Below are 56,846 nucleotides of genomic sequence, written 5' to 3'. Positions count from 1 at the left end.
CCTCCTCCGGGGAGGCGGCGGAGCCGATCGCCTCGTCCCAGGCGGGCCAGCCCAGTTCGTCGACGATCCCGTTTCGCAGGGCGCGGGCGAGGACGGGCGCCATGCCGGTGCCCAGTGCGTCCCGCACCTCCTGCTCGGCGGTCGCCAAGATCTCGCCCGGCAGCCAGTTCAGCGTCTCGAACGGGCCGCTGTGGAGGGCGAAGTCGCCCAGTCCACTGGTGAGGTAGCCGCGGCTTACCCCGGCCACCCACTCGGCGAGCATCGGACGGCCGCCCGGCGACTCGGCGAGCCGGGTCACGGTGCGCTTGTCGATGCCCTCGCGCTCGTAGGTGGGGCAGCCGCTTTGGAAGACCTCCCGGAAGCGGGTGTCGGCCTCCAGGGCGAGGAGGTCGCGCCGCTCGTCACGGGCCGCCCACTCCTGGAGGTTGAGCCACGGGCGGTCCTCCGGGTCCCCGACCGGGATGTCCAGGGCGAGGAGCTGGTCGAGGAGGTTGACGTCGCCGACCGGGGGCGGCAACGTACCGCCCTCGTCGTTCAGTTCGGCGCGCAGGGCACCGGCCATGCGGTCGACGAGGGGGTACAGCCCGGACGGTGCGATGTGCCGCTCGTGGGTGCGGCACAGGGCGAGGAACCGGCGCGTCCAGCCGGCGGTGCCGTCGGGGGACCGGGCCTCGGCGGGCAGCGCGGCGTCGCACAGTCCCTCGGTGGCGCCGGTCTTCTCCAGCAGGTCGAGCCACTGTCCCAGCTCGTCGTGCTCCCACTCCGAGGGGAGCAGTCCGAGCAGGGTGCCGCGGGCGGCGGGTTCGCGCCGGGTCAGTTCCACCAGGGCGGCCCGGTGGGCCTTCCACCAGCCGGGCGGTGCCTTGCGGGTGCCGGGCAGCGGCAGCACCTCGCGCAGGTAGGCCATCTCCTCGGCGAGCGCGTTCTTGCCCGCGACGGTCTTCGCCAGCCTGCGCAGATCGCCCGCGCCGGGGCTCGACGGGGCCACGCCGTGTGCGGCGAGCCGGACGAAGAGTGCGCGCAGGTGCCGGAAGGCGGTGTCGGCCGGTACCCGGGAGGAGAGTCCCTTGGCGTAACTGGAGAGCACCTTGGTCGGCATGGCGTCGGCGAGGGCGAACTCCAGGAACACCGCGTCCATGCGGGCCTCGTCGAACGGCAGGGCGTGGGCCGTCTCGGCCTTGCGCGCGTTGACGAACATCTGCGAGGCGTACGCCTTCTCACCGGCGGCCAGGAACACCCGGCCGGCCTCCTCGTAGAAGGTGGGCAGGAAGTGCGGCACGGAACCCGCGAGGCGGGCTCCGATCGACTCGTAGGTGGCGCGGGCCCGCTTCGCCCGGGAGCGCACCGTCCTGGCGACCTTGTTCATCTCCTCGACCAGGGACATGGCGAGGTGGCCGTCGGTGGGGTGGCGGACCAGCACCCACTCGGGGAAGCCCATGGCCCGGTGCTGTCCGACGCCGACCTCGACCGGCTCGCCCACGGGCAGCAGTCCGAGGAACCCGCCGCCGTCCCCGCCCGCCGGGTCCGGCGCGGCGGGTTCCGTGCCGGACGGGTCGGCGGGCGTCAGGCGGACGACGATCCGGTCGTCCAGGCCCGGATGCCGGTAGGCCCGGGTGAACACGGGCACGGCGCGGTCGCCGCCCCCGGTGGTGCCCGGCGGCAGTACCGCACCGGCGCGCAGCAGCTCCTCCACCTCTGCCGCCGCCCCGTCCCGGGTCGTGCCGTCGCTCATGATCGTGTGCCTTTCGTGGGTGTGGTGCGTACCGCGGCCGTGGCGTTCACTCGGCGCCGTCCGTGGACACGGTGCGGCCGGCGTGCAGGGCGGCTGCCATGCGCATGCCCTCGGACCAGGCGACGGGGCCGACCTCGCGCAGCGGAAGACTCCGGTACGCGTCCTCGTGGCTCCAGGTCAGGGCGCCGGTCCAGGCCTTCTCCTCGGTGTAGGGGTCGCTCATGCCGACGGAGACGGTGACGATGCGTCCCGCGTCCCGGACGCGGTCGACGATGCGGCCCCCGGAGACCTGGTAGCCGAGGGACGTGGCACGGGCGGAGAGGTGGAACCACGAGCGGTACTCGGCGCCCGCGAACTCGGTGACCAGGTCGGTGTCGTCGCCGTGGGAGTCCCCGGGCGCCTGCCAGGTGGCCCGGTGGATCTGCTCCACGCCCTGCACCACGCCCGACTCGGCGGCGAAGGTGCGCAGTTCCTCCAGGTCGGGGAGGAGGACCGGGTGGGGCATGGTCACCGTGGCGGGGGTCAGGCGGACGGTCTCGCCGTCCAGGTTCACCACCCGCAGTCCGTCCGACTCGTTCGCGTCGCGCAGGAAGCCGACCTCGTCGGGGCCCTCGCCGACCACCACGATGTCCCGCAGGGCCGCCCGCCACGCCTCGTCGGGCCAGACCTGCGCGAGCAGCCCGGTCGGCACCGGGAGCGAGGACACCATCCAGGTGTCGACCTGTGCCACGCACTCGGCTGCGTGCCGGTCCAGCCACTCGGCGAAGCGCTGGAGTTCGACCACCTCGGGGCGGTCCCGTATCTCCGCGGGCAGCGTTCGCACCCGCCTGCCCTCCGCCGGGGACTCCGCGGACGCGGGCCGCGCCACCACCCGGCCCTCCACCAGGGCGACTTCGTACGTGTCGCCCGCTGCCAGCCAACCCATCAGCTCTTCGCCTCTCCCACTGCTAGGAACACACGGCACAGCACACGGACCCCCTGAATCGGCACGCTCCGCTGTGGCGTTGGCCAAAGACTAGGGGCACCCACCGACAGCCACGGGAGCCGACCGCGCGGTGCTTTTCGCGCCAGATTGGACGGCGGCGGTTTTCGGCCGGGCCCGGCATCGCCCGGACCCCGGGCCGGTCGGGCGCGGGCGGCGGGCGCGGAGGGCCCCTGGCAGCGGAACCCGCCCTGGCCAGGACGCCAGTGACCGCGGCACGGAGACGGCGGGCCCCCGTCGGTTCCGGCACGGACCGGAGTCGTCCGCGGATTGGTGTGTTATCCGCCCTTCTTCGCTGTCGCACCCGTCCCGGCCGTCCCCCGGCAAGGCTCTGACGACGGCGAATTGCCTCCGATGGGGTTCGCACGTGCGTACGCGTCGTGTTCCGCCGTCCCGGATGGGGGCACATGGCCCGATGACGCGGGGGCGCGAAGCCCGGCGGCCCGAACGTGGCCGCCGCTGACAAGGGGTGGGGGAGATGGTTCGTATTGCCGTGGTGCACGCCGAGAAGCTGCTGCGGTCGGCGCTGGTGCAACTGCTCAGATCCGACGACACGCTGGACGTGACCTCGCACTGTCTCGACGCCGACGGTCCGCAGCCGGGTGCGGCGTTGCCCGCCGACGTCTGTGTCGTGGACGGAGAGTGCCTGACGGGTCCGCAGGACGCGGGCGCCGGACGCCTGCGGGCCCGGTACGGGGACCGGCTCGTGGTCCTGGCGACCGCCAAGCGGCCGGGAGTGCTGCGCCGGGCGTTCGACGGGGGCGCCCTCGGCCTGGTCGACAAGAACGCCCCGGCCCACCGGCTGATCACGGCCGTGCACACGGTCGCCCGGGGCGAACGCTTCCTGGACGAGACGCTCACCGTGGCCCTGCTGAAGGGCGCGGAGATGCCCCTGACCACGAGGGAACTGGGCGTGCTGGCCCTGGCTTCGCAGGGGGCGCCGATCGCCGAGATCGCGGCACGTCTGCACCTGTCCCGGGGAACGGTCCGCAACTACCTGGCCACGGCGGTCCGGAAGGTGGGTGCCCGCAACCGCGTCGACGCGATCCGCATCGTCCAGAGCGCCGGCTGGACCTGACGCGTCATGAGTTCCAGTGCCCCGTCAGGTCCCGGTAGAGGGGCGAACGGCTCAGCAGTTCGGTGTGCGTCCCGCACTGCGCCCGTACGCCGTCCAGCACCAGTGTCCGGTCCGCACGGACCGCCGAGGACAGCCGGTGCGCCACCACGACCAGGGTTCCGGACCGCCCGGCGAGGGCCTCCTCCGCGCGGGCCTCGGCGGCCGGGTCGAGATGGCAGGTGGCCTCGTCGAGCAGCAGCAGGGGGGCGGGCGACAGATACGCGCGGACCAGCGCGACCAGTTGCCGCTCCCCCGGCGAGAGCTCGGCGGGGCGCACCGTGCCGTCCGGCCCGCCCAGGCGCTCGACCAGGGGCCCGAGGCCGAACGCCTCGACCGCCGCGTCGAGTTCGGCCCGGCTCGCGTCCGTCCTCAGGTACGCGAGGTTGTCGCCGACGGTGCCGGAGAACACGTAGGCGTCCTGCGGGACCAGCACCCGGAGTGCGGCGAGCTCGGCGGCGGGGCGCCCCGTCACCACGCGGCCGGCCACCCGTACCCGGCCGCGGCTCGGCGCGAGCGTTCCCGCGACGAGCCGGGTGAGGGTCGACTTGCCGATGCCGCTCGGTCCGACGACGGCGAGGTGTTCACCCGGCGCGACGCGCAGGTCGAGCGCGTCGAGCACGGGCTCGGCGCGGACGCCGTAGGACAGGGTGACGGCGCGCAGTTCCACCGCCGGGACCGGGGCGCTGTCCACCGCGAAAGCCGCCGCTCCCGGTGCCCTCGCGGCGCTCGGGCCGGACTCGGGCTCCGGTCCGGGCTCCGGCTCCGGCTCCGGCTCCGGCTCCGGCTCCGGCTCCGGGCCGAGCATCCGGTCGAGGACGACCAGCAGCCGGGACCCGGCCGCGCCCAGCGCGGTCATCAGGGTGTGCAGGGCGGGCAGCAGGGACTGGCCGAGGTAGGTGAACGCGCCCAGCAGCGCGCCCACGCTCACCCCGCGCCCGCGCAGCCACTCCACCGCCACCAGCAGCGCGAGCACGGGCAGGTGGCCCGCGATGCCGAGCGCCGCCGTGCGCACCGCAGCCCATCCGGCCAGCGTCCGGGCCGCCGCGGCGGCGTCGGCGACCAGGTCCGCACCGCGCCGTTCCACCCCGGGCCCGGTCCCGCAGGCGGCGAGGTCCCGCAACGCCGCACGCGCGCTCGCCGCGTGGTCGCCCAGCGCCTCGTCGGCCGCCAGGGCCCGGCGCTGGGCGGCCGCCATGGGCCGCAGCGTGACCAGGAACAGCGCGAGCCCGGCGGCCAGCGGGGGCAGGACCACCACGAGCAGGGCCGGGTGCAGGGACAGCAGGCCGAGCAGCGCCCCGGCGGCGGTGAAGACGAAGGACCGCAGGGTGAGGACGAGACCGGCGAAGCTGTCCCGGGCGATCTCGACCTGGTTCGTCAGCCGCGAGACGGCCGCGCGGTCCGTCCCGCCGGGTCCGCCCGGCGCCGCCCGGGCCATGGACCGGTCGACCGCACGCCGCACCAGGCCGTCGCGCAGCGGCTCCGTCACCCCGGCGAGCTGCGCGAACACGCCCCGCACGACCCGGGCGCCGGACAGTACGGCCACCAGCGCCACCCCGAGCCACAGCAGTCCGCGGCGCGGGTCACCGGCGAGGAACCCCTCGTCGACGGAGCGTGCGACCGCGTGGCCCACCAGGAAGGCCTGCCCCGACTCGGCCAGCGACCAGAGCGCGAGCCGTACCAGCACGCCCTTGCGGTGGGCGAGGAAGCGGCGGGCCGGCGGTGCGAGGCGGCGCAGCGCCCCGGCCCCGGCGGACGTCACGGGCGCGCCTCTTCGGGCTCGGGACGGCGTACGGCAGCCGGACCGCTGCCGCCGGAATCGGCACCGGAATCCGCGCCGGCCCCGGCTCCCGCGCCTGCGCCCGCGCCGAAGACCTCCCGGTACCCCGCGGTGCGCCACAGCTCGCGATGGGTCCCCAGGGCGCGCACCTCCCCGTCCTCCAGCCAGAGCACCAGGTCGGCCCGGTCCGCGACCGACGGGCGGTGCGCCACCACGAGCCTGGTCCCCGGCCGCACCGAGCGACGCAGCGCCAGGTCCACCTCGTGCTCCGTGGCGGTGTCCAGACTGGACGTGGCGTCGTCCAGCACCAGCAGCCGCCCGGCGTGCGCGAAGGCCCGCGCCAGCCCGAGCCGCTGGTGTTCCCCGCCCGAGAGGGGTGCGCGCGGCAGCGGGGTGTCGTAACCGTGCGGCAGCCGGCGTACGAAGCCGTCGGCGCCCGCCGCCCGGGCGGCTTGGCGTACCCGCTCACGCGACGGCCGACGCGCCCCGGCGGCGACCGCTTCCGCGACCGTGCCCTCCCCCAGTACGGGGCGTTCGAAGGCGTACGCCACCTCGGTGCGCAGCGCCTCGTGCGTCAGGCGGTCGAGCCGTACGCCGTCCAGCAGTACGTGTCCCTCGTCGGGGTCGATCAGCCGTCCCGCCACGGCCGCCAGGACGGACTTGCCCGACCCGCTGCGGCCGACCACCGCGACCGTGCTGCCGCCCGGCACCCGCACCCGGTCGGCGCACAGCACCTCCCTGCCGCCGCGCCGCACCCGCACCCCGCACAGCGCAAGCTCTCCCGGACCGTCCGGAGGCAGCAGACGCGTGCCGTACGCCGTCGCGGGCATCCCTTCCAGCTCCCGGGTCCGGCGCCGTGCCTCGCGGGCCCGGACGATCGCCCCGAGCAGGGACGCCGCCGCGCCGACGCCGGCCGTGAGCTGCGCGTACCGGCCCACGGCGAGCAGATCCCCCGCGCTCAGTTCGCCGGCCGCCAGCCGCAGCCCGCCGACGGCGGTGGCGGCCAGCGTCAGCAGCGGGACCAGGACGCCGCTCCGGCCGAGCGCCCGCCCGTGCAGCGCCCACATGTGCCGCCCCTGGGCGGCCAGTTCCGTCAGCGGTGCCAGCACACGGGCCCGCTCCCGTTCACCGGTGCCCGCGGCGCCGATCGTGTCCGCGCCCTCCAGGGCTTCGAGCAGCCGGGAGGCGATCAGGGACTGGGTGCGCTGGTAGGCGGCGACCGTGGCGCCGGTGTCACGGGCGAAGGAACGCAGCAGCAGCGCCAGGGCGGGCAGGCCGGTCAGCACGCAGAGCGCCACCCACACGTCGACGAGCGCCAGCGCCACCAGCGCGCCCAGCGGGGTGATCAGTGCGGCGGCGAGCGCCGCGCGGGCCGCCGGAGCGCCGCCCGCGTCCGCGGCGTTGAGGGTCAGACGGGTCCCGATGTCGCCCGGCGGGTACGGCCGCGCGTGGTCGGGGGCGGTGCGCAGCAGTCCTCGCAGGGCGCGGGTGCGGACGGACGCCGTCCAGGTGGCGTTGCAGCGGCCGGTGAACAGCGAGGTCGCGCTGTCCAGCAGCAGTTCGCCCAGGAGCAGCCCGGCGCTCAGCGGGAGCCACCATCCGGCGTCGCCGTCGCGCAGCAGCAGATCCAGGGTGCGGCCGAGGGCCAGCGGCTGGGCCACCGCCGTCACGGCCGCCGCGACCGAGCACAGCAGAACCAGGACTTCCAGGGCGCGGCCCGGCGCCTGCCGCGGCACGGGCCTGCTCTTTCGCACCGGCGAGAACCTCCGTACGTCGTGCGCGGGCAGGCATCGGCGCCCCGGGCCGGAACCCGGGGCGCCCGCGCCCGGCGACATGACTCACCACGTCGCCGTGGCCGTCAACTCCGGTGTCAGTTACAGGTGGTGACGCTCAGGCTGCTGTCGCCGCAGAGCAGGAGGCTCGCGCGGCTGCCGGTCTCGACGTCCCCCATGGCCTCTTCCTTGGGGGTCTCCATCGACTGCAGGTCGAACAGGTTCATGGCGAATTCCTTTCGTTCGGCAAGGGGTGTGCTCTTCTCACGGCTCCGGGTGGGGCCGGGTCAGGGGGCCGCCGTCTCGGCGCGGCGGCGGCAGGAACGGCAGTCCGGCGGGCGCGTCGCCGAGGACGGAGGCGACGGCGAGCAGGCATCCGGCCGTTCCGGTGGAGAGGTCCATGGACAGGCGCATCATCTGCTCGCCGGGGAAGGCGAGCCGGTCGCCGTAGGACATGGCGTGCCAGGACAGGGCGTCCAGTTGGCGCCGTACGGCCCCCGGCCCGGTACCGGGCGCCGTGGCCGTGGTGCGGCCCAGGTGCAGGACCATTCCGGCCACGCCCCGGTAGAGCCCGGGCTGGGCGTAGAACATCGCCTGGGCCGCGGCCACGATCTCATTCGCGGCCCGTGCGAACTCCTCGTCCGCCCGGTGCGCCAGGTAGTCGTCCAGCACCATGCCGATGCCCACGCTGCCGGCGCCCAGGTAGGGCATGGTGCGCCAGCCCTCGTCGACCTGCAGCGCGCCGCCCGCGCCGCGGACGCAGCGGGCGAGGTCCCGGCGCAGCGCGTCACGGGCGAGGTCGAGGAGGGCGGAGTCCCGGGTGCGTTCGAAGAGCCGGAGGAAGAACAGTGCCCGCCCCGCGCCGCCGAACAGCAGCCCCGCACGGGCCCGGCCGCGGCTGACGCGGTCGGCCGGCACCCGGTCGGCCCGCAGCCCGTCGGCGGCCAGTTCGGCGCAGTGCAGCGCCGCCGAGTGGAGCGCGGCCTGACCGGTGGTGGCGGCCAGCGACTCCAGCGCCAGGCCGAGACCGGCGGTGCCGCCGTGCAGGTCCGGGCCCAGGTGGTCGAGCGGCTGGTCGAGGAGGAGTTCGGCGAGGTCGAGGGCGCGGTCGCGGTGGCCGAGGCGCTCCAGGGTCCAGGCGAGTCCGGCGAGCCCGTCGTGGAAACCGAGCGGCATGCCCGACGGCACTCGCTCGGTCCGCTCCAGCAGCCACTGCTCGCCGTCCTCGTCCCGTCCGGCCCCGCTCTCGGCCAGGGCGTACAGCACCCCCGCCGCACCGTGGGCGAAGGCCAGCCCGCCGCCTGCCGTGGCGAACTGCGCGATGTCACCGGGGAAGAGGCGGTCCGTGCGGGAGGGCGTCGCGGAGGCGCGGATCGCCGCCGCCATGGAGTCCCGGCCGCGTGGCCAGTCGTCCGGCCGGACGGGCGCCACCGGCGGCGTGGCGGGCCGCCGCGCCGCCGGGGCCGCGTGGACCCGCGTGCTCCCGTCGGGGCGCGTGATCTCGTCGACCGCCGCGTCCAGGAAGGCCCGGTCCACCGGGAACTGCTCCGCCACCACCTCCGCGAGGTGCGCCGCCTTGTGCCGGTCGACGGCCAGCAGACTGGTGAGCGGGAGGAACAGCGCGAGCCGCAGACACGCCAGCGCGTACCGGTCCACCGCCACCCCACGCCGGTCGGCGGGCGCCACGAACCCCGGGTTCGCCACGGTCTGGCGTCCGGCCTCGTCGACGTGGTGGGCGGCCTCGAAGTCCAGCAGGGCGACGCTGTCGTCGTCCCGGACCATGATGTTGAACAGATGCAGGTCGTTGAAGACCACACCCCGGGCGTGGACCTCCGCGACGGCGCGTTCCACCCGAGCGTGGACGTCGAGGGCCCAGGCGGTGTACTCGGCCAGTCTCCGCTCGCCCGGGTCGGCCTCGATGAGCGGGTGCCGGCGGGCGAAGAACGTGTTGAGCGGCTTGCCGTCGATGTGCTCCAGGACGAGGAAGTGGTGCTCCCCGACCGTGAGGTGGTCGAGCACCTCCGGCGTGCAGGCGAGCCCCGACAGCCGTTCCAGCGCCCGGCGTTCACGGTGCAGCCGGGTCACGGCGTCGGCGCCGTCGGCCGCCAGCCCGGCGTGCGGACGGGCCTCCTTGAGGACGACCCGCACGCCGGTGCGGGTGTCGCGGGCGAGGTAGACGCCGCCGCCGTTGGAGAAGTGCAGCGCCGACTCGACGGTGTACGGCATGCCGGTCACGGTCACCGCGGAGCGGGCGTCGAGGTGCGGGCGCAGGAAGGCGGGCGGGTCGACCCACTCCGGGATGCGGAAGACCGGACCGCGCAGGTCGGGCACCAGCACACCGTCGGGGCCGGACACGGCCGGCCGCAGTTCCCCGTCCGCGTCGTAGCAGTCGCGCCGGGTGAAGCCGCCGTAGCGGACGTGCACGGGCCCGTCGCCGATCCGCAGGTCGCTCAGGATGTGCGGTCCCGGCTCACCGGCCAGCAGCTCGGACAGCTCTCCCACGAGCCGTTCGAACTCCGCCTCGCCCGCCGGGTACACGGTGACGAACTTGCCGCTGCCGGCCCGGTCCGCGTACTTGGCGTTGCGCTGGTGCAGCAGGTGGCGGCTGGGCACGAACTTGAAGGCGGTACCGCCCGCGACGCAGTGCCGCCACACCCGGTCGAGCACGGACTCCGCGTTGTCGAGGCAGGCGGAGACGTGGATCTTCCACCCCTGGGCGGGCAGGTCGGCGTCGGCCGGACGCAGCGCGAGCCAGTCCCCGCTCTCGTGTCGCTGCCACCCCTGCGGTACGGGCGAGGACGCGGCGGCGTACCGGGAGCGCCCGGCCCCGGTCCGGTCGGCCGTGCGGTGCGGGGCGTCGTAGAAGTACGGGTCCGCGTCGCAGTACACGGCGTAGCCCTTGTTCACGCCTGCTCCCTCCCACCGGTCGCTGACGGAGACGACGCTGTCACGCGGCGTACCGCCCCGGACAGTTGCCGCTGTCACCACTCCGAGGTGCGGAACGCACAGGTAACTTCGCGGCGGCGGGACTCCTGGAACGGGAGAATTCCGCGTGGCGGAAGTGCTGTTGCCGGGGCGGGACGGCATGGCGATGGTGTGACCACACGACGTCGAGGACGACGGGAGCCGCGCATGCCGCACATCACCGCCTTCGCCAGGAACCAGTGGTACGTCGCCGCCTACGGTCATGAGGTGGGGCGCGAGTTGCTGGGCCGCACGGTCCTCGGCGAACCGCTGGTGCTCTACCGCACCGAGGAGGACGGGAGCCCGGTCGTCCTGCACGACCGCTGTGTGCACCGCCGCTATCCGCTGTCCGAGGCGCCCACCCGGCTGGACGGCGACCGGATCGTGTGCGGATACCACGGGTTCACCTACGACACGACCGGCACCTGCGTGTCCGTGCCGGGCCAGAAGCGGGTCCCGCGCACCGCCCGGGTGGCCTCCTACCCGGTGGCCGAGCGGGACTCCCTGGTGTGGGTGTGGATCGGCGACCCGGCGCTGGCCGACGCGGAGGCGGTGCCGCGGGCCCGGCACCTGGACGCGCCGGGCTGGGTCACGGTCCGGGGCATGGAGCCGATCGACGCGGACTACGGGCTGCTGGTGGACAACCTGCTCGACCTGTCCCACGAGACGTATCTGCACGGCGGTTACATCGGCACGCCCGAGGTCGCCGAGACGCCGATCACCACCGAGGTCGACGAGGGCGCGGGCATCGTCCGGGTGAGCCGGCACATGGACGACGCCGAGTGCCCGCCGTTCTACGCGAAATCAACGGGGATCGGCGGACGCATCGACCGCTGGCAGGACATCGAGTATTACGCGCCCTGTCTGTACGTGCTGCACAGCAGGGTCGCCCCGACCGGTGTCGTGCCCGCGCCCGACGGCGCCGATCCGGAGGGCTTCCACACCGAGATCACCTACGCCATCACGCCGTCCGGCGACGGGAAGGTGTACGACTTCTGGGCGGTCTCCCGGGACTGGGCGACGGACGACGCCGAGGTCACCGAGTTCCTGTACAAGAACAACCGCACGGTCGTCATGCAGGACGTCGACGCGCTCAACCTGCTCCAGCGCACGCTCGGCGGCGAGCGCACCGGCTACCAGGAGCTGAGCATCAACATCGACACCGGTGGCCTGGCGGCGCGCCGCATCCTGACCCGGCTGGTCGAGGAGGGCGCCGGGGCCGGACCGCGGGCGGCCCGGTGAGCGGGCGCACCGGCGAGGTCTACCGCGTCGACTGGCTGCCCGGCACCGACGTCCTGCGCGGCACCTGCCACTGCGGCGCCGAGCACACGGCCGAGGACCCCGTCGCGATGTGGGACTGGATGCTGGCCCACCCGCGAGGACACGGCCTGCCCGGGGACGGTTCATGACCCGGTACGAGGCCGAACTCGTCGTCGTCCGCCGGGAGACCGCGGCCGACGGCGTGCTCGTCCTCACCCTGCGCCACCGGCTGGGCGAACCGCTCCCGGCCTGGGAGCCCGGCGCCCACGTCGACGTGGTCCTCGGTCCGGGCCTGGAGCGGCAGTACTCGCTGTGCGGCGACCCGGCCGACCGGGCTCGGTGGCGGATCGCGGTGCTGCGCGAGAAGGACGGGCGGGGCGGCTCGGCCTACGTCCACGGGGAGTTGCGGGCCGGGCACGAGGTCCGGGTGCGCGGCCCGCGCAACAACTTCCGGCTGGAGCCCGCGCCCCGCTACCGGTTCGTGGCCGGCGGCATCGGCATCACCCCCCTTCTGCCGATGCTGGCCGCCGCCGAGGAGGCGGGCGCCGAGTGGACCCTGTTGTACGGCGGGCGGACCCGGGCCCGGATGGCGTTCGCACAGGAGTTGGCGCGGTACGGCGACCGGGTCGCGATCGTCCCGGAGGACGAGTCGGGGCTGCTCGACCTCGCGTCCGTGCTCGACGACCTGTCCCCGGACACCCTCGTCTACTGCTGCGGGCCCGGCCCCCTGCTGGACGCCGTCGAGGCACGCTGCCCGGCCGGGAGCCTGCGCGTGGAGCGGTTCCGTCCGAAGGAGGCCGACGGGGACGCCCCGGCGGAGGCGGAGTTCGACGTCGTGCTCGCGCGCAGCGGCCGTACGGTCGTCGTGCCGCCCGATGTCTCGGTCCTGGACGCGGTCCGCGGAGCAGGCGTCGAGGTGCTCTACTCCTGCACGGAGGGCACCTGCGGGACCTGCGAGACCGAGGTCGTCGAGGGCGACCCCGACCACCGGGACTCGGTGCTCACCGAGGAGGAGCGGGCCGCCGGGGAGACGATGCTCATCTGTGTGTCGCGGTGCCGCGGCCGACGGCTGGTGCTGGACCTGTGACAGCGCGGCGGCGGCACACCCTCGGTTGAATCCTCAACGGCCCATCTGGGCAAGAGCATTGACCACGACTCCGCGCCGGCCCTACGTTCCCGCTGAGCACGTTCCCACTGAGCACGTTTCTCCAGGGGGAGTCATGCGTCGTCTGCTCGTCGGCCTCACGGCCGTGTCCGTCCTGGCCGCCGCGACGGCGTGCGGCTCGTCCGACGACTCCGGGGGGCCGGACGGGTCCGGCTCCGCCGGCGGCACCACCGAGGTCGAGGTGGGTCTCATCCCCATCGTCGACGTCGCGCCCCTGTACCTGGGTCAGAAGAAGGGGTTCTTCGAGAAGCAGGGGCTGAAGCTGTCGTTCTCCAGTGCGCAGGGCGGCGCGGCGATCGTGCCGGGCGTGGTCAGCGGCCAGTTCCAGTTCGGCTTCAGCAACATGACGTCCCTGATGATCGCCCAGTCGAACAACGTGCCGGTGAAGGCCGTGGCCAACGGCATCGCCTCGACCGGTGAGGTGGGCAAGGACTTCGAGGCGCTCACCGTGAAGGGTGACAGCCCGATCGAGTCGCCGAAGGAGCTGGAGGGCAAGAAGGTCGCCATCAACACGCTGAAGAACATCAACGAGACGGCGGTGCGGGCCTCGGTGCGCAAGGCGGGCGGAGACCCGGACGAGGTGGAGCTGGTCGAGCTGGCCTTCGACCAGATGCCGGCCGCACTGGACGCCGGGCGGATCGACGCGGCGATGGTGGTGGAACCGGCGCTGGCCACGATCAAGAACCAGGGCGGCCGGGAGATCGCCTCGCCCATGATCGACGTCGCCCCGAAGCTGACGGTCGCCATGTACTTCACCTCCACCGAGTACGCGCAGGAGCACCCGGAGGTGGTGGAGAAGTTCCAGGCGGCCACCGCGGAGTCCCTCGCCTACGCGGACACGCACCCCGACGAGGTCCGCGAGGTCGTCACCACCTACACGAAGATCCCGGCGGACGTGCTGGCGGAGGTGACTCTGCCGAAGTGGCCGGCCGAGCCCGACCGCGCCGCGATCGAGGAGCTGGCGAAGCTCGGCGAGGCCGACGGTCTGTTCGAGCGGACGCCGGACCTGGACAAGCTGCTGCCGTGAGGGGCGCGAACGCCGCACTGGGTGCGGCCGGGCTCGCGGCCTTCCTCGCCCTGGGCGAGGCGGTGCCGCGGTTGGGCCTGGTCGAGGAGGAGTACTTCCCGCCCACCAGCCGGATCGCCGGCGCGCTCGGCACGGAGGTCGCGGACGGCGCCTTCTGGACCGCGCTCGGCGACACCATGACCGGCTGGGCGCTGGGCCTGGCCGTCGCGGTCGGCGCGGGGATCGTCGTGGGGGTGCTGCTGTCCGTGGTGCCGTACCTTCGCGAGGCGACGGCGTCCACGATCGAGTTCCTGCGCCCGATCCCGTCGGTCGCGCTGATCCCGCTGGCGGTGCTGCTGTACGGCACCGAACTGCGCTCGGTGCTGCTCCTGGTCGTGTACGCCGCCTTCTGGCAGGTGCTGATCCAGGTGCTGTACGGCGTCCAGGACGTCGACCCGGTCGCCGAGGAGACGGCACGCTCGTACGGCCTGGGCACCTGGGCGCGGGTCCGGTACGTGCTGTGGCCGAGCGCGCTGCCCTACGTCATGACCGGGGTGCGGCTGGCGGCGGCCGTCGCGCTGATCCTGGCCGTCACCGCCGAGCTGGTCGTCGGGGCGCCGGGTCTCGGTGCCCGGATCGCCGTGGCGCAGACCTCGCAGGCCGTGCCGGAGATGTACGCGCTGGTCGTCGTCACCGGTCTGCTGGGCCTGCTGATCAACGTCGGCGCGCGGTCGGTGGAGCGGCGGGCGCTGGCCTGGCACCAGTCGGTGCGCGGGGAGGTGGCGGTGTGAGACGCCTGCTGCTGCGGCTGGTGTTCGTGCTCGCCCTGCCGGCGGTCCTCGTGGCCGTCTGGTGGGTGGCCTCGTCGGGCAGCGAGGACGTGTACTGGCCGCCGCTGCGGACCATCGTCGAGACCTTCCCGCAGGTGTGGACCGGCGAGCGGTGGCGCGGTGACGTGCTGCCCAGCGTGCTGCGGCTCGCCGCCGGTTACGCGCTGGCGGGCGTCGCCGGTGTCGCGCTCGGCACGCTGATCGGCTCCTATCGGAGGGTGCGGGCGGTGTGCGAGCCGGTGCTGGAGTTCCTGCGCGCGGTGCCGCCGCCGGTGCTGGTGCCGGTGATCATGCTGTTCGCGGGCATCGGCGACACGATGAAGATCGTCGTCATCGCCGGCGGATGTGTCTGGCCGGTGCTGCTCAACACGGTCGAGGGGGTGCGGGCGGTGGACGCGGTGACGGCCGAGACCGCCCGCTCCTACGGCATCACGGGCGCGGCACGGCTGCGGCACGTGGTGCTGCCCTCGGCGAGCCCGCAGATCTTCGCGGGGCTGCGCCAGGCGCTGTCCGTCGGCATCATCCTGATGGTGATCAGCGAGATGTTCGCGGCCAGCAACGGGCTGGGCTTCGCCGTCGTGCAGTTCCAGCGTTCCTTCGCGATCCCCGACATGTGGACCGGCATCCTGCTGCTCGGTCTGCTCGGCTTCGTGCTGTCGGTCCTCTTCCAGCTGGTCGAGCGGCGGGCGCTCGGCTGGTACCACGGCCTGCGCGCCGCCGCCCGGCGGTCCCGGTGACCCATGACGTGTGAAAGGGCGGTCCATGCTCGACGTACGCGGCCTGCGCAAGGTGTACGAGGGTTCGGGACGACGTGTCGAGGCGGTGCACGACCTGACCTTCACGGTGGCGGCCGGTGAACTGGTCTGCATGGTCGGCCCGTCGGGCTGCGGCAAGACGACGCTGCTGAAGTGCGTGGGCGGACTGCTCGAACCGACGGCGGGCGAGGTGTTCCTGGCCGGCCGCGCGGTGACCGGCCCGCCGCCCGGGACGGCGTTCGTCTTCCAGGAGTACGGGCGCAGCCTGTTCCCGTGGATGCGGGTCGGCGAGAACGTCGAACTGCCCCTGAAACAGAAGGACCTGGGCAGGCAGCGGCGCCGGGAGCTGGTCGTGGACGCGCTCGCCTCGGTCGGGCTCGCGGACGCCGCCGGGGCCTACCCGTGGCAGTTGTCCGGCGGCATGCAGCAGCGGGTGGCCATCGCGCGGGCGCTGGCGTACGAACCCGAGGTGCTGCTGATGGACGAACCCTTCGCGGCGGTCGACGCGCAGACCCGCGCCGACCTCGAGGACCTGGTACGGGCGCTGTGGCGGGAGCGGGGCATCACGGTCCTGTTCGTCACCCATGACATCGACGAGGCCGTCTACCTGGGCGAACGGGTGATCGTGCTGTCCGCCTCCCCCACCGTCGTACGGGAGCAGCTCCGGGTCGACCTGCCGGACGGGCGGGACCAGGTGCACACCCGGGTGGCTCCCCGCTTCGCGGAGCTGCGCACCCACGTGTACGAGCAGATCCAGGCGGCGAAGCGCGGCGGGCCCGCCGCCCCGCCCCCGCGCTGACCGCCCGTCACTCGGCGGCGGGAACGACTCTCAGGTGGGAGGGGTTGTGGCGGGCACGTGGTGGCCGGTGGGCGGCGCGGCGCGGCTCCCTGAGGACCAGCGTCAACCGCGTGTAGCCCAGCTCCTGGAGCGACGCGGGCGTTTCGACCACGACCCGGCACTCGGTGGTGCCGCGACGCGGGTCGGGGTGGTGCAGCGGCCTTACGGCGCCGTCGTGTTGGACGGCTCGCGCTCCGACGGCGCGAATCCAGTGCGGCAGGCCCTGGCGGTAGGCCGCCTCCATGATCGGGTCCTGGGCGATGTCCCGGCGGACGGCCTGCAGCCCGGGGTCGTGGCCGTACCGCTCCAGGGTGGCGGCGAAGTGCGCCAGCATGGGCAGGCACCAGCTCGACTCGTGCTCGCCGAGGACGGTGGCGGCGTCCGGGTGGAAGAGCACGAACCGGAGGAAGTTGTCGTCCGGCATGGCCGTCGGGTGCGGTCCGGCCCCTTGGAAGAGTGTCCGGAAGGCGCCGTTGGCCAGCACCACGTCCCAGCGGTGGTCGACGACGAGGGAGGGGTAGGGGACGGCCTCCAGGAGGGCGGTGTAGTCCTGGAGATAGGCCTGTGCCTCGGGGGTCGCGGGGGCGGGCCGCGGCGCCGGCCGCTGCCCTCCTGCCTGAAATGCCATCGGGAGGTCACCCCTCTTGCCTATGCGGCCTTCTCGCGGCGTCCGCATCCTGTCGCCCCGACGCGAGGCGTGTCAACTATCGTGGCATTTCGTGCCTGTTGACGACTGAAATAGGCCACAGTTGTGGCGATGCCTGGATGTGAGTTCGAGCGGCAGGCTACTCTCCGGGAAGTTCACGGCAATTGCTTGTGAGAAGCCTGTGAGGCCTGTGAGAGACGTAGGAGAGCTGTCGGTGACGGGTGGCTTCGAAGGTCCGGGCGCCAAGCCGACCACCACGCTGGCCGCCGTCGCCGCCCGGGTCGGCGCCCTCGCGGACCGGCTCGACGTGCCGCACGCCGAGGTCTTCGACGTGGGCCGGCTGTCCGCCGCCTCCGGCGTTCCCGAGTCCGTCGTCGGGGCCCTGCTCGGGGGCCGGCCGACGGGCGAGCCCGACGTGCAGACCAGGTTCGTGCAGCGTCTGGACCTGCTGCGCCGCACCCGGCTGAAACCGAACGGCCGCAAGTACACCCAGCAGGAGATAGCCGACGGCGCCGGGATGTCGCGGCAGCAGGCCGGTGCGCTCATCAACGGCGACCGGCGCCCCACCATGGAGCACTGCGACGCCATCCAGCGCTTCTTCCGGGTGCACGCCGGATTCCTCACCGCCGAGGACCCCGAGGCGCTCTCCGGCGCCCTCCAGCGCACCGAGCAGGAGCTGCTCCAGCAGCTGGCCGACCGGGAGCGGGAGGCCGCGGCCCCCGCCGACGACCCGCTGGAGCGGCTGCTCCAGGACCACGGCGTGCGCGGCATCGCCTGGCGGGCCGCGCAACTGCCCACCGACCAGCACCGCGACAAGGTCGCCGAATGGCTGGACATGCTCCTGGAAAGCGTCAAGCGGCCCGAGTCCTGAGGACGGGATTGTCAGTGGTGGACGGCAAGCTGGGAGGGTGCCGCCGCCGTGCGGTGGCGCGTGACCGCTGACGTCGTTGTGGGGAGAGCCGACCGATGACCACCGCCGTACTGACCGACCACGAACGCACCGCCGTCCAGGCCTACCTGCGGCTCCTGCACACCGTGCGGGCCGGTTTCGACACCGGGACGGGCCCGGACGACTCTCCCCGCCCGCCCGTCGTGCCGCCCTCCGTGCTGGCCGAGGCGGAGCAGGCGCTGCGCGCCGCGGGACTGGCGGGGAACGAGGAGGCGTTCTTCCGACTGCTGCGGGACTGGTGTCCGCCCACCTGACCACGGCGGGCGGGCGGACCGGCCGCAGTTCAGGTGCGCGGGACCGTCACCGCCGTGGTGACCAGGCCGTCCCGGGCGCTCCAGCGGCCGTCGAAGCCGCTCAGGCGCCTGCCGTCCACGGTCGGTCCCGGCACCAGAAGAGCGGCGTGCAGGGTGCCGCGGCGCGGGTCGGCCGGGTCCACACGGATCTCGATGTCCGCCTCGGCGAAGTCCAGCCACTGCCCGGTGAGGGGGTACCACGCCTTGTAGACCGACTCCTTGGCGCTGAACAGCAACCGGTCCCAGTGGACGCCGGGCCGCGCGCCGCCCAGTCGCCGCAGCAGGGCCACCTCGGCGGGCAGGGCGATGGTCTCCAGGACGCCGTCCGGGAGCGGCCCGTCGGGTTCGGCGTCGATGCCCAGGGAGGCCAGGTCGGTCAGGCGGACCAGGGCGGCGGCGCAGTAGCCGTCGCAGTGGGTCATGCTGCCGGCCAGACCGTCCGGCCAGCGCGGGGCGCCGCGCTCGCCGGTGAGCACGGGCTGCGCCGGCACGCCGAGCTTCTCCATGGCCCGGCGGGCGCAGGACCGCACCACGGTGAACTCACGGCGCCGCTTGGCGACCGCCCGCGCGACGATCTCCTCCTCCTCCGGGTAGAGGGGCAGGTGAGCGGCGTCGTCCTGGTCGAATGCCTCCACGGTGACGACCGTGCCGGGCAGCAGTTCCTCGATCAACGGGCCACCTCCTGGCGCGACGGCGCCGTGGACGCCTGCGTCGACGGCAGGATGCGGCGCAGTTGCCCCGGCGGCCCGGGCCGTTTGCGCCACTCGCGGGGATAGCCCACCGAGACCTCCTCGAAGCGGACCCCCTCGTGCCAGGTGGTGCGCGGGATGTGCAGATGCCCGTAGACCATGGTCTCCACCCGGAACCTGCGGTGCCAGTCGGCGGTCAGCGAGGTGCCGCACCACATGGCGAACTCCGGGTACCACAGGACGTCGGTGGGGTGCCGGTGCAGGGGGTAGTGGTTGACGGGGATCGTGGGCAGGTCGGCGGGGATCTCGGCGAGCCTGCGCTCGGTCTCGGCGACCCGCGCCCGGCACCAGGCCTCGCGGCTGGGATAGGGATCGGGGTGCAGCAGGTACTCGTCACTGCACACGACGCCGGTGCCCTGGGCGTACTCCAGTCCCTCGGCCTTGGTCGCGCAGCCCTTGGGCAGGAACGAGTAGTCGTAGAGCAGGAAGAGCGGCGCGACGACCGCCGGGCCGCCCGCCCCCTCCCACACCGGGTACGGGTCCTCGGGGGTGGTCACGCCCAGTTCCCGGCACATCTCGACGAGGTGCTCGTAGCGGGCGACGCCGCGCAGGTCGACCTCGTCCTTGGGGTGCGTCCACAGTTCGTGGTTGCCGGGGGCCCAGACGACCCGGCGGAAGCGGTCCGCGAGGACGCCGAGGGCCCAGCTGATGTCGGCGACGGTCTCCGCCACGTCGCCGGCCACCAGGAGCCAGTCGTCGTCGGACTCGGGGCGCGTCCGCTCGACCAGGGCCCGGTTCTCCTCGTAGCCGATGTGCAGATCGCTGATGGCCCACAGCTTCGCCTCGGCCCCGGCCCTCGTCGTCATCCCCCACCCCTTCCAGACACACGTTCGACGCCACGAGATCACATCCCCGCCCGGGTCACAAGGCGACCCGGCCGGGCCGTGCGACAGCCGCGGTGGCCGCCGCACGGCCCGGCCGAGGCATCCGTGTGACGCTCGTTGCGCTCGGGGCCGCGCGTACCCCTATGATCGCCCCAACACCACCGCCACGACTCTCCTTTCGCGCAGAGCGGCCCGGTGTCCCTCCAAACCCCTGGCCGGGCACGGCCCGCTCCGCCCTGCCCGCGAACCCCGGAAGGCGGCTTGCATGGCTTCTCCCGTACGCGTCTGGCTCAACCGCACGTACGCGGAGAACGTCTTCTTCATGGATCAGCTGCGGAGAAATCCCGCCGACCGGGCCGTCGAGATCCATGCCACGCACGGCGACCCGGACTCCCCCGTGCTGGCCGCCGCGGACACCGCGGAGCTGGAGCCCGAGGGGCTCTCCCCGGCCGGTTACGTCGAGTACGCCCTGGCCCAGTGCGCGCGGCGCGGCATCGACGTGTTCGTGCCCCGGCTGCACCAGTCCGCGATCGTGGCCCACCGCGCCGAGTTCGAGGCGCTGGGCACGGCACTGCTCGCGCCGCCGCCGGAGGCGGTGGCCGTCTTCCGGGACAAGGTGATCGCCTACGAGGCGGTCCGGGCCGTCGGCGTGCCGGTGCCGCCGTGGTGGCGGGTGCGCACGGCCGACGAACTCGTCCTCGCGGTGGAGGAACTGGAGGCGGGCGGGCACCGGGCATGCTTCAAACCGGCGTCCGGCGCGGGCGGCGTGGGCTTCCGGACGGTCACCCGGGACCCCTTCTCCCTCGCTCACCTGAACGGCTTCCCCAGCCCGTCCGTGCCGCTGCCCCTGGTCGTCGAGGCGCTGCGGGCGGCCGAGGAGCCCGTAGACTGGCTGGTGATGCCGCGCCTGGAGCAGCCGGAGGTCTCGGTGGACTGCCTCACCGGGCCCGACAACCGGGTCCGGCTGGCCGTGGGCCGCACCAAGAACGGCCGCCGCCGCGGGTTCACCCTGCACGAGCAGTGGCTGGCACCGGCACGGCGGATCGCCGAGACGTTCGGGCTGCACCACCTGTCCAACGTGCAGTTCCGGATGTACGGCGAACGGCCCGTCCTGATGGACGTCAACACCCGCCCGGCGGGCGGACTGCACCAGTTGGCGCTGTGCGGTGTCAACGTGCCGTGGGCGGCGGTCCGGCTGGCCCTCGGCGACGACCCGGGCGAGCTGGAGCCGCCGTTCCTGGGGCAGGACTACGCGGTGGTGGCGGGACCGCGGCCGCTGCGCCCGGTGACGTTGCCGCACCAGCGCGCGGACCTCCCGGCCGCCGCGGCGCCGGCGCCTGCGGCCGCACGGCCGGCCACGGCGGCGGCCACGACGGCACCGGCGAGGTCCACCCCCGTGGGGCTCACCTGAGGTAGGCCAGTCCCGGGTGCACCGCCCGGTAGCCGTCGACGAGTCGGCGGGCGACGTCGACCGAGTCGACGAGGGGGTGCAGGGCGAAGGCACGGACCGCGGCCGCGCGGGAGCCGGTCCCGGCCGCGGCCAGGACGTCGCGCTCGACGCCCTTGACCGCGCGGACCAGACCGGTGGCGTGGTCCGGCAGCGGATCGGCCGCCATCGGGTGGGCGCCGTTCGCGTCGACCAGGCAGGGGACCTCGATCACCGCGTCGGCGTCGAGGACGGAGAGCGTGCCGCGGTTGCGGACGTTGAGGATCAAGGTGGCGCGTTCGTCGCGGGCGACGGCGCGCATCAGCGCCAGCGCCACCTTCTCGTAGCCGCCGGACAGGTCCTCGGCCTCGCGTTCGCCCGCGCCCGCCGTCTCGCGGTTCTCGGCCATGTACGTGGCCTCGCGTTCGGCGCGGGTGCGGTCCCAGGTGGCCAGGGCCGGGGCGTCGGGGCGGCGCATCTCGTCGTAAAAGCGGGCCTGCTGGTCGCGCAGGAACGCGCCCCGGGTGAGGTCGGCCTCCTGGTAGGCGCGGACGGTCTCCCGGTTGAAGTAGTAGTAGTGCAGGTACTCGTTGGGGACGACGCCGAGGGAGCGCAGCCACTCGGCGCCGAAGAGCCGGCCCTCCTCGAAGGAGCCGAGCAGCGCCGGGTCGGCCAGCAGCCGCGGCAGTTCGTCGCGTCCGTCGACGCGCAAACCGCGCAGCCAGCCGAGGTGGTTGAGGCCGACGTAGTCGACGAAGGCGCGGTCCGGGTCGGCGCCCAGCACGCGCGCGACGCGGCGGCCGAGGCCGACCGGCGAGTCGCAGATGCCGATGACCCGGTCGCCGAGGTGCCGGGACATGGCCTCGGTGACGAGGCCCGCCGGGTTGGTGAAGTTGATGACCCAGGCGTCCGGTGCCAGCCGGGCCACCCGGCGGGCGATGTCGACGGCGACCGGGACGGTCCGCAGCCCGTAGGCGATGCCGCCCGCGCCGACCGTCTCCTGGCCGAGGACGCCCTCGGCGAGCGCCACCCGTTCGTCGTCGGCGCGTCCCTGGAGGCCGCCGACGCGGATCGCGGAGAACACGAAGTCGGCGCCGCGCAGCGCCTCGTCGAGGTCGGTCGTCGCGGTCACCGTCGGCGCGTCGGGCACCCCGGCCGCCTGTTCGGCCAGCACCCGGGTCACCGCCGTCAGCCGGGCCGGGTCCAGGTCGTGCAGGACGACGTCGCTCACGCGTCCCTCGGCACGGTCCCCGAGGAGCGCCCCGTACACGAGCGGTACGCGGAACCCGCCGCCGCCCAGCATCGTCAGCCTCACGTCCGCACCCTTCCGTCGCCCGGTCGCACTTCCGTCCGGCGCCGATCATGGCACGGCCGGTGCCCCCGCGCGTGCACCTCCCCTTCCCTCTGTCCAGCTCCCGTTCCCTCTGTCCAGGGGCCGAGCGGGCACCTACCCTCGGCCCGGTGACCGCCGCCACCGCCCCCGACCGGCTGCTCGCCGTGCTCGCCGCGTTCGACCACGCGCACCCGGCCCTGTCCCTGACGGACATCAGCCGCCGCGCCGGGCTGAGCCTGACCACGGCGCACCGGCTGGTGGGCGCCCTGACCCGGTGGGGTGCGCTGGAGCGGGACGGGGCGGGCGTCTACCACGTGGGCCTGCGGCTGTGGGAGGTCGCCGCGCTCGCCCCGCGCGGTCTCGCGCTGCGGCAGGTCGCGTGGCCGTACCTGGAGGACCTGTACGAGGCGACCCACGAGAACGTGCAGCTGGCGGTGCGGGACGGCGACGAGGTCGTCTACATCGAGTGGCTGGCGGCGAGGTCGTCGGTCGGCGTGCACATCCGCGTCGGCGCCCGCTGGCCGCTGCACGCCACCGGGGTCGGGCTCGCCCTGCTCGCGCACGGCGAACCGGAGTTCCAGGAGTCCTACCGCACCGGTCCGCTCGCCTCCTTCACCGCGTACACGATCACCGACCCGGCACGCCTGCGCCGGGTGCTGGCCGAGGTGCGGCGCACCGGAGCGGCGGTGAGCGACCGGCAGATCACCGACGACGCCCTCTCGGTGGCCGCCCCGGTGCACGGTCCGGACGGCACCGTGACCGCGGCCGTGTCGGTCGTCGTGCCGCACGCCGACGCCCAGGTGCCGGTGCTGGTCCCGGCGGTCCGGCTGGCGGCCCGCGGCATCTCCCGGGCCCTGGGCTGGCGCCCGAATATCCCTCGCACCGGTGAGGACGGGCCCCCGCGTCCCTCCTGATACTGGGACGGCCCGTGCCCCAGGAGCCGCCATGTCCGCCCGGTCCCCGCTGTCCTCCCCGCTCGCCCCCGTCCTCGCCCGGCTGCGTACGGCCAGCCCGTACGCGGTGGACGCCGCCGTCGCCGCGCTGGTGCTGTTCGCCGTCTCGCTGCAGTGGCTGTTCCCCGACGAGGGGGACGATCCGCTGTCCTGGCGGGGCTGGCTGCTCGGGGCCGCGACCGCCGTGCCGTTGGTGTGGCGGCGTGCGGCGCCGTTCGCGACCGCCTGTGCCGTGTCGGTGGCCACCCCGGCCCAGGCGGTGCACCACGCGCCGCCGCCCGACCTGATGTACGGCGGCTTCGTCGTCCTCTACACGCTGGCCGCCCTCGCCCGGCCCTGGCAGCGGCGGGTGATGCTGGCGGGCTGGCTGATCGGGGTCGCCACCACCATCAGCCACAAGGAGGACGCCGAGCCCTTCGAGTACGCCTTCCAGCTGCTGAGCATCGGGTGCGCGTACGCGCTCGGCTCGCTCACCCGGACCCAGCGCGCCTACACCGCCGAACTGGAGGACCGGGCACGGCGGCTGGAGCGCGAGCGGGCGGCCGACACCGCGCGGGCCACGGCGCAGGAACGCGCCCGCATCGCCCGCGACATGCACGACATCCTGGCGCACGCGGTCAGCCTGATGGTGGTGCAGGCCGAGGCCGGGCCGGTCGTCGTGCGCAGTGATCCGGCACGCGCGGAGGCAGCGTTCGACGCGATCGCGACGGCCGGGCGGGACGCGATGACCCAACTGCGGCGGATTCTCGGGGTGCTGAAGGAGGAGGAGCGCGAGCCGGGGCCGCGGCGGCTGCCCCAGCCGGGCCTGACCGCGCTGCCGGGGCTGGTCCGCGGGGTCGGCGAATCGGCGGGGCTGCGGGTGGCGTTGAGGACGACGGGCGAACCGTGTGCGCTGCCTCCGGACACCGAGGTGGCCGCCTACCGCATCGTGCAGGAGGCCCTCACCAACACGGTCAAGCACGCGTACGCTTCCTGCGCGACGGTCGGGCTCGACTGGACGGAGGACGAGGTGACCCTGACGGTGACGGACGACGGGCGGGGCCCGGCGGCCCCGGGTGACGGGACGGGTGACGGGACTGGCGGCGGCGGGCACGGGCTGATCGGCATCCGGGAGCGGGCCGCCGCCTGCGGGGGCGAGGCCGTCACCGGCGGCGGACCGGACGGCGGCTTCCGGGTCGTCGTACGCCTGCCCGTCGCGGCCGTCCGGCGGACGGCCCCCGGGTGAGCGTCCGGGTGGTCGTGGCCGACGACCAGGAGCTGGTGCGCAGCGGGTTCAGCATGATCCTTCAGGCGCAGCCGGACATCGAGGTGGTGGCGGAGGCCGGGGACGGCGCGGAGGCGGTCGCCGCGGTCGAGCGGTACGCGCCGGACGTCCTGCTCCTGGACATCCGGATGCCGGTCATGGACGGCCTGGACGCGGCCCGGCGGGTGTGCGCGCGCTCCGCCTGCAAGGTCGTGATGCTGACCACCTTCGACCTGGACGAGTACGTGTACGAGGCGCTGTACGCGGGTGCCAGCGGCTTTCTGCTCAAGGACGTGCGCCGGGACGACCTGGTGCACGCGGTGCGGGTGGTCGCGGCCGGGGACTCGCTGCTGGCCCCGGCGGTGACGCGCCGGCTGGTCGCGGACATCGTGCGGCGCCGGCGCGAGGAGGCGGCGGCCGACGTCACCCCGCAGCGCCTGGAGGTGCTCACCGCGCGCGAGGTGGAGACGCTGCGGCTGCTGGCGCGGGGGCTGTCCAACTCCGAGATCGCCACGACCCTGTTCGTGAGCGAGCACACCGTCAAGACGCATGTCAGCAACGTGCTGGGCAAGCTCGGTCTCCGGGACCGGGTGCAGGCGGTGATCTGCGCCTACGAGACCGGTCTGGTGGCTCCCGGCTCCCCGTGACGCTCCCCCCGACGGGTGAGGCGGCGACCGCTCTCCCCCGTGCGGGCGAGTCGGCAAACCGCTCTCTCCGGCGATCCGGCGGACCCCCGGCGGCCCCGACTCTGGTGGCGATGACACCAGAGTCGAGTCCGATCGCCGGGAGGGACCGTGCTGTCCACACTCGCCCGGGCGGCGACCCGCCGCCCTTTGACCGTGATGTTCCTGTGGGGCCTGTTCCTGCTGCTCGGCTTCGGCCTCGGCACGGGCGTCTTCGGGAAGCTCTCCGACGACGTGCCCGACGTCCCGGGCACCGAGCCGCAGGTCGCCGCCGAACACCTGGACGGCCTCGACCCGGCGGGCGACTCGATCACCGGCGTGGTCGAGGCCGCCGCCGTCGCGGACCCCGCGGTGCGGACCGAGGTGCGGCGGGCCGTGGCCGACCTGCGGAAGGTCGCGGGCGTCGCCGAGGTTCCCGACCCGTACGCCACGCCCGGGCTGGTCGCCGAGGACGGACGGGCCCTGGTCGTCTCCGTCACCCTGGAGGGCGGTCTCGGCGACGACGCCGAGGAGGCGGCGGTGGACGACGCGGCCGACCGGCTGCACGGGATCGACGGTGGCGAGGTGTCCGGGGTCCACGTCAGCGGTGGGCCGCTGCTGGGACAGCAGCTCGGCGAGCGCGCCCAGGAGGACGTGAAGAACGCGGAGTTGATCTCGCTGCCGGTCGTGCTGGTGCTGCTGCTCGTCGTGTTCGGGGGGCTGCGTGCGGCCGGGCTGCCGCTGCTGGTGGCGGTCGCGGGGATCGCGGGCGCGTTCCTGGCGCTGTTCGGCTTCAGTCAGTTCACCGACATCTCCGTGTACGCGATCCAGGTCACGACGATGCTGGGGCTCGGCCTCGCCGTGGACTACGCCCTGCTGATGCTGGTCCGCTTCCGCGAGGAGCGGCGGCACACCCCGGACGTGGTGGAGGCCGTGCACCGCACGGTCGCGGCGGCCGGGCGGACCGTGCTGTTCTCCGGGCTGACGGTGGCCGTGAGCCTGGCCGGGCTGCTGGTCTTCCCGAGCACGTTCCTGCGCAGCATGGGGCTCGCGGTGGCCGCGGTGGTCGTCGTCGACATGCTGGCGGCGCTGACGCTGCTGCCCGCGCTGCTGACCCGGTTCGGCGGCCGGATCCCCCCGGCGAAGGCGCCGCCGGAGGAGGAGGGGCGGCTCTTCGCCCGCCTCGCCCGCTTCGCCGCCCGGCGGCGGGTGGCGGTCCTGGCGGTGGCCGTCCCGGCGCTGCTGGTACTGGCACTGCCCGTCACCGGCATGTCCATCAACCTCGGGGACGCGCGGCAGCTTCCGAAGAGCACCGAGGCCCGGCAGTTGTACGACGCGATCGAGGCGCACTTCCCGCCGGGTACCGGCGTCTCACCGGTCACGGTGGTGCTGCGGCCCGGCACCGACGCCGCGACGGCCGACCGGATCCGCGCGCTCGCTCCTGGCACCACCGTCCGTGACCTGTCCGGCGGCACCACCGTGCTCGAACTGCCGGCGGGCGGCGCGGCCGACGGTCCGGCGGCCACCGAACTGGTCGAGCGGGTGCGGGACCTGCGCGGCGACGCGCCCGTCCAGGTCACCGGCAGCGCGGCCCAACTGGTCGACTTCCGGCAGATGCTCGCCGACCGGGCGCCCTGGGCGGCGCTGACCGTACTGGCGGGGATCTTCGTGCTGCTGTTCGCGTTCACCGGCTCGGTGCTGCTGCCGCTGCGCACCGTCGCGACGACGCTGCTCAGCCTCGGGGCCGCGCTCGGCGCGGTGGTCTGGGTGTTCCAGGACGGTCATCTGGCCGGGCTGCTCGGCGCCGAGGGGCTGGGCGCGCTGAGCCTGACTGCGCCGCCGCTGATCATCGCCATCGCCTTCGGACTGGCCATGGACTACGAGTTGTTCATCCTGGCCCGGATGCGCGAGGCCCGGGAGCGGACCGGCGACGACCGGGAGGCCGTGGTGACCGGACTGCGCCGGTCCGGCCGGGTGGTGACCTGCGCCGCGCTGCTCCTCGCGGTGGTGTTCGGTGCCTTCATGACGGGCGGCTTCTCGCCGATCCTGCAGATCGGGCTCGGGCTGACCCTGGCGGTGCTGATCGACGCCACGGTCGTCCGGATGCTGCTGGTGCCGGCCACCATGGCGCTACTGGGCCGGCACGCCTGGTGGGCCCCGAAGCCGCTGCGCCGGGCGCACGAGAGGTTCGGGGTGCGCGAGGAGGCCCCCGACGCCGCTCCGGCGCCGCCGCAGCCCGCGGCGCGTTGAGACGCCGGGCGCGCGGCCGGACGCCGGGCGCGCGGCCCGGCCGGTCCGCGGTTCCTCCCCGACGGGGGTGGGGAGGAACCGCGGTCGGGGCATGCCCGTGCCGCCCGGCACTTTCGTGACGTTCACGACGTTCACGGGCTGAACTCCCCGGGCCCGCAAGGACTTTCTCGGCTTCACCTCTTGACGGCGGCGGCGTCCCGGAGCACATTGGCCGCACTCTGAGAGCGCTCTCAAACGTCTCCCCGCGGAGCGCGCTCGGGGCGTACCGCTTCCCACTCCCGCGTTTCGAGAGGCGACCCCCACATGAGAGAGACATCCGGCAACCCGCCCAGACGCCGGCCGCTGCGCCGGGCGCTGGTGGCCGTCGTCGGCACGCTCGGCCTGGCCGCGGCGGCGACGACCGTCACGGGTCCGTCGGCGGGCGCGGCCGTTCCGCCGCCCCCGTCCGGCTGGACGCAGGTCTTCGCCGACGACTTCGACGGTGCGGCCGGTTCCGGCGTGAACACCGCGAACTGGCAGTACGACACCGGCACCTCGTACCCCGGCGGCCCCGCCAACTGGGGCACCGGCGAGATCGAGACGATGACGTCGTCCCCGAGCAACGTCTCGCTGGACGGCGGCGGCAACCTGCGCATCACCCCGCGGCGCGACGGCGCCGGCAACTGGACCTCGGGCCGCATCGAGACCAAACGCGCCGACTTCGAGCCCCCGGCCGGCGGCAAGTTGCGCGTGGAGGCCCGCATCCAGGTCCCGAATGTCACCGGGGCCGCCGCCAAGGGCTACTGGCCGGCGTTCTGGATGCTCGGCGCGCCCTACCGCGGCAACTACTGGAACTGGCCCGGTGTCGGCGAGATCGACATCATGGAGAACACCCAGGGCCTCAACACGGTCTGGTCCACGCTGCACTGCGGCACCTCGCCCGGCGGCCCCTGCAACGAGACCAGCGGCATCGGCGGCAACACCCCGTGTCCCGGCGCCACCTGCCAGGCGGGCTTCCACACCTACCGGGTGGAGTGGGATCGCTCGACGAGCGTCGAGGAGATCCGCTTCTACGTCGACGGCAACAACTTCCACACCGTCCGCGCCAACCAGGTCGACGCGACGACGTGGGCGAACGCCACCAAGCACGGCTACTTCATCATCCTGAACGTCGCGATGGGCGGCGGCTTCCCGGACGCCTTCGGCGGCGGCCCGGACGGCGGCACCCAGCCCGGCCACTCCATGCTCGTGGACTACGTCCAGGTGCTGTCGGCCGGTGGGAGCGGTACCACGCCGCCCCCGACCGGCGGTGACCGCGACGCGTACGGCGCCATCGAGGCGGAGTCGTACGACGCCCAGTCCGGCACCATGACCGAGGGCACCTCGGACTCGGGCGGCGGCAGCAACCTCGGCGCCCTCGCGAACGGCGACTGGGTGCAGTACAAGGGCGTCGAGTTCGGTTCGAGCGCGGCGACCCAGTTCAAGGCCCGGGTGGCCGGCGGCGCGGCCGCCGGGGTCAGCGGTCTGGTCGAGGTGCGCCTGGACAGCCGTACCAGCACGCCGGTCGGCAGCTTCGCCGTGGGCAACACCGGCGGCTGGCAGTCGTGGCGGACCATTCCGGCGAACATCGCGTCGGTGACCGGCACCCACGACGTCTACCTGACCTTCACCAGCGGCCAGAGCGCCGACTTCGTCAACGTGAACTGGTTCGGCTTCGGCCACTGAGCGGCAACCGGCCCCCCGCAGGAGGGCGAAGGGGCTCCACGCACCGTGGGGCCCCTTCGTCGCGCCGCGGCGGCGTCGCTCAGCGCAGCTCCGCCCGGAAGGCGGCCGGTGTCTGGTCGGTGTGCTGCTGGAAGAACTTGGAGAAGTTCGCCGCGTCCGGGAAGCCGACCGCCGCGCCGACCCGCCCTATCGGCATCTCGGTGTGGGCGAGCAGCCGCTTGGCCTCCAGGACGACGCGCTTGTCGATGAAACCCTTGGGCGTCTCACCGGTGGCGGCGCGCACCGCGCGCACCAGGGTGCGGCGGGAGTAACCGAGCGCGTCGGCGTAGGCGCTGACGCTGTGGTTGGTGGCGAAGCCCCGCTCGACCGCGTCCCGGAAGAGGACGAAGGTGCTGTCCCCCGGCGCCTCCGCCCGCCCCTGACGCGCCGCCCTCGCGGAACCGGCCGCGAGATGTGCGAGGCGCAGCAGGAACGCGGAGAGCGTGTGGCGCAGTACGGCGGTGTGCAGGCTCAGCGGGAGGGTGGTCGCGTCCTCGTACTCGCGCCGCAACTGGTCCAGCGCCGCCGTCAGTCCGGCGAGCCGCGCCTCGTCGGGGTGGAGCAGGGGCGGCAGGTCGTAGCGGTAGAGGCCGGTGGCCTCCACGGTGGCGCGGGGCAGGAAGCCGGGCTGCATGGTGAGCACCGTTCCGCGGTACTCGGCCTCCGGTGCGAAGCGGTGGACCTGGCCGGGACGGATCCACAGCAGGTCGCCGGCCGACGCCTCGTACTCGGCGAAGTCGATCATGTGTCGGACCGGTCCGCCGGTGAAAAGCATGACGATGTGGAAGTCGATGCGGTGGACGCGGTGCAGCGGGGCCTGCGCGTGCCAGGTGCGGCCGGCGCCCATCGGACCGACCTGCATGCCGACCCCGAGGAGGCTGAGATCGACCGGGAAGGGGAACGTTCTGATCCCGTCGCCGCCGCCTTGGCTTCTTTCGTCCGCCATGTCCTTCTCGTTCCGTCCCGCCCGTGCGCCCCGCGGCCGGGGCGTGTCCCAGTTTCACCACAGGCTGGCACACCACGACCTTCACTCCCAAAAGTCAGACTTTTAAGTTTGAACGCGTCAGACCAGCCACTTCGCTCCGACAGAGGATTTCTTGAAGATGAGCACGCAGTCGAGCAAGCAGACGGTGGGCGGCGCGGACCGCTTCGAATGGACCGAACTCGACCGGCGTGCCGTGGACACCGCCAGGATCCTGGCGGCCGACGCCGTGCAGAAGGTGGGCAACGGTCACCCGGGTACGGCGATGGCCCTGGCCCCGGCCGCGTACACGATCTTTCAGAAGGTGATGCGGCACGATCCCGCCGATCCCGAGTGGACCGGACGTGACCGCTTCGTCCTCTCCCCCGGCCACACTTCGCTGACCCTCTACACCCAGCTCTTCCTCGCCGGGTACGAGGTGGAGCTGGACGACCTCAAGGCCTTCCGCACGCACGGCTCCAGGACGCCGGGCCATCCCGAGTACGGGCACACGGCCGGCGTGGAGACCACCACGGGGCCGCTGGGCCAGGGTGTGGCCAACGCGGTGGGCATGGCGATGGCGGCCCGCTACGAGCGCGGCCTGTTCGACCCCGGGGCTCCCGAGGGCGAGTCGCCCTTCGACCACACCATCTGGGCGATCGTCAGCGACGGCGACCTCCAGGAGGGCGTCTCCGCCGAGGCGTCGTCGCTCGCCGGTCACCAAAAGCTGGGCAATCTGGTCTTCCTCTACGACGACAACCACATCTCGATCGAGGGCGACACCGTGACCGCGTTCTCCGAGGACGTGCTGAAGCGCTACGAGGCGTACGGCTGGCACACGCAGCGCGTCGAGCCCGCCGAGAGCGGCGACGTGGACGTGCGCGCGCTGCACTCGGCGCTGACGGCGGCGAAGGCCGAGACCGGTCGCCCGTCCATCATCGCGATGCGCACGGTCATCGCCTGGCCCGCCCCGAACGCCCAGAACACCGAGGCCTCCCACGGCTCCGCCCTCGGCGCGGACGAGGTCGCCGCCACCAAGCGCGTCCTCGGCTTCGACCCGGAGCAGTCCTTCGAGGTAGCCGGCGAGGTCCTCGCCCACACCCGCGGGGCCCTGGACCGGGGGGCCGAGGCGCACGCGGCCTGGGACAAGCGGATCGCCGCCTGGCGCGACGCCGCCCCCGAGCGCGCGGCGCTCTTCGACCGGGTGGTCGCCGGCCGGCTGCCCGAGGGCTGGGAGGACGCCCTGCCGGTGTTCGAGACCGGCAAGGCGGTCGCCACCCGGGCCGCCTCCGGCAAGGTCCTCCAGGCGCTCGGCCCGGTGCTGCCCGAACTGTGGGGCGGCTCGGCCGACCTGGCCGGCTCGAACAACACGACGATCGACAAGGCCGGCTCCTTCCTGCCCGAGGGCAACCCGCTGCCCGGCGCCGACCCGTACGGCCGCACCGTGCACTTCGGCATCCGCGAGTTCTCGATGGCCGCGGAGATGAACGGCATCGCCCTGCACGGCAACACGCGGATCTACGGCGGCACCTTCCTGGTCTTCTCCGACTACATGCGCAACGCGGTGCGCATGTCCGCGCTGATGCAGCTGCCGGTGACGTACGTGTGGACGCACGACTCGATCGGCCTCGGCGAGGACGGCCCCACCCACCAGCCGGTCGAACACCTGGCCTCGCTGCGCGCGATCCCCGGCCTCAACGTCGTCCGCCCCGCCGACGCCAACGAGACCGCGACCGTGTGGGCCGAGATCCTGCGCCGCCACTCCACCCACCCGGCGCCGCACGGTCTGGCCCTCACCCGCCAGGGCGTGCCGGTCTACGCGCCGAACCCGGACGCGGCGCGCGGCGGGTACGTCCTCGCCGACGCGTCCACCGGCGCCCCGGACGTGATCCTGATCGCCACCGGCTCCGAGGTGCAGCTCGCGATGGCCGCGCGGGAGGCGCTGGAGGCCGAGGGCACCGCCACGCGCGTGGTGTCGATGCCGTCCGTGGAGTGGTTCGAGGAGCAGCCGCGCGCCTACCGCGAGAGCGTGCTGCCGCCGTCCGTGCGGGCCCGGGTGGCCGTGGAGGCCGGGATCGGCCTCACCTGGCACCGGTTCGTCGGGGACGCGGGCCGCATCGTCTCCCTGGAGCACTTCGGCGCCTCCGCCGACGCGAAGACCCTGTTCACCGAGTTCGGCTTCACCGCCGGGCACGTGGCCGCCGCCGCCCGGGAATCCCTGGCCGCCGCCCGCGGCTGAGCCGATCACCACTGCGAGAGAGAAGATGATCACTGTGACCGAAGCAACCGCCACCGCGGGAGCACTGCAGCGCCTGGCCGACCAGGGCGTGTCCGTCTGGCTCGACGACCTGTCGCGGCGGCGGATCGAGTCCGGCAACCTCGCCGAGCTGATCAGGACGAAGAACGTCGTCGGCGTCACCACCAACCCGTCGATCTTCCAGGCCGCCATAGGCTCCGGCGAAGGCTATGAGGAGCAGCTCGCCGACCTGGCGACCCGGGGCGTCACCGTCGACGAGGCGGTCCGCATGATGACCACCGCCGACGTCCGCTCCGCCGCCGACGTGCTGCGCGGGGTGTACGACGCCACCGGCGGGCGCGACGGCCGGGTCTCCATCGAGGTCGACCCCCGGCTCGCCCACGACACCCGGGCCACCGTCGCCGAGGCGCGTCAGCTGGCCTGGCTGGTCGACCGCCCCAACGTGATGATCAAGATCCCGGCGACGAAGGCCGGTCTCCCGGCCATCACCGAGGTCATCGGCGCGGGTATCAGCGTGAACGTCACGCTGATCTTCTCCCTGGAGCGCTACCGCGAGGTGATGGACGCCTACCTCGCCGGCCTGGAGAAGGCGCAGGCGGCCGGGATCGACCTGGCCGGCATCCACTCGGTCGCGTCCTTCTTCGTCTCCCGCGTCGACAGCGAGATCGACAAGCGCCTGTCGCTGCTGGGCACCGACGAGGCGCTCGGCCTGCGCGGGCGGGCGGCACTGGCCAACACGCGACTGGCCTACGAGGCGTACGAGAACGTCTTCGCGGGTGACCGCTTCACCGCCCTCGCGGGGGCCCGCGCCAACCCGCAGCGCCCCCTGTGGGCGTCCACCGGTGTGAAGGACCCGGCATTCCGGGACACCCTGTACGTGGAGGAGCTGGTCGCCCCCGGCACCGTGAACACGATGCCGGAGGCCACCCTGGACGCCGCCGCCGATCACGGCGACGTACGGGGCGACACGGTCACCGGCGGGTACGCCCAGGCGCGGGCCGACCTCGCGGCCGTGGAGCGGCTCGGCGTGTCGTACGACGAGGTGGTGGAGCAGTTGGAGCACGAGGGCGTGGCGAAGTTCGAGGCGGCCTGGCAGGACCTGCTCGCCGCCGTGACGAAGTCCCTCGACAGCAAGGGAGTTGACGGGGAATGAGCGAGGAACTTCCCGCTACGACGGTCCGGGAGACCAAGGCGACGAAGGAGGCCAAGGAGGCCCGGACGGCGCAGGAGGCGGCCGGACCGCCGCTCGCCGAGGAGGCCGGACAGGCCCGCGTCGCCGAGACGGCGAAGGCCGCAGGCGCTTCCGGTTCCTCCCGGAGCGCGAAGAAGACCGGGACGGCCCGCGCCGCCAAGGCACCGAAGGGCAAGGGTGCGGCCGGGCGGGCCGTGGAGCCGGTGGCACCGCTCGACTGGAGCAACCCGCTGCGCGATCCCCAGGACCGCCGTCTCCCCCGCATCGCGGGCCCGTCCGGGCTGGTCATCTTCGGCGTCACCGGTGACCTGTCCCGCAAGAAGCTGATGCCCGCCGTGTACGACCTGGCCAACCGCGGCCTGCTGCCGCCCGGCTTCTCGCTGGTCGGCTTCGCCCGCCGGGACTGGGAGGACCAGGACTTCGCCGAGGTCGTGCACGACGCGGTCAGGGAGCACGCGCGCACACCGTTCCGCGAGGAGGTCTGGCAGCAGCTCTCCGAGGGCATGCGCTTCATCCCCGGCGACTTCGACGACGACCACGCGTTCGAACAGCTGCGCAAGGCCGTCCAGGAGCTGGACGCGTCCCGCGGCACCAGCGGCAACTACGCCTTCTACCTCTCCGTGCCGCCGAAGTTCTTCCCGAAGGTCGTCCAGCAGCTCAAGAAGCACGGGCTGACCGACGCGCCGGAGGGTTCCTGGCGCCGTGCGGTCATCGAGAAGCCGTTCGGCCACGACCTGGACAGCGCCCGCGACCTGAACGCGCTGGTGCACGAGGTCTTCGACCCGGAGCAGGTCTTCCGCATCGACCACTACCTGGGCAAGGAGACGGTCCAGAACATCCTGGCGCTGCGCTTCGCCAACCAGATGTACGAGCCGATCTGGAACCGGTCCTACGTGGACCACGTGCAGATCACGATGGCCGAGGACATCGGCATCGGCGGCCGGGCAGGCTACTACGACGGCATCGGCGCCGCCCGCGACGTCATCCAGAACCACCTGCTCCAGCTGATGGCGCTGACCGCCATGGAGGAGCCGGCCGCCTTCGACGCGCGGTCGCTGCTCACCGAGAAGCTGAAGGTGCTGCGGGCCGTGCGGCTGCCGGACGACCTGGGCGAGCACACGGTGCGCGGGCAGTACGCGGGCGGCTGGCAGGGCGGCGCGCAGGTGCCCGGCTACCTGGAGGAGGACGGCATCGACCCGGCCTCCACCACCGACACCTACGCGGCGATCAAGCTGGGCGTCGACAACCGCCGCTGGGCCGGGGTGCCCTTCTACCTGCGCACCGGCAAGCGCCTGGGCCGCCGCGTCACCGAGATCGCGGTCGTCTTCCAGCGCGCCCCGCACTCCCCCTTCGACTCGACCGCCACCGAGGAGCTGGGCGAGAACGCCATCGTCATCCGCGTCCAGCCCGACGAGGGCATGACGGTGCGGTTCGGCTCCAAGGTGCCGGGCACGTCGATGGAGATCCGGGACGTGTCGATGGACTTCGCGTACGGCGAGTCCTTCACCGAGTCCAGCCCGGAGGCGTACGAACGGCTGATCCTGGACGTCCTTCTGGGTGACGCCAACCTGTTCCCGCGCCACCAGGAGGTGGAAGAGTCCTGGCGGATCCTCGACCCGATCGAGGAGTACTGGGCCTCGCACGACAAGCCGGCGCAGTACGCGTCGGGCGGCTGGGGACCGCGGGAAGCGGACGAGATGCTCGCACGAGACGGACGGAGCTGGCGCAGGCCATGAGGATCGACCTGACCGACACCACGGCAAGCAAGATCAACAAGGCGCTGGTGCAGGGCCGCCGGGCCATCGGCACCCCGGCCGTGGGCATGGTGCTCACGCTGGTCATCGTCACGGACGAGGAGAACGCCTACGACGCGATCAAGGCCGCCGAGGAGGCCTCGCACGAGCACCCCTCGCGCACCCTGGTCGTCATCAAGCGCCACCCGCGCAACCTGCGCGACCGCACCCGCTCGCACCTCGACGCCGAGGTCCGGGTCGGCTCCGAGGCCGGGACCGGCGAGACCGTCGTGCTGCGCATGTACGGCGAGGTGTCCGAGCACGCCGACTCGGTGGTGCTGCCGCTGCTGCTGCCGGACGCGCCGGTCGTCGTGTGGTGGCCGGTGGAGGCGCCGGACAACCCCGCGCAGGACCCGCTGGGCGCGCTGGCCCAGCGCCGGATCACCGACCTCTACACGGTCGAGCGGCCGATGGAGGTCCTGGAGCGCCGGGTCCGCGCCTACGCCCCCGGCGACACCGACCTGGCCTGGACCCGGCTGACGCTGTGGCGCTCGATGCTCGCCGCCGCCCTGGACCAGGCCCGGGTGCCGGTGACCTCCGCGGTCGTGGAGGCCGAGGCGGACAACCCGGCCGCCGAGCTGCTGGCCCGCTGGCTGGAGGCCCGCCTCGGCGTCCGCGTGGACCGCGTGATCACCGACGGGCCGGTCGTCACGGCCGTCCGCCTGGGCACGGCGAACGGCGAGATCGTCGTCGACCGGCCGGAGGGCCCGCTCGCCACGATGACCCTGCCCGGTCAGCCCCCGCGCTCGGTTGCCCTGAAGGTGCGCCCCACCTCCGAACTCATCGCCGAGGAGCTCAGGCGCCTCGACGCCGACGAGATGTACGCCGTCGCCCTGCGCGGCGAGGCCGGCAAGGAGACCCCCGTCCATGTCTGACAACCCGAAGCTCAACCAGCGGCCCGAGTGGACCGCGCTCGCGGACCACGCCAAGGGCACGCTGCCCCACCAGGACCTGCGCGAGCTGTTCGACCGGGACCCCGGGCGGGCGGAGCGGTACGTCGTGCGCGTGGGCGACCTGCGCATCGACTACTCGAAGAACCTCGTCACCGACGAGACGCTGGCCCTGCTCCAGGAGCTGGCCGCCGCGACCGGCGTGGCCGGGCTGCGCGACGCGATGTTCCGCGGTGAGCGCATCAACATCACCGAGGACCGGGCGGTGCTGCACACCGCGCTGCGCGCCCCCAGGGACGCGGTGATCGAGGTCGACGGCGAGAACGTCGTCCCCAAGGTGCACGCCGTACTCGACAAGATGGCCGGCTTCGCCGACCGGGTCCGCTCCGGCGAGTGGACCGGCCACACCGGCAAGCGCATCAAGAACGTCGTCAACATCGGCATCGGCGGCTCCGACCTCGGTCCGGCGATGGCCTACGAGGCGCTGCGGGCCTTCACCGACCGCTCCCTCACGGTCCGCTTCGTGTCCAACGTGGACGGCGCCGACCTGCACGAGGCGGTCCGGGACCTGGACCCGGCCGAGACGCTGTTCATCATCGCCTCCAAGACCTTCACCACCATCGAGACGATCACCAACGCCACCTCGGCCCGCTCCTGGCTGCTGAACGGCCTCGGGGGTGACGAGAAGGCGGTCGCGAAGCACTTCGTGGCCCTGTCGACGAACGCCGAGAAGGTCTCCGGCTTCGGCATCGACACGGCCAACATGTTCGAGTTCTGGGACTGGGTCGGCGGCCGCTACTCCTTCGACTCGGCCATCGGCCTCTCCCTGATGATCGCCATCGGCCCGGACCGCTTCCGCGAGATGCTCGACGGCTTCCGCATCGTCGACGAGCACTTCCGCAACGCCGAGGCCCCGGCCAACGCGCCGCTGCTCCTCGGCCTGCTGGGCGTCTGGTACGGCGACTTCCTGGGCGCGCAGTCGCACGCGGTGCTGCCGTACTCGCACTACCTGTCGAAGTTCACCGCGTACCTCCAGCAGCTCGACATGGAGTCCAACGGCAAGTCCGTCGACCGGGACGGGAACCCGGTTCAGTGGCAGACCGGGCCGGTGGTGTGGGGCACGCCGGGCACCAACGGGCAGCACGCCTACTACCAGCTGATCCACCAGGGCACCAAGCTGATCCCGGCGGACTTCATCGGCTTCGCCCGGCCCGTGGGCGAGCTGAGCGACGAACTCAAGGCGCAGCACGACCTGCTGATGGCCAACTTCTTCGCCCAGACCCAGGCCCTCGCCTTCGGCAAGACCCCGGACGAGGTACGCGCCGAGGGAGTGCCCGAGGAACTGGTCCCGCACAAGACCTTCCGCGGCAACCACCCCACCACCACCGTCCTGGCCGCCGAACTGACCCCCTCCGTCCTCGGCCAGCTCATCGCCCTGTACGAGCACAAGGTCTTCGTCCAGGGCGCGGTCTGGAACATCGACTCCTTCGACCAGTGGGGCGTCGAACTCGGCAAGGTGCTCGCCAAGCGCGTCGAACCCGCCCTCACCGAGGGCGCGGACGTGCCCGGCCTCGATCCCTCCACGGCCGCGCTGGTGGCCGCCTACCGTGAACTGAAGGAAGTGCACTGACATGGAGATCGGTCTCGTTGGTCTCGGCAAGATGGGCGGCAACATGCGCGAGCGGCTGCGCAACGCCGGCCACACCGTCGTCGGATACGACACCAATCCCGACCGGGCCGACGTCGACAGCCTGGTCGAGCTGGTGGACCGGCTGGAGCGGCCGCGCGCGGTCTGGGTGATGGTCCCGGCCGGCGGCGCCACCCAGCACGTCATCGACCAGCTGGCGACGCTGCTCAAGCCCGGTGACACCGTCATCGACGGCGGCAACTCCCGCTGGACGGACGACGAGCGGCACGCCGAGGACCTCGGCAAGCGCGGCATCAACTTCGTGGACGCCGGGGTGTCGGGCGGCGTGTGGGGGCTGGAGAACGGCTACGCCCTGATGGTCGGCGGCGACAAGGAGACCGTCGACGACCTCAAGCCGGTCTTCGACGCCCTCAAGCCGGACGGCCCCTACGGCTACGTCCACGCGGGCAAGGTCGGCGCCGGGCACTTCTCCAAGATGGTCCACAACGGCATCGAGTACGCCATGATGCAGGCCTACGCCGAGGGCTGGGAGCTGCTGGAGAAGGTCGACTCCGTGGACAACGTCCGCGAGGTCTTCCGCTCCTGGCAGGAGGGCACCGTCATCCGGTCCTGGCTCCTGGACCTGGCCGTCAACGCCCTCGACGACGACCACCACCTGGAGAAGCTGCGCGGCTACGCCGACGACTCCGGCGAGGGCCGCTGGACGGTGGAGGCGGCGATCGACAACGCCGTGCCGCTGCCCGCGATCACGGCCTCCCTCTTCGCCCGGTTCGCGTCCCGCCAGGAGGACTCGCCGCAGATGAAGATGGTCGCCGCGCTGCGCAACCAGTTCGGCGGGCACGCCGTGGAGTCGGCCAAGAAGTAGCCGCCCGGGAACAGCCGCCCGGGAAGTGGGCGGTCCGGGAAGTGAGCGCGGTCCTGGAACTGGGCGGTCCGGGAAGTGGGCGGTCCGGAAAGCGCGTTGACGTGATCGGCCGGTTCGGGTCAGAGTCCCTCCCTGATGGAGATCAACGACCTGACACCGGCCGAGTCGCGTCTTTGGCGGGCGTTCGCCTCGGGCACCGACGTGGACTTCCGGGCCGCGGGCTCCTCCGCCGCGGACTCCGACGACCCCGCCCACGGCGGCACCTGGGGACCCGAGCGGACCGTGCGCGCGAGCGTGCTGCGGGCCCTCCTCCTGGACGGCCCCCGGGAGGACGGCCGGGTCGCGGCGCTCAGCCTGACCGGCGCCCGCGTCACCGGGCAGCTGGACCTGCAGTACGCGACGGTCGACCACCCCGTGCGGCTGCGGCACTGCCACTTCGACGAGGCACCGAGGTTCTACGGCGCCCGGCTGCGCGAGCTGAACCTGAGCGAGTCCGTGCTGCCCGGGCTGATCTCGCACGCGGTCCGGGTGGAGGGCGTACTGCGGCTGACCCGGGCCCGGTTCAGCGGTACGGTGCGGCTCGCGGGGGCGGAGGTCACCGGCAGCCTGTATCTGGAGAGCACCCGCATCGAGACGCAGAACACCGGGACGCCGGACGGCGAGTGGCCGGTGCTCCAGCTGAACCAGGCGGTGCTGGGCGCCGACCTGTGGGCGCCGGGGCTCCGCGCGGGCGGCGAGGTCCGGCTCACCGGCGCCCGGGTGGCCGGCACGGTCAACCTGAACGACGCGGTGCTGGACCGGCCGGGCGGCACCGCCGTCCAGGCCGAGACGCTGGCCGCCGAGGCCGACGTGCTGATGCGGCGCGCGGACGTCCGGGGCCGGCTGGAGCTGCGCGGTGCCCGGATACCCGGCCGGCTGGACCTGTCGCACGCCCGGCTGGCCAACCCCGGGAACACCGCACTGCGCGCCAGCAGCTGCGCGATCGGCGAACTCTGGCTGCGGGAGGGCCCGGCGGTGCAGGGAGCGCTCAATCTGCGCCGCGCCCAGGTGGACGTGCTGTTCCTCCAGCCGGAGGTGGTGCCGGCCTGGGTCCAGCTCAACGACCTCACGTACACGTCGCTCGTCCCGCACGAGCCCGCCCAGCGCCGGCTGCCGATGCTGGAGAAGGGGGACAGCTATCTCCCTTTCACCTACGAGCAGTTGACCGCCTCCTACCGGCGCATCGGTGACGACGACGCGGCCCGCCTCGTACAGCTCGCCAAGCAGCGGCGGCGCCGGCGCACCCTGCCCTGGTACGGCCGTCTGTGGGGGCACCTCCAGGACATCGCGGTCGGATACGGCTTCCGTCCGCTGCGCGCGGGCGGCTGGCTGCTCTCGCTGCTCGCGGTCGGCTCGGTCGTCTACGGGCTGCACCACCCGCCGCCGCTCAAGCCGCAGGAGGCCCCCGGCTTCGACCCGGTCTTCTACACGCTGGACCTGCTGCTGCCGGTGATCTCCTTCGGCCAGGAGAACGCGTTCTCGCCCGAGGGCGGGTACCAGACGCTCTCCTACGTCCTGATCGTCACCGGCTGGATCCTGGCCACGACGGTGATCACCGGCCTGACCCGCACCGTCAGCCGCCAGTGAGGATCTCCGTGCGCGGCCAGGGGTTCCGAGCAGGCGGGTACGGGGTATGCCGGACGCGTCCCGAACGAACGATCAAGGAGAGCGATCTCGATGCCACCCCTGCGCCAGGAGGTCGACCCGGGTGCGGCCGGGCTGGACCCCGCAGCGCTGGCCCGGCTCGACCTGCACTTCGCCCGGCAGGTCGACGAGGGCCGGCTGCCCGGGTTCCTGGTGGCGGTCGCGCGCGGCGGCCGCGTCGCCCATCTGACCGTGCACGGACTGCGGGACGTCGCGGCCGGACTCCCGGTGACGGCCGACACGCTGTGGCGGATCTACTCCATGACCAAGCCCGTCACGTCCGTCGCGGTGCTGACCCTGGTGGAGGAGGGCCGGCTGGCGCTGGACGATCCCGTCGACCGGTACCTGCCGGCCTTCGCCGAACCGCGGGTGTACGTCGGGGGGACCGGGGCGGACGTCGTCACCCGCCCCGCCGCCGGTCCGGTGCGGGTCCGGCACCTGATGACCCACACCGCGGGGCTGACGTTCGGCTTCTACCGTTCCCACCCCGTGGACGCGCTGTACCGGGCGGCCGGTGTGGAGTCCTCGGTGCGGCCGGGTGCCGACCTGGCCGAGACGGTCGACCTGTACGCGAGCCTGCCCCTGCAGTTCGAACCGGGCACCGAGTGGAACTACTCGGTGGCCAGCAACGTACTGGGGCGGCTGGTGGAAGTGGTGTCCGGGCAGCCCCTCGACGTGTTCTGCGCCGAGCGGATCTTCGGACCGCTGGGTATGGCGGACACCGGATTCCACGTCACCGACGCCCAGGCGGGCCGCCTGGCCGAGCTGTACGGCGAGACGGAGGACGGCGGCATCGTGCCGGTCCCCGGGCTGCCGCTGCGGGGCCGGCCGCGGTTCCTGTCGGGCAGCGGCGGCCTGGCCTCGTCCGCCTACGACGTGCACCGGTTCGCGGAACTGCTGCGGCGTCGCGGCGAACTCGACGGGCTACGGCTGCTCGCCCCGGCGACGGTGGACCTGATGACCCGCAACCACCTCCCGGGCGGCGCCGACCTGCGGTCCTTCGGCAGCCGCCCGGCGCACGACGAACCCGGCAACGACGGCGTCGGCTTCGGCCTCGGTGTCTCCGTGGTGACCGACCCGGGCCGCACGCGGTCGCCCTCCGGGCTCGGCACCTACGGCTGGAGCGGAGTGGCGACGACCACCTTCTGGGTCGACCCGGGCCGTGATCTGACGGTGCAGTTCATGACCCAGGTGCGGCCGAGGTCCTCGCACACGGTCTACCCGGACCTGAAGCGGCTCGTGCACGAGGCCCTCACGGACTGATCCGGCCCGGCGGAACCGGTTTCCCCGCGGTCAGGACGAGACGGGCGCCATCGCGTCCAGGTGCGGCAGGTGGTGGTCGAGCCGCTCCCGCTTGGTGCGCAGGTAGGTGATGTTCGACGCGCACGGCGGGATCAGCAGCGGCACCTGCTCGGCGACCTGGATGCCGTGCCGCACCAACGCCTCGCGCTTGCGCGGGTTGTTGGACATCAGCCGCACCGACCGCACCCCGAGGTCGTCCAGGATCCGGGCCGCGACGCCGTAGTCCCGGGCGTCCACGGGAAGGCCGAGGGCGAGGTTCGCCTCCACCGTGTCCAGGCCCTCCGCCTGCAACGCCATCGCGCGCAGCTTGGCCAGCAGGCCGATGCCGCGCCCCTCGTGCCCGCGCAGGTAGACCACGACGCCACTGCCCGCGTCGGCCACCTGCCGCAGCGCGGAGGCGAGTTGGGCGCCGCACTCGCAGTGCTGGGAGCCGAAGGCGTCGCCGGTCAGGCACTCCGAGTGGAGCCGGGTGAGCACGCCTTCGGCGCCGAGGTCGCCGTACACGAGGGCCACTTGCTCGTCACCGCGTTCGTGGTCGAAATAGCCGAACGCCCGGAATTTCCCGTACACGGTGGGAAGCGGCGTCACCACGATCCGCTCCACGTCCGTGCGCTGTGCTGTCTTCTTGCCGAGTACACCGATTTTTTCTGTCATGATTATCGCGTTCCTCAACAGTTTGCTCAACCGAGATGAAAGGCCGTGCGGGAATGGATGCTTCACTGGTGCCGGCGGACACGAGCGACGATGTGCGCGAACGTGGCTCCGGGGTCGCGGTGCTGCCGGTCGGGAGTTTCGAGCAGCACGGCCCGCACCTGCCGCTGGCGACCGACACCCTCGTCGCCTGCGCCGTCGCCCGGGCGGTGGCCGACGCGTATCCGGTGCATCTGCTGCCGCCGGTGACGATCGGCTGCTCGCACGAGCACGCGGACTGGCCGGGGACCGTCAGCATCTCCGCCGTGACCCTGCACGCGGTGGTGCGCGACATAGCCGACTCCCTGCGCCGCTCGGGTGTCGAGGCCCTGGTCGTGGTCAACGGGCACGGCGGCAACTACGTGCTGGGCAACGTCGTTCAGGAGTCCTCGGCACGCGGTGGGCGGATGGCGCTGTTCCCGGCCGCGGAGGACTGGGAGACGGCGCGCCGGCGGGCCGGGGTGGTCACCTCGCTGCTCACCGACATGCACGCGGGGGAAATCGAGACCTCCATTCTTCTGCACAAGCATCCCGAATTGGTCAGGCCCGGTTACGAGGCCGCCGATTTCGTCGCGGACGACCGGCGTCATCTGCTCTCCCTCGGTATGTCCGCCTACACCGATTCCGGTGTCATCGGGCGGCCTTCACTGGGCTCGGCGGAAAAGGGGAAGGAACTGCTGGCAAGCCTGGCGGATTCCTTCGGGGAATATTTCGCACTGCTGACGCCCGGGACGGCGGGGACACCGGCCACGTCCGACGGCTCCGGCCGCACCGCCGACTCCGACGGCTCCGGCGATTCCGGCGGCTCCGACGGCTCCGACGGCGAGCGGGTGTAGCGCACGGCGTACCGGCGTCCGACGAGGACGACGACGCCGGGCAGGCTCGCCACGAGGCTGAGCACGCCGTACACCACCGCCACGCCCAGCCCGGTGCCCGCGCCGAGCCCTGCCGCGCCGAACGCCCACGCGGTGACGCCCTCCCGGGGTCCCCAGCCGCCCACGTTCAGCGGCAGCCCCATGGCGAGCAGCGCCAGCACGGCCAGCGGCGTGAGCGCGGCGACCGAGGCCGCGCTGCCGGCGACCCGGGCGGCGAGCACGAACATCGTGAGGTGTCCGGCGAGCACGACGCCGGACGAGAGGGCGATGCCCGGCAGGTTCCGCCGGGACAGCAGCGCGTCCCGTGCCTCACCGAGCGCCGTCCGCACGGCCCGGCCCCGGCGTGCGGGGGCCCGGTTCATGCGCAGGGCGAGGAGGACGGCGAGCGCGCCGGCCAGGGCCAGGGCCACGACGGGTGCGAGGTGCCGTACCTCGGCGAGCACCGGGGACGGCATCGTGAGCAGTACCCCGGCCCCGACCCCGATCAACGCGAGCTGCCCCGCGACCCGTTCGAGGACGACGGCGCGCACGCCCCGCCCCAGGTCCCCGGTGCTCCGCCCGTGCCGCACCGCGCGGTGCACGTCGCCGAGGACGCCGCCGGGCAGGGCCGCGTTGAGGAACAGGGCGCGGTAGTAGTCGGCGACGGCCGCCGCGAGCGGCAGCCGGATGCGCAGCCCCCGGGCGACCAGGGCCCAACGCCAGGCACTGAACACCGTGGTGACCAGTCCGATCCCGAGAGCCGCCAGAACGGTGGGCCCGTCGATCCGGCGCAGCCCGTCCAGGAAGGCGCCGGTCCCCAGCCGCCACAGGAGCACGGCGAGGACGGCGGTGCCGACGATCGTGCCGAGGTGGGCGCGCAGGGCGCGGCGGCGGGGAGCCGGGACGCCGGTGGCGGCGTACGGGCGTGCGGGCATCGGCAGTTCCCGCGCCGGTACGGTCGACACCGTCGGCAGCGTCGGTGCGCTCACCGGGCCCCGCCCGTCGGCCGGCACAGCGCCAGCAGGTCGGTGTGGTGGACGACGACACGCAACTCCCCGGCCGCGCAGGCCGCGAGGCGCTCCTCCAGGTACCGGTCGGCCCGCGCCCGCAGTTCCGGGCGCTGTTCGACGGCCGCACCGACCCAGCCCCGCAGCCACTGGGCGGTGAGTCCGGCCTCGTCGGGTCCCAGCTGCCAGTCACTGGGGTGCGCCCGTACGGTGGCGCCGTGCCCGGCGAAGGCCTCGGCGGCGGCGGTGACGGCGTCCGGACCGAGCAGGCCGGTGCGCCGCTGGTGGTCGTTGAACGCCTCGGTGATCTCGGCGTCCAGGGGATGGGGCGGGGTGAGCTCTACGCGTCCGGCGACGGAGAGGGTCAGCAGCGCCGGGCAGCCGGCCGCGGTACAGGCGGCGGCGAGCTTGCCGACCTCCTCGGCGGTGAGGACGTCGAGCAGCGCGGACGCCGTCACCAACGCGGCGCCGTGCAACGCGTCCGGGGAGAGGCGGGCGAGGTCCCCGCGCCGCGTCTCGACGGTGACGCGGCTGCCGTCGGCGGCGGTGCGCGGGGCGGCGACGGCGGCGAAGTGCAAGAGGTAGGGGTCGCGGTCGTGCAGCACCCAGTGCTGGGCACCGTCGAGCAGCGGGGCCAGCCAGCGCCCCATCGACCCGGTGCCGCAGCCCAGGTCGTGCACCACCAGCCCGTCCGCCCGCCCCGGCAGGTTGGCGAGCCTGATCCGCAGCGGGTCGAGCAGGTCGTGGGCCCGCGCGGCGGCATCGGCGGGCTCGCGCAGCCGCAGCCACTCGGGGGCGTAGCGCGGGGGCTCCGCGGGGTGCTCGCGCACCGGCGCTCCGCGCAGGCGGACGGTGGCACGCTCGCCGGAGGACCGCCTGGCGGCGTCGTCCGGCGGCTGCGTCGCGGGGCGGACCGGGCCCGCGACGGGGACGACGGCGTTCCGGTCGGCGGGCTTGCTCGTGCTCATGCGGCCCTCCTCGGTTCGCCCGGCAGCCGGTGCAGTACGCCGGCCAGGCTCTGGGCCGTGCTCGCCCAGCCGTTCAGGGCGGCGCGGCGACCACGGGCGGCGGCCTTGAGCCGCCGTCGTACGTCCGGCTCGCCGAACCAGCCGCGCAGCTCCGCGGCGAGGGCGGCGGGGTCCTCCGGCGGGACGAGGATGCCGGGTACGCCCCCGTCGGGCGCGCGTCCGACCGCCTCCGGCAGGCCGCCGACGTCCGTGGCCAGCACGGGGATGCCGCGGGCGAGTGCCTCGGTCACCGCCATGCCGTACGTCTCGGCGTACGAGGTGAGGACCATCAGGTCGGCGGCGGCGTAGATGGCGTCCAGGCCGGCGCCGTTCCGCGGTCCGGCGAGCACCAGCCGCTCCTGCAGACCGTGCCGCGCGATCAGCGACCGCAGCCGGCCGACGTACTCCGGATCCTGTGCGAGCCCGCCGACGCACACGCAGCTCCACGACAGGTCGGACACCGTCGCCAGCGCCTCCACCAGCCGGTGCTGGCCTTTGCGCGGGGTGACCGCGGCGACGCACACCAGCCGGGAGACGCCGTCGGTGCCCGGAGCGAGGGGCGCGATGTCGGCGCCGGGAGCGGCCACGTGGACGCGGCCCGGGTCCAGGCCGTGGTGGGAGACGAGGCGGCGCACCGCCCAGTCGCTGGTGGCGACGACGGCCGGGACGGCACGCAGCACCGTGCGCTCGCGGGCGTCCAGGCCGGCCGCCACGGCGGGGTCGAGGCCGGTCTCGTCGCCGAGCGGGAGGTGGACGAGGACGGCCATGCGCAGCCGTTCGGCCTCCGGGACGACGACCTCCGGCACCCCGCAGGCCACCAGACCGTCGAGGAGGACGACCGCGCCGTCCGGCAACCGCCGCAGGACGCGGGCGAGTTCCGCGCGGGCCGCGTCGTCCGGCCGGGGCCAGTCGCCGGGCACGGGCAGCCCCCGTACCCGCCAGCCGAAGCCGGGCAGGTCGAGCCGTACCCGCCGGTCGTAGGCGTTGCCGCCACTGGGCGCGGCCGGGTCGTCGACGCCGCCCGGCATGACGAAGTGCACGGATCGCAGGGACATGGGGACGATCCCCCCGTTCCTCGGGACCGGGACCGGGACCGGGGTCTGGGGCTGGGTCTGGGTCTGGGTCGTCCCCGGCGGCTGGGCGGGGACGTGGGCGAGCCGGGTCCGCCCGGCGGCGGTCGTGCCGGTCACAGCGCACGCTCGTAACTCGCCCAGGCGACGTGCGACTCGTGCAGAGTGACGGTGAGCCCGGCCAGGCCCTTGGCGCCCTCGCCGAGCGCGCCCTTGTGCACGCGCTCGGCGAGCCGGTCGGCGATGACCTTGGCCAGGAACTCCGTGGAGGTGTTGACGCCGGCGAAGTCGGGTTCGTTGTCGAGGTTGCGGTAGTTCAGCGCACCCACGACGGCACCCAGCTCCTGGGTGGCCAGACCGATGTCGACGACGATGTTGTCCTCGTCCAGCTGCTCGCGCCGGAAGGTGGCGTCCACCAGGAACGTCGCTCCGTGCAGGCGTTGCGCGGGCCCGAAGACGTCGCCGCGGAAGCTGTGGGCGATCATGATGTGATCGCGGACGGTGATGCTGAACAACGGACGACCCTCCAGGTGTGGCGCGTCTGGTCCCCCGCCGATCGCTGCGCGGGTGCCGTCTATTACGGCTGGATGCCTTCCCCTGTTCAGTGGGCCGTACGTCTTTCCTCAAGGTCAGGCGCCGCCGCGGGCGTCCGTGCCGGTGTCCTCGTCGTCGTAGCGGATCCGGTGGCACAGGGCGGGGAGCGCGCCGGAGGCCAGCCGCGGCATCAGCTCCGGCAGTTCGGCGAAGGCGGATTCACCGGTGACGAGCGCGTCGAGCGCCGGGTCGGCGAGCAGTTCGAGGGCGAGCGCGAGCCGGTCGGTGTAGGTGCGGGTGGCGGCGCGGGCCGGTGAGACGGTGCCGACCTGGCTGCCGCGCAGGGTCAGGCGCCGGGAGTGGAAGGCCTCGCCCAGCGGCAGGGCGACGCCCCGGTCGCCGTACCAGCTCAGTTCGACGACGGTGCCCTCGGGCCGCAGCAGTTCCAGCGACCGGGCGAGCCCGGCCTCCGTGGCGCTGGCGTGCACGACGAGGTCGCGGTCCCCGGCGGCGTCGTCCGGGGACGCGAATCCGGCACCGAGCGCCTCGGCGACGTCCCCCCGGGCCGGGTCGGCGTCGACCAACTCCACCCGCACGCCCGGGAACCGGGCCAGCAGGGCGGCGACCGAGCAGCCGACCATGCCGCCGCCGACCACGCTGACCCGGTCGCCGATCAGCGGCGCCGCGTCCCACAGGGCGTTGACGGCGGTCTCGACGGTGCCGGCGAGCACGGCCCGCCCGGCGGGGACCGAGGGCGGTACCGGCGTCACGGCCGCGGCGGGGACGACGTACCGGGTCTGGTGCGGGTGAAGACAGAACACGGTGCGCCCGACGAGACGCTCCGGCCCCTCCTCCACCACCCCGACGCCGAGGTAGCCGTACTTCACCGGCCCGGGGAAGTCGCCCTCCTGGAACGGCGCGCGCATCGCCGTGTACTGGTTCTCCGGCACCCGGCCGCCGAAGACGAGGGTCTCGGTGCCACGGCTGACCCCGCTGAAGAGGGCGCGCACGAGCACCTCGTCCGCGCCCGGTACCGGCAGCTCCACCTCGCGGATCGCACCCCGCCCCGGCGCTTCGAGCCAGAACGCACGTGCCATGCGTGTCATCGGAAGTCCTCCTGAACGATCGGGAAGCCACTCACGTACCGAGGGATGCACAAGCCGCGCACAAGGTAGCGGCGTTGATCGACTCTGTCACACGGCCGGAGGATGTTCGGTGGCCCTGATCAACCTGAACCACACGGACGACGCGTACGACGCGTACGACGCCGGTCCCGCGAGGTCCGTTCAGCAGGAGACGGCGGTCGGCGCGGGCGCGCAGATCCTGCTCCTGGCCCTGCTCGGCACCGCGATCGGCATGGGCACGGCGGGCTGGCTGACCGGCCTGGCGTTCGCGTTCGCGAGCTGGGCGGTGCTCTCCCGTGCCCTGCACCGCTCCCGGCTGCCGTCGTTCGGCCCGGCCAACCGGGTCACCCTCGGCCGGGCCACCCTGGTCGGCGGGGTCACCGCCCTGGTCGCGGACTCCTTCCGCAGCGCGCCGCCCGTGTCCCTCCTCGTCGGCCTGACGGCCGTGGCCCTGATCCTGGACGGCGTGGACGGCAAGGTCGCCCGCCGCACCGGCACGTCGACACCGCTGGGCGCGCGCTTCGACATGGAGGTCGACGCGTTCCTCATCCTGGTGCTGAGCGTGTACGTCGCGCTGGACCTGGGCCCGTGGGTGCTGCTGATCGGCGGCATGCGGTACGTGTTCGTGGCCGCGGCCCGGGTGTGGCCGTGGCTGACGGCCCCGCTGCCGCCGAGCACGGCCCGCAAGACGGTGGCCGCGCTCCAGGGCGTCCTGCTGCTCCTCGCGGGTGCGGAACTGCTGCCGCGCGCGGGGAACGCCGCAGTGGTGGCGGTGGCGCTGGGCCTGTTGGTGTGGTCGTTCGGGCGGGACGTGCGGCGGCTGTGGCGGCGGTCGCGGATTCCCGCGGCACCTGCCACGGCGATGCGGGAACTCGTCGCGCAGTAGGCCCGCCCCTTCTAGGCAGCCGCGCCCACCGACCCCGCCGAGCGGGCCGATCCCGAGGAGCGCGCCGAGATCCGCCCGCTGATCAGGACGGACCTGCGCCGGGTGAAGAGGCGGGGCAACGAGACCATGAGGGCGTTCAGACGCCCCGACTGCACGCTCGGCCGCCGTCCGCGGTCCAGGGCGCGCATCGCGGTCGCGACCACCTGCTCGGGGGTCTGGTAGCTGCCCTGGTAGGCACCGCCCTCGAAGCCGTCGAAGAACTCGGTGCGGGTGAGCCCCGGCGCGAGCGAGAGCACCCGCAGGCCGGTGCCGCGGGACTCGTACCACAGGGCCTCGGTGAAGCTGAGCACGAAGGCCTTGCAGGCGGCGTAGACCGCCAACTCGGGGCTGGGCGTGTAGGCCGCCGCGCTCGCGACGTTCACGAGGACGCCCCGGCCGGAGTCGCGGAGCGGCTCGATGAACGCCCGGGTCAGGTCGACGAGGTTGGCCACGTCCACGTTGATCTCGTCGGTGAGGCGGTCGGGGTCCTCCTGGTGGAAGGCGCCGTTGGTGCCGAATCCGGCGTTGTTCACCAGGCCGTCGACGCGGATGCCCCGCCCCGCCAGGTCGGCGGCCAGCCGACGCCCCGCGCCCGGCTCGCTCAGGTCGAGCCGCACCGAAGTGATCCGTACGCCGTGTTGTGCACGCAGTTCGGAGGCAAGGTCCTCCAGGCGGTCGAGCCGCCGTGCGACGAGGACGAGGTCGGAGCCGCGGCGGGCGAGTTCGCGGGCGAACGCGGCGCCGATCCCGGAGCTGGCGCCGGTGACGACCGTGGTCTGACCGGAGAAGTCGATTGCAGTCATGCCATGCACTGTAGGCAGCACTTTGCACTCAGTGCAAGCAGTGCCTTCAATGCACAATCTTGCCCACAGTGAATATCTGAGCGCCGCATGCAAAGCTATAGGCTGAGTGCATGGCCGACACCCCCACGCTTCGAGAGCGCGCGCGCCGCGCCGCGCGCGCGGAGATCACCGCCACCGCCATGCAGCTCTTCGCGGAACAGGGCTTCGAGGCGACGACGATCGACCAGATCACCAGTGCCGTGGGCATCTCGCGCCGCTCCTTCTTCCACTATTTCGGGAGCAAGGAGGACCTCGTCCTGGGCGACACCCAGGCGCTGGGCGAGTCGGTACGGGCCGCGCTGGAGGCCCGCCCGGACGAGGAGTCGGCCTGGACCGCCATCCGGGCGGCCTTCCTGACCATCCGTCCGGCGGACACGACCCCGGAGGAGCAGCTCACCCTCGCCCGCATCCACCACGAGGCGCCCTCCGTGCGCGCCCGGCACCTGGAGAAGCACCTGCGCTGGCAGGAACTGCTCGCCCCGGACATCCAGCGCCGCCTGGGCCTGCCCCCCACGGCGGACCCGGACCCCAGGGCGCTGGCCTTCGTCGCCGCCGCCCTGGCCTGCTTCGACGCGGCCGTCGACGCGTGGTACCGCTCCGGCGGCGCGGAGGACCCCGAGCGCCTCTTCGACGACGCGGTGGCGACGCTGCGCCGCTAGGCCCGAACGGTCAGCGGCCGGTCTCCCGGGGCGGCGGGAACTCCCGTACGAGGTCTCCGCCCCGGGGCTCGTGGCACGACATGCCGACGTTCCAGCCGAACCCGGTGAGCAGGGAGTGGAGTGCTTCCCACTTCTCCGGGTCGGCCTGTCCGGCGAAGCGGATGAGGCCGGGGCCGGAGAGTGTGCTGAGCCGGGCCCAGTCGGTGGAGAAGGCGAGCTCCCCGCGGAACCGGTCGGACGCGCCCGTCTCCCAACCCGCCCGGGACAGCGCGCCTTCGAAATCCTCCGGCGAGGGCCTCGGGACGCCGTCCCGGGCGTCGGCCTCCAGGTACACGCCCCCGTAGACGTTGGGGAGCCCGTCCAGCTTCTTCCTGAGCCAGTCCGGAACGTTCTCCTCCGCGCGCGGGAAGTAGGCGAGGTCCCGGGCATAGTGCTCGGGCGTGAAGGACGGCGCGTCCGGCTCGTCGTCGTAGTCGTAGCGGACCGAGTACCGCCCAGGAGTCAGCGTGTAGATCAGCGTGAACCAGGTACCGCCGGTCTCCGAGTACATCCCCAGCCGCAGCCTCCGGCACAGCTCAGTGATGCCCTGCGGGATGCCCGCCGCGGTGAGACTGCTGCCGTCCTCCGCCACGACGGCGAGGGAGGCCGACGAACCGCCGACGGCCAGCTCTGACCACCGCAGGGTCGCCCTCGCCCAGCCGTCGGGGAGACTGTCGCCCAGCACTTCGCCGATGTCGGCGCATGTCTCGGCCTGTTGCACGGCGTCCAGAGCTCGTGGTGGCACAGTGTCACCTTTCCTGGTGGGGATGGTCCTGGTGGGGATGGTTCGCTGCCTGGTCGGACGCTTCGGCGGGACCGTCCGGTTGCGGCCGTGACCGCTGGACGGGTCCGGGCGCTGGGCACTGCCGCCCGGGCAGCGTCCCCGCCGCCACCAGCGGTACGGCGGCCAGCACCAGCCACGGCACGGCGACCGGCAGCCCGGTGTCCAGCAGCAGCCCGGTCGCGGAGCTGCCGGCCAGCACGACGATCCCGGAGAGCGAGGACAGCGCCCCGGTGTACAGCCCGAGCCGCCCGTCCTCGGCGAGGTCCGGCACCCAGGCGCGGGCGACGGGCGCGACGAGCATCTGCCCGAGGGTGAGCAGGACGACGAACCCGGCGGCGGGCAGCAGCCCACCCGTCCCCGTCCACCCCGCGGGCCGTGCCAGGCCGACGACGGCGAACCCGACGGCGATCAGCACCAGCCCCGCCACCATCGACCGGCGCCGCGCCAGCCGCTCCCCCGCCCACCGGGTCACCGGCAACTGCGCGGTCACCACCAGCAGCGACGACAGCGCGAACAGCCAGGCCAGCGGCGCCTGCGAACCGGCGGCCCGTTCCACCTCGGCGGGCAGGGCCAGGTAGAGCTGGTTGTAGGCGAGGAGGTAGGCACCGTAGGCGCAGCACAGCGCGAGGAAGCGCCGGTTGCGCAGCACGAGCCGGGCCCCGCCCCGCATCCGGACCCGGGCCCGCCCGGGAACGCGCTGCGGCAGCAGCCACGCGTGCCCGACGAGGACCAGGACGAAGACCCCGGCCCCGGCGAGGCAGGCGGTACGGAAGTCGACGGCGAGCAGCAGCGCGCCCAGCAGCGGCCCGACGAAGGCACCGGCCTGCCCGGCGACGGTGAACAGCGCGAGCACCCGCGTCCGGTCCCCGCCCCCCGCCTCCTCCCACACGACGGCCTGCCGGGCGACCTCGGACTCGACGGCCGGCGAGAACAGCGCGGCGGCGAACCCGATCAGCAGGACGGCACCGACGACGGCCCAGGTCCGCTCGGCGAATCCGAGCCAGGCGAACCCGGCGATCCGCAGCACGCACCCGGCGAGCACCACGGGCCGGATGCCGTACCGGTCGGCGAGCGCCCCGCCGACCACGAACAGCCCCTGCTGACTGAAGGTCCGCAGCCCGAGCACGAATCCGACCAGCCACCCCGCCATGCCGACGGACTGCCCCAGATGCTCGGCGAGGAAGGGCAGCACGGCGAAGAAGCCGACGTTGAAGGCGAGCTGGGTGAGGATGAGCAGCCGGAGCAGCGGGGAGAGCGTGGCGAACGGGGCGGTACGACGGCCGGGCACCTGCCCGGACCGCCCACCGGTGGCGGCGGCGGACGTGGAGGTCATGTCACCCGACTCCGGCCGGTTCTTCCTGCTCGGTCTCCGCCACGGACCGCCGCTCGACCGCCTCGGACCTGCGCGGGGAGGGTCCGGTGGGCCGTCGGCGCAGCCCGCCCGCGGCACTGACGGCCAGCGCGCCGAGCAGGGCCAGTACGGCGGCGGGGGCGAGGACGGCCCAGGGGGCGCGCTCGGCGTAGGGCTGGTTCTCGGCGAGGAGCAGCCCCCACTCGGGGGACGGCGGCTGGGCGCCGAGTCCGAGGAATCCGAGCGAGGCGAGCGCGAGGGCGACACCGGGCAGCCGCAGCAGGGCGTGCCGGAGGACGGGCGGCAGCACGGCGGGCAGCAACTCGTGCCGCAGCAGATGGACCCGCCCCGCGCCCAGCCCCTTGGTGGCGGTGATGTGCAGCGTGGCGCGCTCCTGCCGCAGCAGGGAGGAGGTGTGCGCGGCGAGCGGCGCCCAGGCGACGGCGCCCACGGCGAGCGCGGGGGTGGCCGCGCCGCTCCCCGCGACGGCGGTGACGAGCAGCGCGACGAGCACCGGCGGTACGGCGTTGACGGTGTCGACGAGAGGCGCGGAGACCCGGGGCACGAGCCCGAGCAGTACGCCCACGAGCAGGGCGGCGGCACTGATGGCGGCGGCGAGGAACAGCGTGTCCAGTGCCCCGTGGCCGACCCGGGCGAGCAGGTCGCGCCCGAGGGCGTCGGTGCCGAAGGGATGGCCGAGGGAGGGCGCCCGCAGCCGCTGCCCGGTGTCGAGGGCGAGCGGATCACGGGCGAGCCCGAACCCGACGACGGCGAGCAGCAGGGCACCGTAGAGCACCGGCAGCACTCCCCCGGCGGGCGGGGTGGGCCGGTGCAGCGAGGACAGGGCGCCGTCCCGCAGCGCGGGCCCGGTGAGCAGCCGGGCGGCGACGCGGGTGGCGCCGGTGGCGAGCCCGGCGAGCAGCACGAGGGCGAGGGTTCCGGCCTGGAGCACGGGCAGGTCCTGCGCGAGGGCGGCCTGAAGGGTGGCACGCCCGAGCCCGGGGATGTCGAAGACCTGCTCGACGGCGACGGCCCCGCCGGTCAGCCCGACGACGAACAGTCCGAGGTTGGGCAGCAGCGCCGGCACGCACCGCCGCACGGCCTGCCGGGCGACGGACCTCCCGGTCACCCCACGCGCCGCGGCGGCCAGCGCCCACGGCTCCGCGAAGGCACCGGGCAGCAGATCGTCGAGCAGCCGCCCCAGCACGGCGCCCGCGGGCAGCCCGAGGGCGAGCGCGGGCAGCACGGTCCACTGGGGCCCGTACCACCCCAGCGCGGGCAGCCACCCCAACTGCACCCCGACGACGGTGGCGAGCACGGAGGCGACGAGGAACTCGGGCAGCGAGGCGAGGACGGCGGACAGGCTCCCGCCCCCGCGCCGCCCACCGAGCCGCCGCCGGGCCCCGAGGCGCAGGGTGCGTGCGCAGATCAACCCGGCGGTGAGGACGGCGACGAACAGCGCGACACCCATGAGCAGCAGCGAGGCACCGAGCGCCCGCGTCACGTCGGGCAGGACGTCCGCGCCGGAGATCCACGACCGCCCGGCGTCCCCGCGCACGAGCCCGCCCAGCCAGCCGGTGAGCACGTGCAGGGGCCCACCGTCGATCCCGAGCTGCCGCCGGATGTCGGCGAGCACCTCGGGCGTGGGCTCCCGCTCGGCGGACCGCGCCTTGAGAACGGTGTACGCGGGATCGGTGCGGGTGAGCCAGGGCAGCAGCCCCACCCCGCACACGAGCCCACCCGCGAGCACGACCCGCCAGGCCAGGGCGGCCACCCGCTGCAGCACGGTTCAGCGCCGGGTGCCGGTGTCGACGAGCGTGCGCTCGTACGGGTCGAGGACGACGCCCTGTACGGAGTCGGCGACGCCGGTGATGATGCGCTGGTGCACGAGCGGCACGACGGCGTCACTGCCGAGGACGCGTGCCTCGGCGGCCATGGCGGCGTCCTGGCGCTTCGCGGTGTCGGCGATCTTCTCGGCGTCGGCGACGGCACGGTCGACGCCCTCGTCGCACAACTGGGCGATGTTGAACCCGCCGTCGCAGGTGTAGTCGCTGGCGAGCACGGCGACGGGGTCACCGGTGTCGAGCAGCGTGTTCCGGGCGAGCACGAAGGCGTCGAACTTCCCGTCCAGCGCGTCCCCTTCGAGCCGCGAGTACTCCCGCACGGTGAGCTTGACGGTGAACCCGGCCTTCTCCAGCTGCTGCTTGACCACCTGGGCGACCTCGGGCAGCTCGGGCCGGTTGTCGTAGGTGGCGAGGGTGACGGTGTCCCCGTCCCCGGGCTTCTTGGCCGCCGCCCGCCCGACGGGCGGGGTCCGCTTCCCCTCCGCCCAGGTCACGGCGGGCCCGTAGACCCCGGCACCGGGATCGCCGTACCCCTCGTACACGTCCTTGGCGAACACGGAGGTGTCGAGCGCGGCGCGGGCGGCGGCCCGCAGCCCGGCGTCCTCGAAGGATCCCGACGAGGCGTTGAGGAGCAGGCTCGTGGTCCGGGTGGTGGCGGTGTCGCGCCGGGTCTTCTCGTCGAGCGAGGCGGCCTGGGCGACGGGAACGGCCTCGGCGATGTCGATTTCGCCGGTCCGCAGGGCGTTGGCGCGGGCGGTGCCGTCGGCGATGAAGCGGGCGTCGATACCGGAGGCCTGGGCGCGGCCGCCCCAGTAGTCGTCGAACCGGTCGAGGGAGGCGGAGGTGTCGCCGTTGACCTCGGTCAGCTCGAAGGGCCCGGTGGCGTGGCCGACGGGATCGACGCGGTCACTCTTCTCATAGGCGCCCTTGGAAAGTATCGCGAGGCTGGGGCTGGAGAGCCGCAGCGGCAGCACGGGGTCGGGCTCGGCGGTGGTGATGCGTACGACCCGGTCGCCGCCCGCCTCGGCGCTGAGGGTGACACCGGCGAGGGCGGCGGGCGCGGGCTCGGCGTCGGTGGCGTGCGTGAGGGACTCGGCCACGGCGGCGGGGGTCACTTGGCCCCCGTCCTGGAAGGTGGCGTCGCGGAGGCTGAACTCCCAGGTCTTGTCCCCGTCCCGCCGCCAGGACTCGGCGAGCGCGGGCGCCGCGGACCCGTTGGCGTCCAGCGAGGTGAGTCCCTCGGTGACCCCGAGACGGCTGAGCAGGGTGGCGTCGGCGCCGTACGGGGACAGGTTCTCGGCGGGCGGGAAGGCGAGGGCGACGCGGAGACGGGCGCCGTCGCCGCCGTTGCCGTCACCCGACGCGGAGTCGTCGCCCCCTCCGGAGGCGAAGCAGCCGGCCAGCAGCGGCACGAGCAGGAACGGGGCGAGCAGCCGGGGGCGGCGGTGGGAGCGCATGGTCCTCGGATCGATCAGGTCAGGTGCGGGCACGTGGTGTTCGGGCGTCTGGCGTCGGGCGGCGGCCGCGTGTGGGGCAGCGCACGGGGAGCCTACATGGAAACGATTTTCACGACTACCTGACCTCGCGCCATCCCGCCATGGGCACCTCGAAGTGCACGATCCCCTGCCCGCCCCCGGCATCCTCCCGCTCGTCGTGCACCACCTTGGCCAGTGACCGCCAGAAGGGCTCGGCCCCGGTGACGGTGGGGTCGGTGTGCAGATAGACCGCCCGGTACCCCCCGTCGGCGACGGCGAACGCGAGCAACTCATCGACAAGTCGACGCGCGAGCCCACGCCGCCGATGCCCGGCCCGCACGTACACCCGCCGCAACTGCGCGGTCACCCCGGAGGGGAACCGCTCGGCGACGCGGGCAGGGTTCGGGGGGTGCACGGGCCCCCGGGAGTCGAGAGCCCCGGTACCCACGACCTCGCCGTCGGCGGCGACCGCGACGAGGAGCGTGTGCCGGACGGGGGTCAGGTAGGCCTCGGCCGGGTCGATCACATCGGCGTGCCAACGCGGAACGTACCCGGTACCGAAGTCGCGGTAGACGGTGTCGAGCATGACGGCTCGGGCGGCGTCCAGGTCGGCGGCGGTGGCGGTCCTGATGGTGTAGTCGGTGGTGCGCACTTGCACATCGTACGCATTAACTGGAAATGCGCGATCACGCTCCCCTGGCTGGGGCGGCCGTCAGCCCCTCATCAGGTCTCCCCTTCCCACCTGGGCAAGCAGCGGCGGTTCCGCAGTCCCTTCGTAGCC

Annotated in this window: 50 protein-coding genes and 1 pseudogene (2 of these 51 cut by a window edge); 27 read left to right on the top strand and 24 right to left on the bottom strand. The window is 73.6% G+C overall.

All coding sequences use genetic code 11. From position 1 onward, the window contains the following. Together ACH4D3_RS04245 and ACH4D3_RS04240 are read right to left on the bottom strand one after the other, a co-directional pair. A protein-coding gene (locus ACH4D3_RS04245; RefSeq protein WP_398316118.1) for a DNA-binding protein crosses the window boundary here: on the bottom strand, window positions 1–1,732 show its 5' portion. Its footprint begins 3,299 nt before the window's first position; 1,732 of the gene's 5,031 nt are visible here — the first part of the coding sequence; its start codon is at window positions 1,730–1,732; the stop codon falls past the left edge of the window. A 46-nt stretch (window positions 1,733–1,778) separates the two neighbouring features. Then, window positions 1,779–2,657: a DUF4132 domain-containing protein gene (locus ACH4D3_RS04240; protein ID WP_398316116.1), complete on the bottom strand. Its 879-nt coding sequence runs from the start codon at window positions 2,655–2,657 to the stop codon at window positions 1,779–1,781. A gap of 526 nt (window positions 2,658–3,183) precedes the next feature. Between ACH4D3_RS04240 and ramR the strand changes: the two genes are divergently transcribed. Further along, on the top strand, window positions 3,184–3,792 hold the full coding sequence (ramR, locus tag ACH4D3_RS04235; protein ID WP_398316114.1) for a two-component system response regulator RamR: 609 nt from the start codon (window positions 3,184–3,186) through the stop codon (window positions 3,790–3,792). A gap of 4 nt (window positions 3,793–3,796) precedes the next feature. Here ramR and ACH4D3_RS04230 read toward each other — a convergent pair whose 3' ends face one another. From ACH4D3_RS04230 to lanKC, 4 genes are read right to left on the bottom strand one after another with little or no spacing between them, the layout of a single operon-like run. Beyond that, entirely contained in the window at window positions 3,797–5,590 is a 1,794-nt protein-coding gene (locus ACH4D3_RS04230) for an ATP-binding cassette domain-containing protein (RefSeq protein ID WP_398316112.1), read from the bottom strand. Then, complete coding sequence (locus ACH4D3_RS04225) at window positions 5,587–7,443, bottom strand: ABC transporter ATP-binding protein (RefSeq protein ID WP_398316110.1); 1,857 nt, start codon at window positions 7,441–7,443, stop codon at window positions 5,587–5,589. Before ACH4D3_RS04225 ends, ACH4D3_RS04230 begins: the two co-directional genes overlap by 4 nt. A 35-nt stretch (window positions 7,444–7,478) precedes the next feature. Continuing rightward, complete coding sequence (locus ACH4D3_RS04220; RefSeq protein ID WP_006130296.1) at window positions 7,479–7,607, bottom strand: SapB/AmfS family lanthipeptide; 129 nt, start codon at window positions 7,605–7,607, stop codon at window positions 7,479–7,481. Window positions 7,608–7,644: 37 nt separating this feature from the next. Beyond that, window positions 7,645–10,287 (bottom strand): class III lanthionine synthetase LanKC, encoded by a 2,643-nt coding sequence (gene lanKC / locus ACH4D3_RS04215; protein WP_398316108.1) that lies wholly within the window; start codon window positions 10,285–10,287, stop codon window positions 7,645–7,647. A 225-nt stretch (window positions 10,288–10,512) separates the two neighbouring features. Between lanKC and ACH4D3_RS04210 the strand changes: the two genes are divergently transcribed. The 7 genes from ACH4D3_RS04210 to ACH4D3_RS04180 all read left to right on the top strand — a co-directional run bounded on the left by ACH4D3_RS04210 (window position 10,513) and on the right by ACH4D3_RS04180 (window position 16,159). Next, a complete protein-coding gene (locus ACH4D3_RS04210) occupies window positions 10,513–11,586 on the top strand; it encodes a Rieske 2Fe-2S domain-containing protein (protein ID WP_398316106.1) in 1,074 nt (357 codons plus the stop codon). After that, entirely contained in the window at window positions 11,583–11,753 is a 171-nt protein-coding gene (locus ACH4D3_RS04205; protein ID WP_398316104.1) for a hypothetical protein, read from the top strand. The genes ACH4D3_RS04210 and ACH4D3_RS04205 overlap by 4 nt, the downstream gene beginning before the upstream one ends. Then, entirely contained in the window at window positions 11,750–12,691 is a 942-nt protein-coding gene (locus ACH4D3_RS04200; RefSeq protein WP_398316103.1) for a PDR/VanB family oxidoreductase, read from the top strand. The genes ACH4D3_RS04205 and ACH4D3_RS04200 overlap by 4 nt, the downstream gene beginning before the upstream one ends. Before the next feature lie 133 nt (window positions 12,692–12,824). After that, entirely contained in the window at window positions 12,825–13,796 is a 972-nt protein-coding gene (locus tag ACH4D3_RS04195; protein WP_398316101.1) for an ABC transporter substrate-binding protein, read from the top strand. Continuing rightward, window positions 13,793–14,566 (top strand): ABC transporter permease, encoded by a 774-nt coding sequence (locus ACH4D3_RS04190; protein WP_398316099.1) that lies wholly within the window; start codon window positions 13,793–13,795, stop codon window positions 14,564–14,566. Before ACH4D3_RS04195 ends, ACH4D3_RS04190 begins: the two co-directional genes overlap by 4 nt. Then, window positions 14,563–15,342 (top strand): ABC transporter permease, encoded by a 780-nt coding sequence (locus ACH4D3_RS04185; protein ID WP_398316097.1) that lies wholly within the window; start codon window positions 14,563–14,565, stop codon window positions 15,340–15,342. The genes ACH4D3_RS04190 and ACH4D3_RS04185 overlap by 4 nt, the downstream gene beginning before the upstream one ends. A gap of 25 nt (window positions 15,343–15,367) precedes the next feature. Beyond that, complete coding sequence (locus ACH4D3_RS04180; protein ID WP_398316096.1) at window positions 15,368–16,159, top strand: ABC transporter ATP-binding protein; 792 nt, start codon at window positions 15,368–15,370, stop codon at window positions 16,157–16,159. Between the two features lie 7 nt (window positions 16,160–16,166). On the opposite strand, the gene ACH4D3_RS04175 is transcribed toward ACH4D3_RS04180, so the two are convergent. Then, window positions 16,167–16,826: a hypothetical protein gene (locus tag ACH4D3_RS04175; protein ID WP_398316094.1), complete on the bottom strand. Its 660-nt coding sequence runs from the start codon at window positions 16,824–16,826 to the stop codon at window positions 16,167–16,169. A gap of 232 nt (window positions 16,827–17,058) precedes the next feature. Here ACH4D3_RS04175 and ACH4D3_RS04170 point away from each other — a divergent pair, with 232 nt between their 5' ends. Beyond that, window positions 17,059–17,715: a helix-turn-helix domain-containing protein gene (locus tag ACH4D3_RS04170; RefSeq protein ID WP_398316641.1), complete on the top strand. Its 657-nt coding sequence runs from the start codon at window positions 17,059–17,061 to the stop codon at window positions 17,713–17,715. Window positions 17,716–17,810: 95 nt separating this feature from the next. Then, window positions 17,811–18,047, top strand: coding sequence for a hypothetical protein (locus tag ACH4D3_RS04165; RefSeq protein ID WP_398316092.1), 237 nt, complete (start codon window positions 17,811–17,813; stop codon window positions 18,045–18,047). 29 nt (window positions 18,048–18,076) lie between these two features. On the opposite strand, the gene ACH4D3_RS04160 is transcribed toward ACH4D3_RS04165, so the two are convergent. Together ACH4D3_RS04160 and ACH4D3_RS04155 are read right to left on the bottom strand one after the other, a co-directional pair. Then, a complete protein-coding gene (locus tag ACH4D3_RS04160) occupies window positions 18,077–18,757 on the bottom strand; it encodes a 4'-phosphopantetheinyl transferase (protein WP_398316090.1) in 681 nt (226 codons plus the stop codon). Beyond that, window positions 18,754–19,641, bottom strand: a complete 888-nt coding sequence (locus ACH4D3_RS04155; protein ID WP_398316088.1) for a metallophosphoesterase family protein — start codon at window positions 19,639–19,641, stop codon at window positions 18,754–18,756. Before ACH4D3_RS04155 ends, ACH4D3_RS04160 begins: the two co-directional genes overlap by 4 nt. 283 nt (window positions 19,642–19,924) lie before the next feature. On the opposite strand from ACH4D3_RS04155, the gene ACH4D3_RS04150 reads away from it, so the two are divergent. Then, window positions 19,925–21,070 carry an ATP-grasp domain-containing protein gene (locus ACH4D3_RS04150; RefSeq protein WP_398316086.1) on the top strand — a complete coding sequence of 382 codons (1,146 nt, stop codon included), beginning with the start codon at window positions 19,925–19,927 and terminating at the stop codon, window positions 21,068–21,070. Here the strand turns inward: ACH4D3_RS04150 and ACH4D3_RS04145 are convergent. Next, window positions 21,063–22,400: a 6-phospho-beta-glucosidase gene (locus ACH4D3_RS04145; protein ID WP_398316084.1), complete on the bottom strand. Its 1,338-nt coding sequence runs from the start codon at window positions 22,398–22,400 to the stop codon at window positions 21,063–21,065. The genes ACH4D3_RS04150 and ACH4D3_RS04145 overlap by 8 nt on opposite strands. Before the next feature lie 146 nt (window positions 22,401–22,546). Between ACH4D3_RS04145 and ACH4D3_RS04140 the strand changes: the two genes are divergently transcribed. From ACH4D3_RS04140 to ACH4D3_RS04120, 5 genes are all read left to right on the top strand, one after another. After that, the gene (locus ACH4D3_RS04140) at window positions 22,547–23,332 is read left to right on the top strand and encodes an IclR family transcriptional regulator (RefSeq protein ID WP_398316082.1); all 786 of its coding nucleotides are present in this window, start codon (window positions 22,547–22,549) and stop codon (window positions 23,330–23,332) included. A 31-nt stretch (window positions 23,333–23,363) separates the two neighbouring features. After that, window positions 23,364–24,596 (top strand): sensor histidine kinase, encoded by a 1,233-nt coding sequence (locus ACH4D3_RS04135; RefSeq protein WP_398316080.1) that lies wholly within the window; start codon window positions 23,364–23,366, stop codon window positions 24,594–24,596. Further along, window positions 24,593–25,261: a response regulator gene (locus tag ACH4D3_RS04130; protein ID WP_398316079.1), complete on the top strand. Its 669-nt coding sequence runs from the start codon at window positions 24,593–24,595 to the stop codon at window positions 25,259–25,261. Before ACH4D3_RS04135 ends, ACH4D3_RS04130 begins: the two co-directional genes overlap by 4 nt. A gap of 147 nt (window positions 25,262–25,408) precedes the next feature. Then, window positions 25,409–27,526, top strand: a complete 2,118-nt coding sequence (locus ACH4D3_RS04125; protein WP_398316078.1) for an MMPL family transporter — start codon at window positions 25,409–25,411, stop codon at window positions 27,524–27,526. 303 nt (window positions 27,527–27,829) lie between these two features. Then, the gene (locus ACH4D3_RS04120; protein WP_398316077.1) at window positions 27,830–29,230 is read left to right on the top strand and encodes a glycoside hydrolase family 16 protein; all 1,401 of its coding nucleotides are present in this window, start codon (window positions 27,830–27,832) and stop codon (window positions 29,228–29,230) included. Between the two features lie 79 nt (window positions 29,231–29,309). Here ACH4D3_RS04120 and ACH4D3_RS04115 read toward each other — a convergent pair whose 3' ends face one another. Beyond that, window positions 29,310–30,215 (bottom strand): AraC family transcriptional regulator, encoded by a 906-nt coding sequence (locus tag ACH4D3_RS04115; RefSeq protein ID WP_398316076.1) that lies wholly within the window; start codon window positions 30,213–30,215, stop codon window positions 29,310–29,312. Window positions 30,216–30,372: 157 nt separating this feature from the next. On the opposite strand from ACH4D3_RS04115, the gene tkt reads away from it, so the two are divergent. The 8 genes from tkt to ACH4D3_RS04075 all read left to right on the top strand — a co-directional run bounded on the left by tkt (window position 30,373) and on the right by ACH4D3_RS04075 (window position 41,821). Then, window positions 30,373–32,469 carry a transketolase gene (gene tkt, locus ACH4D3_RS04110; protein ID WP_398316075.1) on the top strand — a complete coding sequence of 699 codons (2,097 nt, stop codon included), beginning with the start codon at window positions 30,373–30,375 and terminating at the stop codon, window positions 32,467–32,469. Window positions 32,470–32,494: 25 nt separating this feature from the next. Beyond that, a complete protein-coding gene (gene tal / locus ACH4D3_RS04105) occupies window positions 32,495–33,640 on the top strand; it encodes a transaldolase (RefSeq protein WP_398316074.1) in 1,146 nt (381 codons plus the stop codon). After that, window positions 33,637–35,415, top strand: coding sequence for a glucose-6-phosphate dehydrogenase (gene zwf / locus ACH4D3_RS04100; RefSeq protein WP_398316073.1), 1,779 nt, complete (start codon window positions 33,637–33,639; stop codon window positions 35,413–35,415). The genes tal and zwf overlap by 4 nt, the downstream gene beginning before the upstream one ends. Further along, entirely contained in the window at window positions 35,412–36,347 is a 936-nt protein-coding gene (opcA, locus tag ACH4D3_RS04095; protein WP_398316071.1) for a glucose-6-phosphate dehydrogenase assembly protein OpcA, read from the top strand. Before zwf ends, opcA begins: the two co-directional genes overlap by 4 nt. Beyond that, a complete protein-coding gene (gene pgi, locus ACH4D3_RS04090) occupies window positions 36,340–37,992 on the top strand; it encodes a glucose-6-phosphate isomerase (protein WP_398316069.1) in 1,653 nt (550 codons plus the stop codon). The genes opcA and pgi overlap by 8 nt, the downstream gene beginning before the upstream one ends. A gap of 1 nt (window position 37,993) precedes the next feature. Then, complete coding sequence (gene gnd / locus ACH4D3_RS04085; protein WP_398316067.1) at window positions 37,994–38,875, top strand: phosphogluconate dehydrogenase (NAD(+)-dependent, decarboxylating); 882 nt, start codon at window positions 37,994–37,996, stop codon at window positions 38,873–38,875. Window positions 38,876–39,010: 135 nt separating this feature from the next. Continuing rightward, entirely contained in the window at window positions 39,011–40,501 is a 1,491-nt protein-coding gene (locus ACH4D3_RS04080; RefSeq protein WP_398316065.1) for a membrane-associated oxidoreductase, read from the top strand. Between the two features lie 90 nt (window positions 40,502–40,591). Further along, on the top strand, window positions 40,592–41,821 hold the full coding sequence (locus tag ACH4D3_RS04075) for a serine hydrolase domain-containing protein (RefSeq protein ID WP_398316064.1): 1,230 nt from the start codon (window positions 40,592–40,594) through the stop codon (window positions 41,819–41,821). A gap of 30 nt (window positions 41,822–41,851) precedes the next feature. On the opposite strand, the gene ribA is transcribed toward ACH4D3_RS04075, so the two are convergent. Beyond that, entirely contained in the window at window positions 41,852–42,514 is a 663-nt protein-coding gene (ribA, locus tag ACH4D3_RS04070; RefSeq protein WP_398316062.1) for a GTP cyclohydrolase II, read from the bottom strand. A gap of 35 nt (window positions 42,515–42,549) precedes the next feature. On the opposite strand from ribA, the pseudogene ACH4D3_RS04065 reads away from it, so the two are divergent. After that, window positions 42,550–43,275, top strand: a pseudogene (locus ACH4D3_RS04065) (creatininase family protein); the annotation flags it as partial. Here ACH4D3_RS04065 and ACH4D3_RS04060 read toward each other — a convergent pair. The 5 genes from ACH4D3_RS04060 to ACH4D3_RS04040 all read right to left on the bottom strand — a co-directional run bounded on the left by ACH4D3_RS04060 (window position 43,164) and on the right by ACH4D3_RS04040 (window position 48,128). Further along, entirely contained in the window at window positions 43,164–44,339 is a 1,176-nt protein-coding gene (locus ACH4D3_RS04060; RefSeq protein ID WP_398316639.1) for a lysylphosphatidylglycerol synthase transmembrane domain-containing protein, read from the bottom strand. The pseudogene ACH4D3_RS04065 and the gene ACH4D3_RS04060 sit on opposite strands and share 112 nt — an antisense overlap. Before the next feature lie 50 nt (window positions 44,340–44,389). Then, window positions 44,390–45,379 carry an SAM-dependent methyltransferase gene (locus tag ACH4D3_RS04055; protein ID WP_398316060.1) on the bottom strand — a complete coding sequence of 330 codons (990 nt, stop codon included), beginning with the start codon at window positions 45,377–45,379 and terminating at the stop codon, window positions 44,390–44,392. Further along, window positions 45,376–46,608, bottom strand: coding sequence for a glycosyltransferase family 4 protein (locus ACH4D3_RS04050; protein WP_398316058.1), 1,233 nt, complete (start codon window positions 46,606–46,608; stop codon window positions 45,376–45,378). The genes ACH4D3_RS04055 and ACH4D3_RS04050 overlap by 4 nt, the downstream gene beginning before the upstream one ends. After that, entirely contained in the window at window positions 46,605–47,003 is a 399-nt protein-coding gene (locus ACH4D3_RS04045; protein ID WP_356861895.1) for a 6-carboxytetrahydropterin synthase, read from the bottom strand. Before ACH4D3_RS04045 ends, ACH4D3_RS04050 begins: the two co-directional genes overlap by 4 nt. 114 nt (window positions 47,004–47,117) lie before the next feature. Continuing rightward, window positions 47,118–48,128: a zinc-binding alcohol dehydrogenase gene (locus ACH4D3_RS04040; RefSeq protein ID WP_398316056.1), complete on the bottom strand. Its 1,011-nt coding sequence runs from the start codon at window positions 48,126–48,128 to the stop codon at window positions 47,118–47,120. A gap of 109 nt (window positions 48,129–48,237) precedes the next feature. On the opposite strand from ACH4D3_RS04040, the gene ACH4D3_RS04035 reads away from it, so the two are divergent. Further along, the gene (locus tag ACH4D3_RS04035; protein WP_398316054.1) at window positions 48,238–49,032 is read left to right on the top strand and encodes a CDP-alcohol phosphatidyltransferase family protein; all 795 of its coding nucleotides are present in this window, start codon (window positions 48,238–48,240) and stop codon (window positions 49,030–49,032) included. Window positions 49,033–49,043: 11 nt separating this feature from the next. Here the strand turns inward: ACH4D3_RS04035 and ACH4D3_RS04030 are convergent, their stop codons facing one another. Continuing rightward, a complete protein-coding gene (locus tag ACH4D3_RS04030) occupies window positions 49,044–49,874 on the bottom strand; it encodes an SDR family NAD(P)-dependent oxidoreductase (protein WP_398316052.1) in 831 nt (276 codons plus the stop codon). Window positions 49,875–49,984: 110 nt separating this feature from the next. Here ACH4D3_RS04030 and ACH4D3_RS04025 point away from each other — a divergent pair, with 110 nt between their 5' ends. Then, on the top strand, window positions 49,985–50,572 hold the full coding sequence (locus ACH4D3_RS04025; RefSeq protein WP_398316050.1) for a TetR/AcrR family transcriptional regulator: 588 nt from the start codon (window positions 49,985–49,987) through the stop codon (window positions 50,570–50,572). A gap of 10 nt (window positions 50,573–50,582) precedes the next feature. On the opposite strand, the gene ACH4D3_RS04020 is transcribed toward ACH4D3_RS04025, so the two are convergent. The 6 genes from ACH4D3_RS04020 to ACH4D3_RS03995 form a co-directional block, all read right to left on the bottom strand. Then, a complete protein-coding gene (locus ACH4D3_RS04020; RefSeq protein ID WP_398316048.1) occupies window positions 50,583–51,356 on the bottom strand; it encodes a hypothetical protein in 774 nt (257 codons plus the stop codon). A gap of 4 nt (window positions 51,357–51,360) precedes the next feature. Then, a complete protein-coding gene (locus tag ACH4D3_RS04015) occupies window positions 51,361–52,728 on the bottom strand; it encodes an MDR family MFS transporter (protein ID WP_398316046.1) in 1,368 nt (455 codons plus the stop codon). Window position 52,729: 1 nt separating this feature from the next. After that, on the bottom strand, window positions 52,730–54,532 hold the full coding sequence (locus ACH4D3_RS04010; RefSeq protein ID WP_398316044.1) for an ABC transporter permease subunit: 1,803 nt from the start codon (window positions 54,530–54,532) through the stop codon (window positions 52,730–52,732). Between the two features lie 3 nt (window positions 54,533–54,535). Further along, window positions 54,536–56,047, bottom strand: coding sequence for an ABC transporter substrate-binding protein (locus tag ACH4D3_RS04005; protein WP_398316637.1), 1,512 nt, complete (start codon window positions 56,045–56,047; stop codon window positions 54,536–54,538). A gap of 115 nt (window positions 56,048–56,162) precedes the next feature. Beyond that, a complete protein-coding gene (locus tag ACH4D3_RS04000) occupies window positions 56,163–56,717 on the bottom strand; it encodes a GNAT family N-acetyltransferase (protein WP_398316042.1) in 555 nt (184 codons plus the stop codon). Window positions 56,718–56,777: 60 nt separating this feature from the next. Further along, a protein-coding gene (locus ACH4D3_RS03995) for a DNA helicase (protein ID WP_398316040.1) crosses the window boundary here: on the bottom strand, window positions 56,778–56,846 show its end. It continues 1,017 nt past the right edge of the window; only the last 69 of its 1,086 coding nucleotides appear in the window; the start codon falls outside the window, past its right edge; it ends in the stop codon at window positions 56,778–56,780.

The organism is Streptomyces sp. NPDC018026 (genome assembly GCF_044327745.1).
GTDB lineage: Bacteria > Actinomycetota > Actinomycetes > Streptomycetales > Streptomycetaceae > Streptomyces > Streptomyces rubrogriseus.
This window is presented reverse-complemented; position numbering and strand designations above follow the sequence as displayed.

Coding starts and splice junctions, on each gene's coding strand:
- ACH4D3_RS04075 (WP_398316064.1), top strand. CDS start 40,592: ATGCCACCCCTGCGCCAGGAGGTCGACCCGGGTGCGGCCGGGCTGGAC.
- ACH4D3_RS04115 (WP_398316076.1), bottom strand. CDS start 30,215: ATGGCGGACGAAAGAAGCCAAGGCGGCGGCGACGGGATCAGAACGTTC.
- ACH4D3_RS04165 (WP_398316092.1), top strand. CDS start 17,811: ATGACCACCGCCGTACTGACCGACCACGAACGCACCGCCGTCCAGGCC.
- tkt (WP_398316075.1), top strand. CDS start 30,373: ATGAGCACGCAGTCGAGCAAGCAGACGGTGGGCGGCGCGGACCGCTTC.
- zwf (WP_398316073.1), top strand. CDS start 33,637: ATGAGCGAGGAACTTCCCGCTACGACGGTCCGGGAGACCAAGGCGACG.
- ACH4D3_RS04120 (WP_398316077.1), top strand. CDS start 27,830: ATGAGAGAGACATCCGGCAACCCGCCCAGACGCCGGCCGCTGCGCCGG.
- ACH4D3_RS04060 (WP_398316639.1), bottom strand. CDS start 44,339: ATGCCCGCACGCCCGTACGCCGCCACCGGCGTCCCGGCTCCCCGCCGC.
- ACH4D3_RS04200 (WP_398316103.1), top strand. CDS start 11,750: ATGACCCGGTACGAGGCCGAACTCGTCGTCGTCCGCCGGGAGACCGCG.
- gnd (WP_398316067.1), top strand. CDS start 37,994: ATGGAGATCGGTCTCGTTGGTCTCGGCAAGATGGGCGGCAACATGCGC.
- tal (WP_398316074.1), top strand. CDS start 32,495: ATGATCACTGTGACCGAAGCAACCGCCACCGCGGGAGCACTGCAGCGC.
- ACH4D3_RS04175 (WP_398316094.1), bottom strand. CDS start 16,826: ATGGCATTTCAGGCAGGAGGGCAGCGGCCGGCGCCGCGGCCCGCCCCC.
- ACH4D3_RS04055 (WP_398316060.1), bottom strand. CDS start 45,379: ATGAGCACGAGCAAGCCCGCCGACCGGAACGCCGTCGTCCCCGTCGCG.
- ACH4D3_RS04030 (WP_398316052.1), bottom strand. CDS start 49,874: ATGACTGCAATCGACTTCTCCGGTCAGACCACGGTCGTCACCGGCGCC.
- ribA (WP_398316062.1), bottom strand. CDS start 42,514: ATGACAGAAAAAATCGGTGTACTCGGCAAGAAGACAGCACAGCGCACG.
- ACH4D3_RS04155 (WP_398316088.1), bottom strand. CDS start 19,641: ATGACGACGAGGGCCGGGGCCGAGGCGAAGCTGTGGGCCATCAGCGAT.
- ACH4D3_RS04210 (WP_398316106.1), top strand. CDS start 10,513: ATGCCGCACATCACCGCCTTCGCCAGGAACCAGTGGTACGTCGCCGCC.
- ACH4D3_RS04040 (WP_398316056.1), bottom strand. CDS start 48,128: ATGACACGCATGGCACGTGCGTTCTGGCTCGAAGCGCCGGGGCGGGGT.
- ACH4D3_RS04025 (WP_398316050.1), top strand. CDS start 49,985: ATGGCCGACACCCCCACGCTTCGAGAGCGCGCGCGCCGCGCCGCGCGC.
- ACH4D3_RS04080 (WP_398316065.1), top strand. CDS start 39,011: ATGGAGATCAACGACCTGACACCGGCCGAGTCGCGTCTTTGGCGGGCG.
- pgi (WP_398316069.1), top strand. CDS start 36,340: ATGTCTGACAACCCGAAGCTCAACCAGCGGCCCGAGTGGACCGCGCTC.
- ACH4D3_RS04220 (WP_006130296.1), bottom strand. CDS start 7,607: ATGAACCTGTTCGACCTGCAGTCGATGGAGACCCCCAAGGAAGAGGCC.
- ACH4D3_RS04005 (WP_398316637.1), bottom strand. CDS start 56,047: ATGCGCTCCCACCGCCGCCCCCGGCTGCTCGCCCCGTTCCTGCTCGTG.
- opcA (WP_398316071.1), top strand. CDS start 35,412: ATGAGGATCGACCTGACCGACACCACGGCAAGCAAGATCAACAAGGCG.
- ACH4D3_RS04195 (WP_398316101.1), top strand. CDS start 12,825: ATGCGTCGTCTGCTCGTCGGCCTCACGGCCGTGTCCGTCCTGGCCGCC.
- ACH4D3_RS04135 (WP_398316080.1), top strand. CDS start 23,364: ATGTCCGCCCGGTCCCCGCTGTCCTCCCCGCTCGCCCCCGTCCTCGCC.
- ACH4D3_RS04015 (WP_398316046.1), bottom strand. CDS start 52,728: ATGACCTCCACGTCCGCCGCCGCCACCGGTGGGCGGTCCGGGCAGGTG.
- ACH4D3_RS04150 (WP_398316086.1), top strand. CDS start 19,925: ATGGCTTCTCCCGTACGCGTCTGGCTCAACCGCACGTACGCGGAGAAC.
- ACH4D3_RS04225 (WP_398316110.1), bottom strand. CDS start 7,443: ATGTCGCCGGGCGCGGGCGCCCCGGGTTCCGGCCCGGGGCGCCGATGC.
- ACH4D3_RS04180 (WP_398316096.1), top strand. CDS start 15,368: ATGCTCGACGTACGCGGCCTGCGCAAGGTGTACGAGGGTTCGGGACGA.
- ACH4D3_RS04240 (WP_398316116.1), bottom strand. CDS start 2,657: ATGGGTTGGCTGGCAGCGGGCGACACGTACGAAGTCGCCCTGGTGGAG.